At 40.0% G+C, this 45,439-nt stretch carries 41 protein-coding genes and 2 pseudogenes (1 of these 43 only partly in view); 42 read left to right on the top strand and 1 reads right to left on the bottom strand.

Features of this window, described 5'->3' with window-relative positions; translation table 11 throughout:
• The first annotated feature begins 567 nt into the window (after positions 1-567).
• From WMO43_RS04780 to WMO43_RS04755, 6 genes and pseudogenes are all read left to right on the top strand, one after another.
• Positions 568-1,344, top strand: coding sequence for a ZIP family metal transporter (locus WMO43_RS04780; protein ID WP_353530269.1), 777 nt, complete (start codon positions 568-570; stop codon positions 1,342-1,344).
• 400 nt (positions 1,345-1,744) lie between these two features.
• Positions 1,745-2,029, top strand: a pseudogene (locus WMO43_RS04775) (amino acid ABC transporter substrate-binding protein); the annotation flags it as partial.
• Between the two features lie 37 nt (positions 2,030-2,066).
• Positions 2,067-2,306 (top strand): ABC transporter permease subunit, encoded by a 240-nt coding sequence (locus tag WMO43_RS04770; RefSeq protein WP_353530268.1) that lies wholly within the window; start codon positions 2,067-2,069, stop codon positions 2,304-2,306.
• A gap of 180 nt (positions 2,307-2,486) precedes the next feature.
• Positions 2,487-2,639, top strand: a pseudogene (locus WMO43_RS04765) (amino acid ABC transporter ATP-binding protein); the annotation flags it as partial.
• A 73-nt stretch (positions 2,640-2,712) separates the two neighbouring features.
• Positions 2,713-3,366: a fructose-6-phosphate aldolase gene (gene fsa / locus WMO43_RS04760; protein ID WP_353530266.1), complete on the top strand. Its 654-nt coding sequence runs from the start codon at positions 2,713-2,715 to the stop codon at positions 3,364-3,366.
• A 286-nt stretch (positions 3,367-3,652) separates the two neighbouring features.
• Entirely contained in the window at positions 3,653-3,874 is a 222-nt protein-coding gene (locus WMO43_RS04755; protein ID WP_177962890.1) for a 2Fe-2S iron-sulfur cluster-binding protein, read from the top strand.
• Between the two features lie 256 nt (positions 3,875-4,130).
• Here the strand turns inward: WMO43_RS04755 and aroC are convergent, their stop codons facing one another.
• Positions 4,131-5,228 (bottom strand): chorismate synthase, encoded by a 1,098-nt coding sequence (gene aroC / locus WMO43_RS04750; protein WP_177962889.1) that lies wholly within the window; start codon positions 5,226-5,228, stop codon positions 4,131-4,133.
• Positions 5,229-5,358: 130 nt separating this feature from the next.
• Here aroC and tgt point away from each other — a divergent pair, with 130 nt between their 5' ends.
• The 36 genes from tgt to WMO43_RS04570 form a co-directional block, all read left to right on the top strand.
• Positions 5,359-6,513 (top strand): tRNA guanosine(34) transglycosylase Tgt, encoded by a 1,155-nt coding sequence (tgt, locus tag WMO43_RS04745; RefSeq protein ID WP_177962888.1) that lies wholly within the window; start codon positions 5,359-5,361, stop codon positions 6,511-6,513.
• Positions 6,514-6,604: 91 nt separating this feature from the next.
• Positions 6,605-6,922, top strand: a complete 318-nt coding sequence (yajC, locus tag WMO43_RS04740) for a preprotein translocase subunit YajC (RefSeq protein WP_353530263.1) — start codon at positions 6,605-6,607, stop codon at positions 6,920-6,922.
• A gap of 197 nt (positions 6,923-7,119) precedes the next feature.
• Positions 7,120-8,226, top strand: a complete 1,107-nt coding sequence (gene leuB / locus WMO43_RS04735; protein WP_177962886.1) for a 3-isopropylmalate dehydrogenase — start codon at positions 7,120-7,122, stop codon at positions 8,224-8,226.
• Positions 8,227-8,237: 11 nt separating this feature from the next.
• Complete coding sequence (ilvD, locus tag WMO43_RS04730) at positions 8,238-9,905, top strand: dihydroxy-acid dehydratase (RefSeq protein WP_177962885.1); 1,668 nt, start codon at positions 8,238-8,240, stop codon at positions 9,903-9,905.
• Between the two features lie 28 nt (positions 9,906-9,933).
• On the top strand, positions 9,934-11,619 hold the full coding sequence (gene ilvB / locus WMO43_RS04725; protein ID WP_353530261.1) for a biosynthetic-type acetolactate synthase large subunit: 1,686 nt from the start codon (positions 9,934-9,936) through the stop codon (positions 11,617-11,619).
• 75 nt (positions 11,620-11,694) lie between these two features.
• A complete protein-coding gene (serC, locus tag WMO43_RS04720) occupies positions 11,695-12,777 on the top strand; it encodes a 3-phosphoserine/phosphohydroxythreonine transaminase (protein ID WP_177962883.1) in 1,083 nt (360 codons plus the stop codon).
• Positions 12,777-13,940 (top strand): phosphoglycerate dehydrogenase, encoded by a 1,164-nt coding sequence (locus WMO43_RS04715; protein ID WP_353530260.1) that lies wholly within the window; start codon positions 12,777-12,779, stop codon positions 13,938-13,940. Before serC ends, WMO43_RS04715 begins: the two co-directional genes overlap by 1 nt.
• A gap of 24 nt (positions 13,941-13,964) precedes the next feature.
• Positions 13,965-15,221 carry a DUF1015 domain-containing protein gene (locus tag WMO43_RS04710; protein ID WP_353530258.1) on the top strand — a complete coding sequence of 419 codons (1,257 nt, stop codon included), beginning with the start codon at positions 13,965-13,967 and terminating at the stop codon, positions 15,219-15,221.
• 14 nt (positions 15,222-15,235) lie between these two features.
• Positions 15,236-16,078 carry a mechanosensitive ion channel family protein gene (locus WMO43_RS04705; RefSeq protein WP_177962880.1) on the top strand — a complete coding sequence of 281 codons (843 nt, stop codon included), beginning with the start codon at positions 15,236-15,238 and terminating at the stop codon, positions 16,076-16,078.
• Between the two features lie 167 nt (positions 16,079-16,245).
• Positions 16,246-16,845: a TetR/AcrR family transcriptional regulator gene (locus WMO43_RS04700; protein ID WP_353530257.1), complete on the top strand. Its 600-nt coding sequence runs from the start codon at positions 16,246-16,248 to the stop codon at positions 16,843-16,845.
• 32 nt (positions 16,846-16,877) lie between these two features.
• Positions 16,878-17,822: a ribosome small subunit-dependent GTPase A gene (rsgA, locus tag WMO43_RS04695; protein WP_353530255.1), complete on the top strand. Its 945-nt coding sequence runs from the start codon at positions 16,878-16,880 to the stop codon at positions 17,820-17,822.
• On the top strand, positions 17,798-18,088 hold the full coding sequence (locus WMO43_RS04690) for a hypothetical protein (protein ID WP_353530254.1): 291 nt from the start codon (positions 17,798-17,800) through the stop codon (positions 18,086-18,088). The genes rsgA and WMO43_RS04690 overlap by 25 nt, the downstream gene beginning before the upstream one ends.
• Positions 18,089-18,282: 194 nt before the next feature.
• Positions 18,283-18,417, top strand: a complete 135-nt coding sequence (locus WMO43_RS04685) for a hypothetical protein (RefSeq protein ID WP_353530252.1) — start codon at positions 18,283-18,285, stop codon at positions 18,415-18,417.
• A gap of 116 nt (positions 18,418-18,533) precedes the next feature.
• Positions 18,534-19,088, top strand: coding sequence for a hypothetical protein (locus WMO43_RS04680; RefSeq protein WP_177962875.1), 555 nt, complete (start codon positions 18,534-18,536; stop codon positions 19,086-19,088).
• A 54-nt stretch (positions 19,089-19,142) separates the two neighbouring features.
• Entirely contained in the window at positions 19,143-19,613 is a 471-nt protein-coding gene (locus WMO43_RS04675; RefSeq protein WP_177962874.1) for a flavodoxin, read from the top strand.
• A 196-nt stretch (positions 19,614-19,809) separates the two neighbouring features.
• The gene (locus WMO43_RS04670) at positions 19,810-19,998 is read left to right on the top strand and encodes a hypothetical protein (RefSeq protein WP_353530251.1); all 189 of its coding nucleotides are present in this window, start codon (positions 19,810-19,812) and stop codon (positions 19,996-19,998) included.
• A 219-nt stretch (positions 19,999-20,217) separates the two neighbouring features.
• Positions 20,218-20,955 carry a type II toxin-antitoxin system PemK/MazF family toxin gene (locus WMO43_RS14190; RefSeq protein WP_434784166.1) on the top strand — a complete coding sequence of 246 codons (738 nt, stop codon included), beginning with the start codon at positions 20,218-20,220 and terminating at the stop codon, positions 20,953-20,955.
• Positions 20,933-21,565, top strand: a complete 633-nt coding sequence (locus WMO43_RS04660; protein ID WP_353530250.1) for a helix-turn-helix domain-containing protein — start codon at positions 20,933-20,935, stop codon at positions 21,563-21,565. Before WMO43_RS14190 ends, WMO43_RS04660 begins: the two co-directional genes overlap by 23 nt.
• Before the next feature lie 87 nt (positions 21,566-21,652).
• Positions 21,653-22,312 carry a vWA domain-containing protein gene (locus WMO43_RS04655; protein ID WP_353530248.1) on the top strand — a complete coding sequence of 220 codons (660 nt, stop codon included), beginning with the start codon at positions 21,653-21,655 and terminating at the stop codon, positions 22,310-22,312.
• A gap of 9 nt (positions 22,313-22,321) precedes the next feature.
• A complete protein-coding gene (locus WMO43_RS04650; RefSeq protein ID WP_015521614.1) occupies positions 22,322-22,504 on the top strand; it encodes a type II toxin-antitoxin system HicA family toxin in 183 nt (60 codons plus the stop codon).
• A gap of 17 nt (positions 22,505-22,521) precedes the next feature.
• Entirely contained in the window at positions 22,522-23,343 is an 822-nt protein-coding gene (locus WMO43_RS04645) for a zinc-ribbon domain-containing protein (RefSeq protein ID WP_353530247.1), read from the top strand.
• Between the two features lie 276 nt (positions 23,344-23,619).
• On the top strand, positions 23,620-23,829 hold the full coding sequence (locus WMO43_RS04640) for a helix-turn-helix domain-containing protein (protein WP_022262498.1): 210 nt from the start codon (positions 23,620-23,622) through the stop codon (positions 23,827-23,829).
• A gap of 20 nt (positions 23,830-23,849) precedes the next feature.
• The gene (locus WMO43_RS04635; protein WP_353530245.1) at positions 23,850-24,449 is read left to right on the top strand and encodes a DUF1819 family protein; all 600 of its coding nucleotides are present in this window, start codon (positions 23,850-23,852) and stop codon (positions 24,447-24,449) included.
• 2 nt (positions 24,450-24,451) lie between these two features.
• On the top strand, positions 24,452-25,039 hold the full coding sequence (locus WMO43_RS04630; RefSeq protein ID WP_021960551.1) for a DUF1788 domain-containing protein: 588 nt from the start codon (positions 24,452-24,454) through the stop codon (positions 25,037-25,039).
• 13 nt (positions 25,040-25,052) lie between these two features.
• On the top strand, positions 25,053-28,664 hold the full coding sequence (brxC, locus tag WMO43_RS04625) for a BREX system P-loop protein BrxC (RefSeq protein WP_353530243.1): 3,612 nt from the start codon (positions 25,053-25,055) through the stop codon (positions 28,662-28,664).
• 25 nt (positions 28,665-28,689) lie between these two features.
• Positions 28,690-32,403 carry a BREX-1 system adenine-specific DNA-methyltransferase PglX gene (pglX, locus tag WMO43_RS04620; protein WP_353530242.1) on the top strand — a complete coding sequence of 1,238 codons (3,714 nt, stop codon included), beginning with the start codon at positions 28,690-28,692 and terminating at the stop codon, positions 32,401-32,403.
• Positions 32,404-32,448: 45 nt separating this feature from the next.
• A complete protein-coding gene (locus WMO43_RS04615) occupies positions 32,449-33,849 on the top strand; it encodes a DUF8370 family protein (RefSeq protein ID WP_353530241.1) in 1,401 nt (466 codons plus the stop codon).
• Between the two features lie 66 nt (positions 33,850-33,915).
• Entirely contained in the window at positions 33,916-35,394 is a 1,479-nt protein-coding gene (locus tag WMO43_RS04610) for a DUF8451 domain-containing protein (RefSeq protein ID WP_353530240.1), read from the top strand.
• A gap of 168 nt (positions 35,395-35,562) precedes the next feature.
• Entirely contained in the window at positions 35,563-38,109 is a 2,547-nt protein-coding gene (gene pglZ / locus WMO43_RS04605) for a BREX-1 system phosphatase PglZ type A (protein WP_353530239.1), read from the top strand.
• A gap of 17 nt (positions 38,110-38,126) precedes the next feature.
• A complete protein-coding gene (locus WMO43_RS04600) occupies positions 38,127-39,086 on the top strand; it encodes a DUF2971 domain-containing protein (protein ID WP_353530238.1) in 960 nt (319 codons plus the stop codon).
• Between the two features lie 74 nt (positions 39,087-39,160).
• Positions 39,161-41,242 (top strand): protease Lon-related BREX system protein BrxL, encoded by a 2,082-nt coding sequence (brxL, locus tag WMO43_RS04595; protein ID WP_353530237.1) that lies wholly within the window; start codon positions 39,161-39,163, stop codon positions 41,240-41,242.
• 39 nt (positions 41,243-41,281) lie between these two features.
• Complete coding sequence (locus WMO43_RS04590) at positions 41,282-42,349, top strand: leucine-rich repeat domain-containing protein (RefSeq protein WP_353530236.1); 1,068 nt, start codon at positions 41,282-41,284, stop codon at positions 42,347-42,349.
• 65 nt (positions 42,350-42,414) lie between these two features.
• Complete coding sequence (locus WMO43_RS04585; RefSeq protein ID WP_353530234.1) at positions 42,415-42,921, top strand: hypothetical protein; 507 nt, start codon at positions 42,415-42,417, stop codon at positions 42,919-42,921.
• On the top strand, positions 42,921-44,219 hold the full coding sequence (locus WMO43_RS04580; protein ID WP_353530232.1) for a protein kinase domain-containing protein: 1,299 nt from the start codon (positions 42,921-42,923) through the stop codon (positions 44,217-44,219). The genes WMO43_RS04585 and WMO43_RS04580 overlap by 1 nt, the downstream gene beginning before the upstream one ends.
• A 15-nt stretch (positions 44,220-44,234) precedes the next feature.
• On the top strand, positions 44,235-44,987 hold the full coding sequence (locus WMO43_RS04575; protein WP_353530229.1) for a vWA domain-containing protein: 753 nt from the start codon (positions 44,235-44,237) through the stop codon (positions 44,985-44,987).
• Between the two features lie 14 nt (positions 44,988-45,001).
• A protein-coding gene (locus WMO43_RS04570; RefSeq protein WP_353530226.1) for a PP2C family serine/threonine-protein phosphatase crosses the window boundary here: on the top strand, positions 45,002-45,439 show its 5' portion. 393 nt of this gene lie beyond the right edge of the window; 438 of the gene's 831 nt are visible here — the first part of the coding sequence; its start codon is at positions 45,002-45,004; its stop codon lies off the right edge, out of view.

Here is a 45,439-nt window from a genome sequence, read left to right as displayed (position 1 = left end):
TAAACCCAAACATCTTTATAGTGATAGAAAAAGGCTCCGAGAAACATGATTTCTCGGAGCGCTTTGTCTACAGTCTGTAGCCCCGGCATACGCCGGGGCTGTTCTATGATCCATTAACAACCGAGGTTAAAATATTTGCAGATTGCGTTAAATAACTCGGAACAGCTATTGAATTTTAAACACATAGTTTCGTCCTCCTTATTTGAAATGTATTTGTATCAGCTGACAAAAGAATTGTAACAATATCGTAATATTTATTCAATAGGAGGAGACTGGCAGGAAGGGAAAGATTTGGAACAGGCATTCGGAAAGCTGATAAGTGATCGTGAAAGAAAATAAAGGTTCGAGCAGTTGGATATAGAACTACCAGAGAATTTTTGCATATTATAGGAAGTAAATAAAGATCTGTGAGATGGCGCAGAAAGTAGTAGGGGATTTTAAAACAGAAACGGAAGCCAAAGCAGAAGGCATAAAACGAACCCGGGATTGTCCGGTGGACAAAGACAAGAAAATCTAGTATAATAAACAAAGGTTAGCTACAACTAACCGAAGAAAGGAGACAGAAGCATGAAAGTAATCATTGGAATACTGATACCGTTTTTTGGAACATCCTTAGGAGCTGCGTTTGTATTTTTTATGAGAAAATCATTGAGTGATATGTTACAAAGGGCATTGACCGGATTTGCGGCAGGAGTCATGGTGGCTGCATCCATCTGGAGCCTTTTAATTCCGGCGATTGATCAATCTTCAGAGATGGGGAAATGGTCATTTGTACCGGCGACTGTCGGATTTTGGGCAGGAATGATGTTTTTGCTGATGTTGGATACTGTGATCCCACATCTGCATCAGAAGAGTGAAAAGGCAGAAGGACCGAAGAGTCAGCTTAAGCGTACAACTATGATGATACTTGCCGTTACATTGCATAACATCCCGGAAGGAATGGCAGTAGGAGTTGTCTATGCCGGATATCTTTCCGGAAATGCAAAAATTACTGCGGCAGGAGCATTTGCACTAGCACTGGGAATTGCAATCCAGAATCTGCCGGAGGGAGCTATTATATCCATGCCACTTCGTGCAGAGGGCATGAAAAAGTCAAAAGCATTTTTAGGTGGCGTATTGTCCGGAATCGTAGAACCGATAGGGGCAGTGCTTACGATCCTTGCAGCAAGCCTGATCGTTCCGGCACTTCCGTATCTGTTGAGTTTTGCAGCAGGAGCGATGCTCTATGTGGTAGTAGAGGAATTGATCCCGGAGATGTCACAGGGGACACACTCGAATATAGGAACCGTGTGCTTTGCACTTGGGTTCAGTGTCATGATGGTTTTAGATGTTGCATTAGGATAAAGAAATAGGTAAAAAAATAAATCCCATAAAACCTATTGATATACTATGAAATAAATATTATAATCTGATTTATCAGTTAGGAAATGGAGGCGTACTACGATGAGAAAGTTCTATGTGGTTTCAATGGAATATGCGTGTTGTTGCTGTCGAATGCAATACTCCCGGGCAAGTAATATGGCAGGGTGCTTCGACATGTGTTGTGCTGTACCCGGATAGGACGGATTGTTGATAGAGATGCCATTTGCCCGGGAGTAAAGCCCGGGCATTTTTATGCAAAATAATTGCAGAGCAATTTATCTGTGCACAAAAATGTATGGAAAGCAGACACTATATACAGATATAAAACAGAATGATAAACAAGAATCAAAATGAAGAATTTAAAAGTAAAGAAAATTGTTGTAGCAGCGTTAGCACTTATCTGATCAAAAATTATCCGGATATCCCGCTTCAGAAATTTGACTCCTATGCAACAGCAAAAGAGGCATTTGAGAATGGAACCTCTGTTGCATGGGCAAATGACAATACAGAAGTAATTGCTTTTTCACTTCAGAACAAAGGCTATACGGTAGGAATCCCTTCTCTTGGAAGCAATGACAGTATTGCGCCTGCAGTCACCAAAGGAAAAGATACTTATGGCCCAGAATATGAAGACAGTCTTGTTGTAGAAGGCGGAGAGACCAAATAACAGGAGAATTTAGAAACAGGAAGAAGAGAGCAGTTACATGAATTGGGAATTTATCGTGGAATATCTGCCCTTGTATGAAAAAGCGACAGTTCTCACAGTCAGAATAGGACTGCTTGGAATTGCTTTCGCAATTCTTGTCGGATTTGCCTGTGCAATGGTGCAATACCACAGGATTCCGGTGGTAAGACAGATCGTAGCAGTATATATTGAACTCAGCAGAAATACCCCTCTGCTGGTTCAATTGTTTTTCATTTATTGCTGCCGGTATCTGTTTTAGGCAGCTTACTCGAAAGGAGGTTGCGTCGTGCCGGATTTGGGGATTGATGTTCTATTAAAAGGAAGCAATATGCTTCGGCTGTTACAGGGAGTGGGCGTTGCCGTACAGATCAGCCTGGTTTCGATTGCGATCAGTATGCCGTTGGGCATCGTGGTCGGTTCTCTGATGACCGTAAAAACTAAGCATGAAATGCAGTTTGCAAAAGCAGTAGCAGACCGTGTGATCTTTATGGATGGAGGACAGATCGTAGAGGAAAATGAACCGAAGGAATTCTTTGAACATCCGAAGACAGAAAGAGCAAAACAGTTTTTAAATGTGTTCTCCTTTGAATAATATGGTAAGAACGGTTGCATCTGTCGGCTAAGAGGGATATACTTTTAGAAAGAAAAGCACAGGAGGAGAACCGATGAAATTTTTCTTAGATACAGCAAAAGTAGAAGACATTAAAAAAGCAAACGATATGGGAGTCATCTGCGGTGTGACCACGAATCCGTCCCTGATCGCAAAAGAAGGAAGGGATTTTAACGAGGTGATCGCAGAAATCGCTTCTATCGTGGACGGACCGATCAGCGGTGAAGTCAAAGCAACGACACAGGATGCAGAGGGCATGATCGCAGAAGGACGCGAGATTGCAGCCATCCATCCGAATATGGTCGTGAAGATTCCAATGACCGTGGAAGGTTTAAAAGCAACAAAAGTATTATCCAGTGAAGGAATCAAAATCAATGTTACCCTGATCTTTACGGCAAATCAGGCATTGCTTGCAGCAAGAGCAGGTGCTGCTTATGTTTCCCCATTTTTGGGAAGACTCGATGATATTTCGGTTGCCGGTATCAATCTGGTAAAAGATATCGTGCAGATTTTTAAGGCAGGAGATATCCATACGGAGATCATTGCAGCAAGTATCCGCAATCCGATCCATGTAACAGATTGTGCAATGGCAGGAGCAGACATCGCAACCGTGCCATATTCCGTGTTAGAGGCAATGACCAAGCATCCGCTGACAGATGCCGGAATCGAAAAATTTGTGAAAGACTATCAGGCAGTATTTCACGACTAGATTTAGAGATATATATTAAAAATTACATAAGGAATGACAGAAATCAGGGAATCCAAACCGAGATCGAAAGGATTCCCTGATTTTTTTGTGCTATGGGATTAGGGTGTCAAAAGGTGGTTTCAAGTTTTTTGATTGCAAATTGCCCAAAGCCGGGTCTGTTTTGTTCCGTTGTACGAACATAAGAAAATCTAAGAAAAATTTGGTCTGACCAAGACCATAAATTATAAAGAGAGAATATTAGTGATTGTGTCAATTGTAAAGTGCTGTATTTCCTAATAAAATTTAATTGTTAAGAAGTTCACATAGTTATAAAAATGGAATCGCAGCACCGTCACACTGTCGAAGCGGAGAATGTGGCTGGTGTCATTCCCGACTGGTAGCAGGAGATGTCTATATGCCGACATCCGTAGACGGACGGCGTGAGGCGGATAAAAAATTCGGATATATCCATCCGTGTGTAACATTCCCGCTGTCTGATCTGACAATGGAAGTTCCCACCGTGCGATAGGACGCGTGTGAAATCATTGTAAGATCAAAGGATGTATAGAACAGAAGATAGATAGAGTAAGACGATTAGAAAAGGAAGCATTTAAAAAAGTGTTTCTTTTTTCAGTATAGCCCAAAAGGGTATTGCTATTACGCTTGGGAACGAAAGGAGTCCGAAACGATAAAGTCATCCTTGCGGATACGATTGCCAGTTTACGGCATCCGGCATTCGCTGTGCTGTAAAACCACAGTCGAATGGACAGATGCGTCAAAAAACTTCAGGAGTTATAAAATTCAATCATATGCTCTAGTCTGGAACTCATATTTTCCATCAGGGCATCGACAAGAACCAAAGCTGCCATAGATTCTACTACTACGACGGCTCTTGGTACAATGACAGGATCATGCCGGCCCTTGATCTCTAGAGTGATGTTTTCGCCGGAACGGTTTACCGTCTGCTGGGCTTTAAAGATCGAAGGAGTCGGCTTGACTGCCGCACGAAGCACGATCGGAGCACCATCGCTCATGCCGCCTAAGATACCGCCGGCATGATTCGTCTTTTTACATACATTTCCGTTTTCATCATAGAAAAAAGCATCATTGTTTTCACTTCCCTTTGCAAAAGAAGTTAAGAATCCATCCCCGATCTCAAAGCCTTTTACGGCACCGATAGAAAAAATGGCTTTTGCAAGATCTGCATCGAGTTTATCAAAAACAGGTTCCCCGATTCCGGCAGGCATACCATCAATAATACATTCGATCACACCGCCGGAAGAGTCATGCTCCTGCATACAGGTGTCTAAGTAAGCAGATGCTTTTGCGGCAGCGTCCGCATCCGGCATATAGAGTGCATTATTTGCAATTTCTGCTAAATCTAAAGTAGAAATGGAGATGTCGCCGATGGATTTGGTATAAGCGGTCAGGTTAATGCCGAGTTCTTTTAAGATCTTTGCGGCAACAGCACCGGCAGCAACCCTTCCGATCGTTTCACGTCCGGAGGAACGGCCACCTCCGCGGTAATCGCGGAAACCGTATTTTGCGTCAAAGGTATAGTCCGCATGTCCGGGACGGTAGCAGGCAGCAATTTCGCTGTAATCTTTGGATTTCTGGTTGCAGTTGTATACAACGAGAGAAATCGGAGTTCCGGTGGTTTTTCCTTCAAAGACACCAGAGAGGATCTCTACCGCATCATCTTCCTTCCTGGGGGTCGTAAACCGGGATTGTCCGGGTTTTCTTCTATTTAAATAAAGCTGGATATCCTCACTGCTCAAAGAAAGTCCTGCCGGACAGCCGTCGATGACAACACCGACACCGGCTCCGTGGGATTCTCCCCAGGTAGTGATCTTAAATTGCTTTCCAAATGTTGAACCTGCCATATATGTAAAGTCTCCTTTTTATAGTCTGGCTTTATTGTAGCAGAGAGAAAAAAAGTTTGCAATGCGTATCGGACTGTACATTTTTATTTCTAAAGGTTATAATAGAGCAACAGACAAGAGGAGAACAGATATGTATAAATTGATCAAAAAAGATGGAAATGCAAAGCGGGGAGAATTTCATACCGTGCATGGTGTCATCCAGACCCCGGTATTTATGAATGTTGGAACCGTGGCAGCCATTAAAGGGGCTGTTTCTACGGAAGATTTAGAACAGATAAAGACACAGGTAGAGTTGTCAAATACCTATCATCTGCATGTGCGTCCGGGAGATCAGCTGATCAAAGAATTAGGCGGACTGCATAAATTTATGGTATGGGACAAGCCAATCTTAACGGATTCCGGCGGATTTCAGGTGTTTTCTTTAGCAACCTTACGAAAGATTAAAGAAGAAGGCGTTTATTTCCATTCCCATGTGGACGGCAGAAAAATTTTTATGGGACCGGAGGAGAGTATGCAGATCCAGTCCAATCTCGCTTCCACGATCGCCATGGCATTTGATGAGTGCCCAAGTAGTGTGGCAGAACGCTCTTATGTGGAAAATTCCGTGGCACGGACAACCCGCTGGTTAGAACGCTGCAAAAAAGAAATGGCACGCTTAAATTCCTTAGAAGATACCATCAATAAAAACCAGATGCTTTTTGGGATTAATCAGGGAGCCATTTTTGAGGATATCCGTATTGACCATGCAAAGCGGATCGCAGAGATGGATTTAGACGGTTATGCGATCGGCGGACTTGCGGTTGGTGAGAGCCATGAAGAGATGTATCACATCATTGAAGCCGTTGTACCGCATCTTCCGGTAGAAAAACCGACTTATCTGATGGGCGTTGGAACACCGGCAAATATTTTAGAAGGGGTAGAAAGAGGCGTTGACTTCTTTGACTGTGTTTATCCGACCAGAAACGGACGGCACGGACACCTTTATACGAATCAGGGAAAGATCAATCTCTTTAATAAGAAGTATGAAAAAGATATGCGTCCGATCGAAGAGGGATGCCAGTGCCCAGCATGCAGACGATATTCAAGAGCATACATCCGTCATCTGTTAAAGGCAAAGGAGATGTTAGGAATGCGTCTTTGCGTTCTGCACAACCTTTATTTTTACAATACCATGATGGAAGAGATCCGGGATGCGATCGAAAAAGGGGCATATCAGTCGTACAAAGAAGAAAAATTATATGGTATGGGACAGCTTACGTCCGGCATCAGCAAGGGAGATCTGTAAAAAGTTTGAGAATAATGGGAAAAAGTATTGATGAAAAAGGATTTTTTAGGTACAATAGGGAAAGTGAGTTAGAGATTTAGGAGGAAAAAATATGTATATTTTAGCAATGAGTAAAGCAGGCGGCACAATCGGAATGCTTCTTTGGATTATTGTATTATTCGGATTCATGTATTTCTTCATGGCTCGTCCACAGAAACAGGAGCAGAAGAGAAAAGAAGCAATGCGTGCAGATTTAGCAATCGGAGATACTGTTCTTACTACCAGCGGATTCTACGGAACCGTTATTGACATCAATGATGACACAGTGATCATCGAGTTTGGTAACAATAAGAACTGCCGTATCCCTGCTCAGAAAGCAGCAATTTCAGCCGTAGAAAAACCGGACGATGCAGTAGAAGAGTCCAAATAAAGAGCGGACATGCTGACAGGATGTTAGACAATGGAAAGCAGACCAGTTTTCGTAGGAAGGCTGTTCTGCTTTTTACTTTCTATTCCATACAGTTATAGAATACATAAAAAAGAATAATAACAATTCATGTTGAAATCAAATCCTAAATATACTATGATATTATGAAGTATTAAAATAGCACAGGAGGTAGTACGGCAATGAAATTTCGAGTGGGAGTCATTTCCGGTGACGGGATCGGACCGGAAATCGTAAAAGAAGCAAAAAAAGTATTAGATAAAGTAGGAAGCGAATTCGGACATGAATTCGAGTATGAAGAAATTTTAATGGGCGGATGCTCCATAGATGCAACCGGAGTACCGTTGACAGATGAGGCGATCGAAGCAGCAAAAGCGTCAGATGCAGTATTGATGGGTTCCATCGGTGGCAATACCAGCACTTCACCATGGTACACGCTCCCGCCAAATTTAAGACCGGAGGCAGGCTTACTTAAATTGAGAAAAGCATTGAATCTTTTTGCAAATTTAAGACCTGCATACCTGTATGAAGAATTAAAAGAGGCATGCCCGTTGCGGGAGGACATTATCGGGGACGGCTTTGATATGATGATCATGAGGGAACTGACCGGAGGACTCTACTTTGGAGACCGTGTGACCGAAGAGCGTAACGGAGTCATGACAGCCGTAGATACCCTTACATATAATGAGAATGAGATTCGAAGAATTGCAGTCCGTGGTTTTGACATTGCAATGAAGCGTAGAAAAAAAGTAACCAGCGTGGACAAAGCAAATGTGTTAGATTCTTCGAGACTTTGGAGAAAAGTGGTAGAGGAAGTGGCAAAGGACTATCCGGAAGTGTCCTATGAGCATATGTTAGTGGATAACTGTGCGATGCAGCTTGTCAAAGACCCGGCACAGTTTGATGTGATCTTAACAGAGAATATGTTTGGAGATATTTTATCCGATGAAGCAAGCATGGTGACCGGTTCGATCGGAATGTTATCCTCTGCAAGTTTAAATGAGACAAAATTCGGACTTTATGAGCCAAGCGGCGGTTCAGCACCGGATATTGCAGGAAAAGGAATTGCAAATCCGATCGCAACGATCTTAAGTGCGGCTATGATGCTTCGTTATTCCTTTGATTTAGATGCAGAAGCAGATGCAGTGGAAAATGCTGTAAAACAGGTGTTAAAAGACAAATACCGCACGATCGACATTATGCCGCAGGAGGCAGAGCGCGCAGGAGAAGTGACACAGGTAGGTACCTCTAAAATGGGTGATCTGATCTGTGAGAGAATACAGAAATAAGGAGAATAGATATGAAAAGTGATAACGTAAAAAAAGGGATGCAGCAGGCACCACACCGTTCTTTATTTAATGCACTGGGATTTACAAAAGAAGAAATGGACAAACCGTTAGTAGGTATTGTCAGCTCCTATAATGAGATCGTTCCGGGACATATGAACCTGGATAAAATTGTAAATGCCGTAAAAATGGGTGTTGCAGAAGCAGGCGGAGTACCGGTTGTATTTCCTGCCATTGCAGTCTGTGACGGAATTGCCATGGGACATATCGGTATGAAATATTCCTTAGTCACAAGGGATCTGATCTGTGATTCTACCGAGTGTATGGCATTAGCACACCAGTTTGATGCACTGGTCATGGTGCCAAACTGTGATAAAAACGTACCGGGACTTTTGATGGCAGCAGCCAGAGTCAATGTACCGACCGTATTTGTGTCCGGTGGACCAATGTTAGCAGGTCATGTGAAAGGAAAAAAACGCAGCCTTTCTTCCATGTTTGAGGCAGTCGGCTCTTATGCAGCAGGAACCATGAGTGAAGAGGATGTATGCGAATATGAGGAAAAGGTATGTCCAACCTGTGGCTCCTGTTCCGGTATGTATACGGCAAACTCCATGAACTGCTTAACAGAAGCCCTTGGAATGGGCTTACAGGGCAACGGAACGATCCCTGCAGTATATTCCGAGAGAATCCGTCTTGCAAAACATGCAGGAATGGCAGTCATGGAAATGTATAAAAAAGATATCCGTCCAAGAGATATTATGACAAAAGACGCAATCTTAAATGCATTGACGGTAGATATGGCACTTGGATGTTCCACGAACAGTATGCTGCACCTTCCGGCGATTGCGCATGAGGTCGGCTTTGACTTTGATATATCTTTTGCAAATGAAATCAGTGAAAAGACTCCAAACCTCTGTCATCTTGCACCGGCAGGCCCGACATATATGGAGGATTTAAACGAAGCAGGTGGTGTCTATGCGGTGATGAATGAGTTGTCCGAATTAGGATTACTACATCTGGACTGCATGACAGTAACAGGAAAAACCGTAGGAGAAAACATTAAAGGTGTGGAGAATAAAGATACATCCGTTATCCGTCCGCTGGACAATCCATACAGTAAGACCGGTGGATTAGCAGTCTTAAAGGGAAATCTTGCACCGGACGGCGGTGTTGTAAAACGTTCTGCCGTAGCAGAAGAGATGATGGTACATGAAGGACCGGCAAGAGTCTTTGACTGTGAAGAGGATGCGATTGCCGCTATCAAGGGTGGAAAGATCGTAGCAGGCGATGTGGTAGTCATCCGTTATGAAGGACCAAAGGGCGGTCCTGGAATGAGAGAGATGTTAAATCCGACTTCCGCCATTGCAGGAATGGGACTTGGATCTTCCGTAGCACTGATCACAGACGGACGTTTTTCCGGTGCGAGCCGTGGAGCATCCATCGGACATGTTTCACCGGAGGCAGCAGTCGGTGGACCGATCGCATTGATCGAAGAGGGCGATATCATCGCAATTGATATTCCAAACATGAAGTTAGATGTTAAAGTATCAGAAGAAGAATTAGAAGCAAGAAGAACAAAATGGCAGCCAAGAGAGCCAAAAGTTACAAGCGGTTATCTTGCACGTTATGCATCCATGGTTACCTCAGGAAACCGTGGAGCAGTGTTAGAGATACCAAGATAGGGAAGCTGAAAGAGAGGGATTAGATAACATGCAGTTAACAGGAGCACAAATCGTCATAGAATGTCTGAAGGAACAGGGCGTAGATACGATATTTGGATATCCGGGCGGAGCAATTTTAAATGTGTATGATGAGCTGTATAAGCATAGAAATGAGATTCGTCATGTCTTAACTTCCCATGAGCAGGGAGCTTCCCATGCAGCAGACGGATATGCAAGAAGTACGGGAAAAGTGGGTGTCTGTTTTGCAACAAGCGGGCCGGGAGCGACGAACCTTGTCACGGGAATTGCAACCGCATATATGGATTCCGTACCGATGGTGGCGATCACCTGTAATGTAACGGTTCCACTGCTTGGAAAAGACAGTTTTCAGGAGATCGATATTGCAGGAATTACCACACCGATCACAAAGCACAATTTTATTGTGACAGATGTCAAAGAGTTAGCGGATGTGATACGAAGAGCATTCCGCATTGCACAGACCGGAAGACCGGGACCAGTGTTAGTAGATATTCCAAAGGATATCACGGCACAAAAGACCGAATATAAGGCAAAAGAAATACAGCCGGTGGAGCGTCTGACACAGAAGATGACAGAAGAAGACATCGAACAGGCAGTTTCGTACATAAGACATGCGAAAAAACCATACATATTTGTAGGTGGCGGAGCCGTGATCTCAGAAGCAAGCGAGGAATTAAAAGAGTTTGTGGAATTAGTAGATGCTCCGGTTACGGATACCCTGATGGGAAAAGGTGCCTATGACGGAACCGGTGAACGATACACGGGAATGCTTGGCATGCATGGAACGAAGACATCCAATCTCGGAGTCAGCGAGTGTGATCTGCTGATCGCGATCGGTGTACGTTTTTCAGACCGTGTCATCGGAAATGCCAAAAAATTTGCCCATCATGCAAAGATTTTGCAGTTTGACGTAGATCCGGCAGAGGTAAATAAAAACATTGTTGTGGATGCCTGCGTCATGGGCGATGTCCGTGAGATTTTAAAGAGAGTGAACGAAAGACTTGAGCCGATGGAGCATAAAGAGTGGATGGAACATATCTTAGAATATAAGAAACAGTATCCGCTTACCTATCATCCGCAGGGACTCAGCGGTCCATATATGATAGAAAAAATCTATGAACTGACCAACGGAGATGCGACCATTGTTACCGAAGTAGGCCAGCATCAGATGTGGTCAGCACAGTTTTATAAATATTCCAAGCCGAGAACCTTAATTACATCCGGTGGACTTGGAACCATGGGATACGGACTTGGAGCAGCGATCGGAGCACAGATCGGAAATCCGGAAAAAACAGTTATCAACATTGCGGGAGACGGATGTTTCCGCATGAATATGAATGAGATCGCAACAGCAGTCAGAGAGCAGTTACCGCTGATACAGGTAGTGGTCAATAACCATGTACTTGGAATGGTGCGTCAGTGGCAGGATCTGTTCTATGAACAGAGATATTCCGCAACCGTTTTAAATGACGCAGTGGATTTTGTAAAAATGGCGGAAGCAATGGGAGCAACCGGGATCCGTGCGACAAACCGCGAGGAATTTGATGCGGCAATGAAGCAGGCACTGACCATGAAAACACCGGTGGTCATTGATGCGATCATTGATTGTGATGATAAAGTATGGCCAATGGTTGCACCGGGAGCAGCGATTAGCGAAGTGTTTACAGAAGAAGACCTAGAAAAAAAGGAAAGATAAGACATTGATAAATTTTATCATGTGAGCTATAATTGTGAAAGAATTCACAAGACAAAGAGAGCAGGAGGAGCGAATATGAGCAGAGTGTATAACTTTTCAGCAGGTCCGGCAGTATTACCGGAAGAAGTATTGAAAGAAGCAGCAGACGAGATGTTAGATTACAGAGGAACCGGCATGTCCGTGATGGAGATGAGCCACCGTTCCAAAGCATTTGAGACGATCATCAAAGAGGCAGAGGCAGATTTAAGAGAACTGATGAACATTCCGGATAACTATAAGGTATTGTTCTTACAGGGCGGAGCATCCCAGCAGTTCGCAATGATCCCGATGAATCTGATGAAAAACAAAGTTGCAGACTACATCGTAACCGGTCAGTGGGCAAAGAAAGCATGGCAGGAGGCATCTAAGTACGGAAAAGCCAACAAGATCGCATCCTCAGAAGATGAGACATTTTCCTACATACCGGACTGTTCCGATCTTCCGATTTCCGAAGATGCAGATTATGTATACATTTGCGAGAACAACACCATTTACGGAACGAAGTTCAAAACACTTCCAAATACAAAGGGCAAGACTTTAGTAGCAGACGTATCCTCCTGTTTCCTTTCCGAGCCGGTAGACGTTAGCAAATACGGCATTATTTACGGCGGTGTTCAGAAGAATATCGGACCGGCAGGAGTTGTCATTGTAATCATTCGTGAGGATTTAATTACAGAGGATGTTCTTCCGGGAACACCAACCATGTTGACCTATAAGACACATGCAGATGCAGATTCACTCTATAACACCCCACCTGCATATGGTATTTATATCTGTGGAAAAGTATTCAAATGGCTCAAGAAGATGGGCGGACTTGAAGTTATGAAGCAGAGAAACGAAGAAAAAGCAAAGATTCTTTACGATTTCTTAGATGAGAGTAAATTATTCAAAGGAACTGTCAGAAAAGAAGACCGTTCTTTGATGAATGTACCATTTGTAACAGGTGACAAAGACTTAGATGCAAAATTTGTAGAAGAAGCAAAGAAAGCCGGATTTGAGAACTTAAAAGGACACAGAAGTGTAGGCGGTATGAGAGCTTCTATTTACAATGCAATGCCAAAAGAGGGCGTAGAAAAATTAGTAGAATTTATGAAAAAATTTGAAGAGGAGAATGCATAATGTATCAGTATCACTGCCTGAATCCAATCGCAGAAGTAGGTTTGGATCTATTTACAGAAGATTATCAGAAAACAGAGGAATTGAATGACGCACAGGCTGTTTTAGTAAGAAGTGCAGCGATGCATGACTTAGAGCTGCCGGAAGGCTTAGAAGCGATCGCAAGAGCCGGTGCCGGTGTAAACAATATTCCGTTAGAAAAATGTGCAGACAAAGGAATTGTTGTTTTTAATACACCGGGAGCCAATGCAAACGGCGTAAAAGAACTGGTATTTGCAGGAATGCTCTTAGCATCTCGTGATATTGTCGGAGGTATTGACTGGGTACTGGAAAATAAAGACAATGAGAATGTGAAAAAGGATGCAGAGAAGGCAAAGAAAGCCTTTGCAGGAAATGAGCTTGCAGGTAAAAAATTAGGTGTGATCGGCCTTGGTGCGATCGGTGTGCGTGTGGCAAATGCAGCAACACATCTTGGCATGGAAGTCTATGGATATGATCCGTTTATTTCCGTTAATGCAGCATGGAACCTGTCCCGGAATGTAAAACACATTAATTCCGTAGAAGAGATTTACAGTGCGTGTGATTTCATTACCATTCATGTTCCATTATTGGATGATACAAAGAAAATGTTAAATAAAGAAGCCTTTGCACAGATGAAAGATGGCGTTGTGGTTTTGAATTTTGCAAGAGATCTTTTAGTAGACGAGGAAGCAATCTTAACTGCCATTGAAGAGGGCAAGGTGAAAAAATATGTCACGGACTTCCCAAATACGATAACAGCAGGCAAAAAGGGTTGTATCGTAACACCACATCTTGGAGCATCCACACAGGAATCTGAGGATAACTGTGCTGTGATGGCAGTAAAGGAAATCAAAGATTATTTAGAGAATGGAAATATCCGCAATTCCGTAAACTTCCCGAATTGTAACATGGGAGCCTGTACACAGGCGGGCAGAATTGCAATTCTGCATAAGAATAAAAAGGGAATCATCGGTAAATTCTCAAATATTTTAGGCGATGGAGACATCAACATTACCGATATGACGAATAAGAGCCGCGGTGATTATGCATATTCACTGTTAGATTTAGAGTCTAATGTGACAGAAGAAATCGTAGGACAGTTAGCCGCTTTAGACGGTGTATTAAAAGTCAGAGTCATCAAATAACAATCAGAACAAACGGAGGAACCAATGGCAGTCATTCGACCATTCTTTTCGATTCGCCCAAGCGAAGAAAAAGCAGATAAAATTGCAGCCCTTCCTTATGATGTATACAATAGAGAAGAGGCAAAAGCAGCAGTAGCGAACCATCCGCTGAGTTTTTTAAATATCGACCGTGCAGAGACACAGTTTGACGATACCGTAGATACCTATGACGAGAGAGTCTATCAGAAAGCACATGATCTGCTCTGGGATATGGTAGAAAAAGGAGATTTTATCCGGGAGAAAAAACGATGCTACTATATCTATGAGCTGACCATGAATGGACGTACACAGACGGGGATTACCGCCTGTGCATCGATAGATGATTATGCAAACGGTGTGATCAAAAAGCACGAGAATACCAGAGCGGAAAAAGAAGCAGACAGGATTCATCATGTAGATACCTGTAATGCCCAGACCGGACCGATTTTTTTAGCGTACCGATCAAATAAGCGCATTAATGAAGTAGTTGACCGTGTAAAATCTTCAGACACACCGGTCTATGATTTTGTGGCAGATGATGGGATCCGCCATTGTGTCTGGGTTATAGACAAAGACGCGGATATTGCTGTGATAGAACAGGCATTTTCTTCTATTGGCGAAATCTACATTGCAGACGGACATCATCGTGCCGCTTCTGCCGTTAAAGTCGGTTTTATGCGAAGAGAAGCGAATCCTGACTATACCGGTGAGGAGGAATTTAATTATTTCTTATCGGTGTTGTTCCCGGATGACCGGTTGATGATCATGGACTACAACCGTGCGGTAAAGGATTTGAATGGTATGTCCAAAGAAGATTTCCTTGCAAAAGTATGTGAAATTTTTGACGTATCTGAGATTGAACATGCGTCAGACCAAAGCGAAGAGCAGTTACGTCCGAAACAAAAGGGCGAATATAGTATGTTCTTAGGAGAAAAATGGTATCTTTGCCGTTTGAAAGAGGCAGACAAGAATCCTGACCCGGTCAAAGGACTGGATGTATCCCTATTACAGGATCTGCTTTTAGACCCGGTACTTGGTATCAAGGACCCTAAGACGGATGACCGGATTGATTTTATCGGAGGAATCCGCGGACTGAAAGAGCTAGAGCGCAGAGTACATACGGACTGTGCGGTGGCGTTTGCCATGTATCCAACCTCTATTGGAGAACTGTTTGCGGTAGCAGATGCAGGATTGCTGATGCCGCCAAAATCTACCTGGTTTGAACCAAAGCTTAGAAGCGGACTGTTTATCCATGAGATTTAGGCAGGAGGATACCAATGACAGCAGCAGATAAACAAGAGATTGGCTTATTGAAGAACTATATAGCGTCGATTTTGCCGAATATGCTGGATTTCTGCTTTAATGTAGTGCTTGCAGTGATCGTCTATCTGATCGGCAGCAGGATCATCAAAGCAATCCTGAAGATGAACAAACGCTGGGCAGACCGTAAGGAAATTGATGAAGGCGTGAAGCAGTTTATCCATGCTTTTATCAAAGGTGCACTCTATGTTCTTTTGATCTTCATCATACTGACACTTTTTGGAGTGACGACAGCATCGGTCGTAGCCGTGTTAGGTTCCGCAGGACTGACACTTGGTCTGGCATTGCAGGGCAGCCTTTCGAACTTTGCCGGTGGTGTGATGATCCTTTTGATGAAACCCTTTAAAGTGGGTGATTATGTCATTGAGGATACGAATAAAAATGAGGGAACTGTTGAAGAGATTTCCCTTTTTTATACCAGACTGAAAACGATTGACAATAAAAGTATCGTCATCCCAAACGGAACACTGGCAAATAACAGTATGACAAACGTAACAGCCGCAGAGAAACGCAGGCTGGATCTGACTGTCGGCATTTCCTATCAGGCAGATATCAGACAGGCAAAAGAAGTCCTAAATCAAGTGATCTTAAATGAACCGGCATGTCTGTTAGAAGAAGAGACAAAGGTGTTTGTTTCGGAGCTTGCAGACAGTTGTGTGATCATGGGCATCCGTATCTGGGTCAAGACCGAGGATTACTGGGATGCGAAATGGCGTATGAACGAAAACATCAAATACGCATTGGATGAAAATGAAATAGAGATTCCATATCCACAGATGGATGTGACAATCCGTAGTTAGCGTGGATCATCGTTAGAATGGGATTATAGAAAAAGAAAGACAGTTAACATTATTCTTGTTAGGGAAGATGTTAGCTGTTTTTTGTATGGAAAAAAATCTTTGATAAGTGAACGGACGTTTACTAGAATAGAGAGGTAAACAATCGTTTACAAGAAAGGAGTGATTTTATGGGTGATACGAAAGAAGCAATTTTGACCACTGCCTTACAGTTATTTGCAGGCAATGGTTATGAGGCTGTTTCCGTCAGTGAGATCGCAGGAGCGCTTGGAATGACGAAAGGCGCATTATATAAACACTATAAGAACAAACGGGATATTTTTGACCATATTTTAATACGGATGGAACAAAGAGATGCAGAGCAGGCAGGAAACTGTGAGATGCCAGAGGGAACTTTAGAAGAAATGGAAGAGCAGTATCAGGACATTTCCATGGAACAGTTTTTTACATATTGTAAGGAGCAGTTTACCTATTGGACGGAGGATACGTTTGCTGCGTCATTTCGCAGAATGTTGACCTTAGAGCAGTTTCGTTCCGAGGAAATGCAAAAACTGTATCAGCAGTATTTAGTAGCAGGACCAATGGAGTATGTGGCAGATCTGTTTACATCATCAGGAGTCAGGAATGCAAGGGCTCAGGCGGTTCGTCTGTATGCAACAATGTTCTTTTTTTACAGTGTTTATGACGGAGCAGAGGATAAGGAAAGTGCAAAGAAGCAATTCCAAGAGGCGCTGAAAGAATTAGAGAAAAGCATTTGTAAAGAATGGTAAAAAATTGTAAGAAAAGAGGACAAAGAAGCATTATGAAAAAAACAGAACCGGCTCTTTTGGGAGCTGATCGAAAAGTGTGCAATGATGCAGCACATTCTTCTGATTTTCCGGCAGTCGGAGATTTTGTGATGGCGGGGAAAACCGGGGAAGGAACCCAGGCAGTGATCCATCAGGTACTTCCAAGAAAAAGCGTGTTCATGCGAAAAGCGGCAGGCAGCGACCGAAAGGAACAGTTAGTTGCCACGAACATTGATATTGTATTCCTATGCATGGCATTGAATCAGGATTTTAACGTGCGGCGATTAGAACGTTATCTGTCTATCGCATGGGACAGCGGTGCAAAACCGGTGGTGGTGCTGACAAAGTCAGATATCTGCAAGGACATAGAAGAAAAACTGCTCGCGGTGCAGGAGGCAGCACCCGGTGTCAGGATCATAAAAACAACGGCATTAGAGACCGCTGGAATAGAAGAAATCCTGCCCTATCTTTCAGCGGGAACAACCGCAGCGTTGTTAGGTTCTTCCGGTGTGGGAAAATCCACGCTGGTCAACCGACTGCTTAGAGAAGAACGTCTTGCAACGGGTGGCATCAGAAATGATGATAAAGGGCGGCATACAACGACACATCGGGAACTGCTGTTTTTACCAGATGGCGGGATGGTCATTGATACACCGGGAATGCGTGAACTTGGCATGTGGGATGCGAAAAGCGGTATCAACCGTACTTTTTCGGACATTGAAGAACTGGCACTGCAATGCCGTTTTCGCGATTGTACGCATACGGTAGAACCGGGATGTGCGGTGCAAAAGGCATTGAAAAACGGAACACTTTCTAAAGAGAGAATGCAGTCCTATCAGAAACTGAAAACAGAAAATGATTACATGGAACATGCCAAAAGTTATTTAGAAGTAGCAGTAAAAAATATGAAACAAAGGAATGGATGTCAAAGATCATGGGTCCAAATCCCATCAAACTAGAAGAGGAGCTGCTCTTATCGTGGACACCGGAACAGTTAGATTATATGCATGATGTTCCTTACTGGAGGGACATGGTACAGAGATGTAAGGGGGCAACCGTGCTTGAAGTGCGTGAGATGGAATCCAATGAAGAAGTCTGGGAGGACTGGCTGAAACAGGAAAATGAATATGCCGTTGGAGACCGAAAAGCCATGGAAGCAGGCGGTGGAAAATACCTGAATTTTATTCAGATCGTTCTGCAAAAGAATAATCTTACAAAAATGTAAGGATCAGAAAGGAAATGTAAGCTAAGAAAAGGGCAACGCATTTCCTTTTCTGCTATGATCAATATAAATTAGGGTGTCAAAAGGCGGTTTCAAGTTGCCAGCCACTAAGTTGTGAGGCACCTTTTGCCACCTAATCTATATATCAAAGAAAGCGAGGGCGAAAAGAATGAAAACAGATCGGTCAGCCGATGTACATGGGGTCACTCGGAGAGGGATATGCATTCTATATGCGACTGTATCCGTCCAGCTACCGGAAATACCGGACACCGGAAAAAACATATGATGGAATGATCTTTGTGCCGGAGGCAACGCCGATCGAGATCCGGTAAATTATAACGTTTTACTACAGAAAACAGTCATTTCGCTACATGATACTTTAGCAGAGCGATACTTTTTCCGATAATTATATTAGAAAAAACAGGATGATCGGGAAAGGAGACAGGCGATGCAGATAAAATATACCAACGGGATCGGCTGGGGTTCTAATATGCTAAAGAGCTCACAGGAGAAGTTACAGCGTCAGGCTGAAAGAGACAGTAAGGTGGCATTTTTTGAAGCACAAAAGGAAAATCTGAAAAACAGGGAGTCTTTGGATTTAGACGATATCGCAAAGAAATTAGAACTGTTACATTCCTATGATGACCAGATCGCGGCAGCAAAACAGGAATATAACAGCTCACAGATGTTCCATGTGATGGATGAAGCAATAGAACGCGGCGAACAGATGGCAAAAGAAGCGAAGAAAAATGAGCCGAAGACAGAAGAAGAGAGAAGAGAAGAAGCAATCAAGGAAGCAAACGGAACAGAAGATAGCGAAGGAATGCTTTCTGAAATTTTAGATGAGCAGTTAGATACGATAAGTGATGACAATGGAACGGACACACTGGTAATTTCCGGTAAGGGAATGGAGTATTGTAAGCAGTTATATGCTGCGGAATCTGAAAACCAGACAGAAGAAGCGGATGCAGAAAATTTAAGGTTGAAATCTATGCAGAAATAGGATATCGTAATTTTGTGAAATCATTCATAAAATTGAAATGGAGGTATCAGGATCATGGGAAAAAGATTAGTTGCATATTTTTCAGCAAGTGGAGTTACAAAGGGACTGGCAGAAAAATTAGCGGAGGCGATAGAAGCTGATATTTTTGAAATAGCACCGGTGGAACCGTATACAGAGGCAGACCTCAAGTGGACGAATCCACTGGCACGATGCAATAGAGAAAAAGCCGGCAAAAAAGATGTGGCAATAAAAGAAACGGTACAGGATATGGACAGTTACGAGACTTTGTATATCGGTTTTCCAATCTGGTACTGGGCTGCACCAAATATCATCAATACGTTTGTAAAGCAGTATGACCTTTCCGGAAAGAAAATTGTACTTTTTGCAACCTCCGGTGGCAGCAATATCGGAAAGACAGCCGAGAAGTTAAAACCATATCTGAGCGCAGGAGCCGAGATCGCAGGCGCAGAAGTTTTGAACCAGAACCCGAGTCTGGAAGAATTGAAGCAGTGGGCAGTGTGGTAAAAGAAACATAATAAGAACAAAAGTTCGAGTTGCAAGAGATGTTTATGGGACACTTTATTTTCTATAATAGGAATCAGATAAGAAATCATTCTTTCTGATTCTTATTTTTATTTTATAAGAAGTTATAAAATAAAAATAAGAAATGAAGTATTATAAAAATTTGTTGTAAACAAATGTATGGAAGGAGTAAAACAATATGAGGAAAGGAGGATACAGCAGACTGGGGGTATTTGGAACTATGAACCATTATGATAATAGCGGATATAAAATAGGCGAGAGTAGACCGGGACTTTTTGGGAGTGTAAATACTTATGATTCTAGTGGGGATAGAATAAGCCGTAGTGATAAAAGTTTATTTGGTGGATTTAATCATTATGGTGATTGATGGATAAAGAAGATACTCTGGTTAATAAATTGCCCTGCGGTGTTAAAGAAGTGTCGCCTGACATGCGACCAGCATTGGTTGCTTTTAGATATAATGTAATTAAAAGTAGTAGGAAGTAATTAGCTGGCTATGGAACGAGGACAACTTTATAGAATTAAAAAATATTTCTAAAAAGTATCTTTGTGTGAAAGGAATGGTATAAGTGCGATGAGGACAAAAATGGATGAAGTGATTATAGAAAAACAGGAATATTTACTTTTTGATAAATATAAGCTGAATACGAATAGGAATATAACGCGATATGAATATATTTCAAATGTTCCGTTAAAGGTTAGTAAAAGGGAACCTGATATGAGAGTTTGTAAATGTGGTGCGCATTTAATTACATTAGCATACATTTTTGATAATAATATCTTTCGAAGTAGAACTTTACTGGGGAGAAAATGTCCCTGTTGTGGACATAACTATTTTACATTAAAAACGATTGCTCTTTGCGAAGAAGCGTTTACAATTGTAGAATATACAGATTTGGAGGAGAATATTGGAAAAGAAGTACAGGTAGATATGTATGAAGTTAAAAGAGGAGATATTTATTTTGCGGATTTAACTGGTATAGAACATCATTGCGGTTCAGAGCAAACCGGCTGGAGACCTGTTATGATAGTACAGAATGATGTGGGAAATTATTATTCTACAACAACGATTATTGCAACGATTACATCCAAAATCAAAGGTAGTCAGCCAACACATGTATATTTAGAAAGTGGTATATTGGACAAAGACAGTATAGTATGTTTAGAGCAATTGAAAACTATCGATAAACAAAGATTAGGACGATTTATTTGTAATGTTGGGGATTCTATAATGGAGAGGGTGAATGGTGCAATACAGATTAGCCTGGGAATAAATAATAACATAGATAAAGGAGTCGGAAATGAGAGACCAAAAATTATATGAATCAGTCGGAAAATACATAGATAAATATTACATAGACAAGCCGGATGATATTAAACTAGATAAAGAAATGAAGTCTATATTTGATAGAATCTCGGAATTTAGAAAGAAAAAGGCAACAAAAAAATGTAATGCCGAAGAAGATACAGATATTGAGATAGATGAAAGTGCCGTAGAATCGTTTGATGTTGAAAGTATGCAGAAAATGAAAGCAACTGACGCTATGTCTTCGACATTGGCAACAAACCGTAATATAGAAAGTCTTATGGGACAGATGGATGAGACATTTTCACAGCGATTGTTGCGTCTTATTGATGAGAGAGGTATGACGGATTCAGAAGCATATAATAAAGCTTATGTGGATCGGAGACATTTCTCAAAAATCAGAAAAGATGTGAATTATACGCCAAATAAGAAGACTGTGCTTGCGTTTGCAATAGCATTAGAACTATCTATTGATGAAGCGAAGGATCTTCTAAATTCAGCAGGCTTTGCGTTTTCAAGAAGTTCAAAGACGGATATTATCGTAGCTTATTTCTTACAGAATAAGATATACGATATGTTTGAAATTAATGAGATATTAGATGCTTATGGACAGCCAATTTTTGAGTAGGTGATGAAATTGTCGCCTATCATGCGACCAGCTCTGTTAGTTTCGTAGATATAATGTGATTACAATAAACCGAAGGGGGTAAATCACATGAATGCGGAATTAACAGAGCTGGTTTTTATTTTGGACAGAAGTGGTTCAATGGGTGGACTGGAGAGCGACACAATCGGTGGATTTAACGGGATGATAGAGAGGCAGAAAAAAGAAGGAGAAAAAGTTAATGTGACTACAATCCTCTTTGATGATGAAGTGGAAATCATTCATGATCGTTTCACGATTGATGCAGTTCAGCCGTTGACGGATAAAGAATATTATGTCCGGGGATGTACGGCATTGCTTGATGCGGTAGGACATGCAATTAACAAAATTGACAATGTGCAGAAACATTTGCCGGAGGAACATCGTGCCGGAAAAGTATTGTTTGTAATCACTACAGATGGATTAGAAAATTCCAGTACAGACTTTAATTACAATGACATTAAGCGAATGATTGAAGCAAAGAAAGAATGTGGCTGGGAGTTCTTATTCCTTGGAGCAAATATTGATGCAGGCAAAGAAGCTGAAAAAATTGGTATTGAAAGAAACAGGTCAGTAACATATGAGAATGATCATGATGGAGTAGCACTCAATTACGAGGCTGTTGGCAGAGCAGTGAGAGGCGTTACAAAAAGCAGAATCTGCAGTATAGAACTTGATGATGCCTGGGCAGATGATATCGCAGAATATCATGATAAGGCAGGAAAAAGGTAGGTGATATTTATGGTAGATGCAAGAGAAATGAAAAAGATACTTCGTAATAACGGATATGAATATCAAAGATGCAAAGGCTCACATTTTATGTATTCAAACGGTATTTATACGGTTGCGGTTAATAAGGATCTAAATGCAATGGTGGCAAAAAGAATTATTAAGCAGTACCACCTGCAGGTAGCAGGTGTGTAAGAAGGGAGAACAATTTTATGGCAATGATTGTATGTCCACATTGTGGAGAACAGGTATCAGAAAAAGCAAAGAAGTGTGTGCATTGCGGTGAAATATTGATACTGGAAGAGAAGAAGCATTGCACAGAATGCGGTGTTGAACTTGAAGAGGGGATGACAGAGTGTCCGAATTGTGGCTGTCCGGTTGATGATACAATAGGGCAGGAGACAGATGAAAAGCCGCAAAAGGTAGAGGTAACAGGGGTAAAGGTGACTAAGAAGATAAAGGTTATTATTGGAATTGTGATTGCATTATTGGTGGTCGGAGGAGCAACAGTATTTGGAGTGACACAATATCAGAAGAAAAAGGCAGCAGAGGAATATGCACAACGGGTGGAAGAGTATTCTGATAATCTGAATTTAGCCACAGTTACAATGCTGACAGGTGCGAGCGATGCTGAGTCAAGTGCAAATCTGATTAAGCAGGTATGGTATAATGCCATCTACGAAAAAAGAGATGATGAAACAGATAAGTATACTCGTCCCAAAGGATATTTTGTATCTGATTTTAACGATGCGTTAGGTAATCTGTATGCAGATTCGAGCTTCAGCAGTAAGGTAAGCAGTATTGAAGATAACCAGGATACAGTCAATGCATTGATGAAAAAATTGAAGAATCCACCAGATGAATACAAGGATGCATACGATGCAGTATCAGATTTGTATGATGCGTATATATCGTTTACCAACTGTGCAACAGATCCGTCAGGCAGTTTGCAGACATATTCAAGTACTGTCAATGATGCTGATACAAATACGTTAAATGCATATAAGGCGTTGGAACTGTATCTGGACGATTAAATAAGGGGCAGAGCGCAGGATTGCACTCTGCCTTTTGGCTATAAGTTTTGGTATTATGTAATGCCTAAAATATTAACAAATATACTCAAAAGCAAAGTTATGAATATCTTTCTCACAAAAACTAATGACTTTTAAATGAAAATAATTAAAGCTCGCAAGAAAATGCGATTATTTTGATTGCAAGAATGGGCGTTTTGTACTATAATTTAAAAAGCGAGTTTTTACTCAATTGTGACAAATATAACATGTCTATAGAAAAAGCCACGAGGTGTTAGAATGAGAGTAAGTTACAATAAATTATGGAAGTTATTAGTAGACAAAAAGATGAGTAAAGCCGATTTAAGAAAGGCTGTAGATATTGCTCCGAATACTCTTACAAAGATGCGTAAGGATGGAGAAGTGTCTATGAGTGTATTACTCAAGATTGCTACATATCTGGATTGCGATATTAGCGATATCTGTGAGTTTGTGAAAGATGAAGAATAAACCTTGTTGGAGAGTGACAAATGGCAGAGTTAGTATATAGTGCAGGACTTACATCAAAATTATTTTGGCTACAGGAGTCTAGAAAGACCGCAGGATATATCCTGGATGGATATAGCAAGGCGGATATCCGCAAGATAGCCTGGGAAGAGAATATCTATCAAGTAAAAGCAGAATATCGTGCATATGAGGTATTGAATGGTACTTATCGTAGAGTATCTGCATTGCCGGAAGCTGTGCTTCAGGCTTTTACCACTTGTGATGTGGAGACAGCAAAGATTTTAAACTTAATTGCAATTCTTATGGATAGCCGACTATTTTTTGAATTTCTTCATGAAGTGTATGATGAAAAGCTCAGACTTGGAGAAAAGGAAATCAAAGACAGGGATTTGAATGTATTCTTTTCGGATAAAGCGTTGCAGAGTGATGTGGTGGCTGGATGGACGGATACAGCAGTACGGAAACTGAAACAGTGCTTTACTAGAATGATGTTTGAGGCGGGATTACTTGAAAGTAGTGCAAAACCAAGAACAATCAAGCCAATTCACATTGACTATCGTACAGAGGAATTGCTGACTGCAAATGGACTGGGAGAATACTTGAAAGCTGTGAAAGGAGTCTGAGCATGGCAAAGTTAAGTTTGGATGATAGACTGAATCAGATAGAAGACAAAATATCAGATAAGTCGTTTAGAGAGAATAAAGGACTTGGAAATGAAGTCGGATATTATATATTCGATTATGATCCAAGAGAAGAGCTGTATGTGAGAAATCATATAGCATACCTCAAGGATAGAATAAACAACGGAAATAAAGATTTCAGAATAGTTGAGTTTGACCTGTTTCATCTTATGATTGAGATATTGCAGGAGGAAGGGTATCTGGAAGCATTCTTTGATTTGGAAAAAGAGAATGGATTTTTTGAAATGGCAGACAGCCTTGTAGAGACTTTGGGACTGGATGAGACAAATGAGCTGAATCTAATCATATCAAGAATATTGCAGGAAGATTTGACAGACAGTGTGGTATTTCTTACCGGAGTAGGCAAGTGCCATCCGATAATAGCAAGCCACAACATCTTAAATAACCTGCATCAGGTACTTGACAGTGTGCCGGTAGTGCTTTTCTATCCGGGAGAGTATAGCGGACAGGATTTGAAATTATTTGGAACGATGGATTCACACAACTATTACAGGGCATTCCGTCTGGTGTAGAGGAGGAAATACAATGCAGATTAAAAATATGTTTGAAAAGCAGATTGACCGTGACATCAAGGGCGTTATTAAAGTAGGTCAGTCGGATGAAGAAAATGTATATCAGGAATTAGATGAATATGTAGTGACCAAGGAACTTCTGAAGCATTTCAGGGATTTCTTCAACAATTATGAAAAAGGTGTAGACGGATATACAGATAAGATGGGTGTCTGGATTTCCGGATTCTTTGGAAGTGGTAAATCTCACTTCTTAAAAATACTGTCTTATTTATTAAAAAACAGCACAGTAGAAGGTAAAAGAGCCATTGAGTATTTTACAGGACGGCAGTCTGATGCAAGCATCAGACCGAAAATAGAAGATCCGATGCTTATTGCAGAGATGACAAAGGCTGGAACTATTGAGTCGGATGTCATGCTTTTCAATATTGATTCAAAGGGTTCTGCAAAGGTAGGCTCCGGCAAGGAGGCTATTGTTGAAGTGTTTATGAAGGTGTTCAATGAGATGCAGGGATATTGTGGTTCAATACCTTATCTTGCAGAATTTGAACGTCAGTTGGATAACGAGGGCAGATTTGAAGAGTTCAAAGAGAGGTTCGAGGCGAATGCAGGAGCACCTTGGGATAAAAAGAGACAGGCATTTGCAGTTATTCAGGATAAAGTAGTAAAGACATTAGTCGAGATGGATTTCATGAGTGAGGAAGCAGCCCGCAACTGGTGCAAGAATGCAAAGGGTAACTATGACCTCAGTATCGAGAAGTTCGTATCACTTGTGCAGGAATACTGTGCGAAGAAAGGACCGAATCATCATGTTGTCTTCTTAGTTGATGAAATCGGTCAGTATATTGCAGATGATACACAGCTTATGCTTAATCTCCAGACAATTGTGGAAGACCTTGGAACAGCCTGCAAAGGTAAGGCATGGGTTATCGTAACGAGCCAGGAGGATATTGATTCTATTACAAAGACAAAGGGAAATGACTTTTCTAAGATTCAGGGACGTTTTGATACGAGACTTTCTCTTTCGGCATCCAATGTTGATGAAGTAATTCGTAAGCGTGTGCTTGCAAAGAATGAGACAGCAACACAGACGCTTAGACTTCTCTATGAGCAGAAAGAATCAATTATCAAGAACCTTATTACATTTACAGCGGATACAGCGGACAAGAAGTTGTATGCAGATAAGGCGGATTTCGCAGACTGCTATCCGTTCATACCATATCAGTTCAATCTTTTAGGACAGGTACTTACTGCGGTCAGAACACATGGCGCAAGTGGAAAGCATCTGTCTGATCAGTCACGTTCTATGCTTGCACTGTTTCAGGAGTCGGCAATCAGAGTAATGGATAAAGAGGATGGAGTATTGGTTCCGTTTAGCTTCTTCTATGATCCATTACATAAGTTTATTGACCACCAGCACAGTCAGGTGATCTCAGATGCAGAAAATAACAGTAAGCTGGATGAGTTCGATGTAGAGCTTTTGAAGGTTCTCTTTATGATTAAATATGTCAAGGAAATCAAGGCAAACGTAGATAATCTTACTACACTTATGATTTCCAATATTGATGACGACAGGATTGAAGTCCGTTCTAAGATTGAAGAATCATTAAAGAAGCTGATTAAAGAGACACTTGTACAGAAGAATGGTGAAATATACATCTTCCTGACAAATGAGGAGCAGGAAATCAATAATGCCATCAACAATGAGTCAGTAGAGATGGGAGAAATCATCGGAGAAGCGTCTACAGTTATCTTTGAGGAAATCTATACAGAGAAGAAATACCGTTACAGCAGCCGTTACTTATTCCCATTCAACCAGAAGGTGGATGACCGATTCTTCAAGGGCAATCAGTCTAACGATATCGGAGTGACAGTTATTACACCTTATGGCGGAGATTATGCAGACTCTGCACTTCGTCTGCTCTCAGCACAGGAAAGCAGTGTGATTGTGAAGCTGCCAAATGACAGCACATTCCTTGATGAGATTACAGAATCCATCAAGATATATAAATTCCTTAATAAAAATGCGTCCGGAGCCAGAGGCAGCTTTGACAGCATCCGCAGGGCAAAAGAGGATGAGCGTATTGAGAAGAAGGATAGAATCAGAATCTTTATTGAGGATGCATTAAAAAATGCTGATATCTATGTAAATGGCGATAAGGCAACTATTTCGGCTAAGGAGCCGGCAGCAAGAATTAATGAAGCCCTCGGTAAGCTTGTAGCCATGAAATACAATAAGCTCACCTACATGGAGACAGCACCGGAGATTTCAGATATCAGCGCAATTTTCAAACACAATGATGGTCAGATGAGCTTCCTGGGCACAAGTGATACCACACCGAATAAGCTCGCATTGGAGGAAGCGGTACAGGTAATCGGATTAAATAATGCCAGACATATGAAGACATCCCTTAAGTCATTACAGGATAAGTTTGGTGCAGCACCGTATGGATTTGATCCAAAGGATGTGCAGTGGCTTGTTGCAATGTTGTTCAAGCTGGGAAGAGTGTCGCTTACTCTTAACAGTCAGAGTCTGTCATTGCTTTCAACGAATCAGGATGAACTGGTTAGATATATTACAAAGCGTGAATATGTAGAGAAACTCCTGATAGATATCAGAGAAAGAGCAACGGACGGACAGATTCGTTCTGCAAAAGAAGTTATGAAGGATTACTTCGGATTTACTGTATCCAGTGATGATGATGACAAAATCATGAGTAGCTTCAAGAACAGAGCGAAGGATAAAGTTGAAGTATACGATGACATCCTTGTAGAGTACAGAATCAATCCGAAATATCCTTGTAAGCGACTGATGGAAGAGGCAAGAAAGAGACTTGCAGAAATCCTTGATATCAATGAGCCTACAGAGTTCTTCAAGACAGTAGATAAGAAGAGAGATGACCTGCTTGATGATGCAGAAGATACTGCACCTGTATTTGATTTCTTTAAGGGAGACCAGAGAAAGATTTTTGAAGAGGCAGTGAAGAACCTTGCATATTTTGGAAACAGCAAGACTTATGTAAGTGACCAGGAGCTGTTAAAGGTAGTCGAAGAGATAGAGACTATCGTAAAGGACAGCAAGCCTTTCGGTAAGATTCAGAGATTACCGGAATTAAATAAGAGATTTGAAGAGCTTCATATGGGATTGCTTGAAAAGGAAGCAGCTATCATGGATCCATTAGTACATGACGACTTCCTTAAAGTGAAAGAAGTATTGGATACTAAGCCATTTGCGGAAGTGCTCCGTCCTCGTATCAATCAGAGATTTGATGAGATCTGGGAGAAACTCAGAACATCCAGTGATATTGCTGCAATTAAGAATATCAAGCTGGAAAGTGACACTTTAAAAATCAAGTGTCTGGATGAGATAGATGAATATGAGAGGGCACATCAGCCTGCACCGGAACCACCTGTCGCACCGGTAGTACCAGGTAAAGAGCCGATTGAACCTATTCCAGCACCGACTAAAGTAAAGACAAAGAGACGTAAGAATGTTTCCATCAGCAATGTGGCAGGGGCTAGAACATATTCGATAGAGACAGAGCAGGATATTGATAAGTTTCTTGCTGAGATGAAGCAGAAACTGATGAATGAACTGGAAGAAGACACAATAATTACATTGAGCTGATAAGCTTGATTGGAGGATATAGCACATGAACAAAAATGCAATTAAAAAATTTGCAATAGATGCAAGAAATAAGCTGATAGCATCCGTTACCGATAAAGCGGGTATGCTTGGGATCACACCGGATAATTGCAGTGAAGCAATCACAAAAGGTGCAGATTTTGAGGTATATAGGACAGCAGCAGGAACAGAGGTAACACTTAACAAAAAACAGTGTGAGCAGAGAAGAAAACTGGTAGACCAGATTCATGCAAGAGGCTTTGAAGCGGTAGTGGAAGAAGTGGCATATACATGGTTTAACAGAATTTGTGCTATCCGTTTTATGGAAGTGAACGACTATATGTATCCTGTAAGAGTTCGTGTGCTTTCTTCCGAAAAAGAAGGAAAAAATGAGCCTGATGTGGTAACTATGGCTCCAGATATTGACTGGAATTTCACTGATAAAGAGAGAGAAGAAATCATTGATGCCAAGATGAACAACAGGCTTGATGATTTATTCAGAATGCTCTTTATCAAGCAGTGTAATCTGCTTCATGAAGTGTTACCGGGACTTTTTGAAGAGACAGAAGACTATACAGAAATGCTTCTGAACATCTCATTTACGAATGAAGATGATGTAATTCGTATGCTTGTAGATGGTATCGATGAAAAAGATTTTAACATCACAACTGTTGATGAGGATGGTAAGGCAGCAGGACAGGTAGAAATCATAGGCTGGTTATATCAGTATTACAATACAGAGCCTAAAAATAAAGCATTTGCCAAGAAAACCAAAATCACAAAAGAAGAAGTACCGGCAGTTACCCAGCTTTTTACTCCGGACTGGATTGTACGATATATGGTCGAAAACAGCCTTGGCAGAATGTGGGTAGAAGGACATCCGGATGATGAACTAAAAAGCAAATGGAAATACTATCTGGATGAGGCTAAGCAGGAAGAGTCTGTGCAGCAGGAACTTGATAAGATAAAGGCAGAGTATGCAACATTAAAGCCGGAAGATATAAAGCTTATTGATCCTTGTATGGGATCCGGTCATATTCTGGTGTATGCGTTTGATGTATTTATGCAGATATATGAAAATGCAGGATGGTCACAGAGAGATGCTGCACAGAGCATTATACAAAATAATATATACGGACTTGATATAGATGACAGAGCTGCACAGTTGAGCTATTTTGCAGTGCTGATGAAAGCAAGACAGTATGATAGAAGAATCTTGACCAGAAGTATAGAACCGAATGTATATGCTGTGCAGGAGAGTAATGGTATTAATCGTGGTCAGCTTAAATACTTTGGCGCTGGATTGACAGATGTAGAGAAGAATGCAGCAGTATCGCAGATGGAAGGACTTCTTAACACATTAAATGATGCAAAGGAATATGGTTCTTTGCTTAATGTGGAAAGCTATGATTGGGAGCTGTTAGAGAAATTTGTAGAGAATACAGATACAGAAAGCCAGATTTCTTTTGATACATATGGATTGGATGAGACTGCAGAGCAGTTGAAACAATTGATTAAAATTGGCAAAGTTATGGCACAGAAGTATGAGGTTGTTGCAACTAATCCACCATATGCTGGAACAAGTAATCTTAGTGCAAAGGTAAACAATTTTGTAAAGGAGAATTATCCTGATAGTAAGGCTGATTTGTTTGCTGTGTTTATTGAACGTTGTGGGGAGATGCTTAAGAAAAATGGTTATCAAGCTATGATTACGATGCATTCATGGATGTTTTTGTCGTCCTTTGAGAAGTTGCGAGAAAACGTAGTTCAATTTAGTATTGAAAATATGGCACATCTTGGAGCAAGAGCATTTGAAGAAATAGGTGGAGAAGTAGTGCAGACCACGACTTTTGTAATCAAAAAAACTCATATTCAGAATTTTAAGGGAATATATATAAGACTTGTTGAACCAAATACACAAAAAAGCAAAGAGAAAATGTTCCTTTTAAAGAATAATAGGTATATTACTAACCAGGCAGTTTTTGGGCAAATATCAGGTCAGCCTATTGCTTATTGGGTTAGTGATAATTTATTAAATGCATTTAAAAATTCTACACTTGATAAAACTGCAAATTGTTGCACTGGAATGCAAACAGGAAATAATAGCAAATATATAAGATTGTGGTATGAGGTTAATTATACTAAAACCGCAATGTTTAACGAAAACGAAATATATAAAAGATATAATTGTGGTGGCGAATTTCGAAAATGGTATGGAAATCATAATAATGTTGTTATGTGGAAAGATAATGGAAAAAGCATTCGAAACGAAAAAAGTTCAGTTATAAGAAATGAGAAGTTCTTTTTTAAAGAGGGATTGTCATGGAAAAGAATTGGGAGTTCTGGAATTGGACTACGTTTTTTACCGAAAGGATTTATTTTTGACCAAGCAGGGGATTCGATGTTTATCAAGGATGCAAGTAAAATATATTATACACTTGCTTTTTTGAATTCTAAAGCAGCAGAGTCATGTTTCTCTTTTATTGCGCCAACAATGAATCTTACTGCTGGTAACATGAATAGACTACCATTTATTTATGATGTTAGAAGAAAGAGTAATATAGATGAAGTTGTAAAATATAACATTGAAATTAGTAAATGTGATTGGGACAATTATGAAACTTCGTGGAATTTTAAACGTCATCCGTTAATATCTGTTATTTCGCGGAATAGAGCATTATTTGATGATACAGCAGATATTAATTTAGCAGAATGTTACACTTGCTGGGAGAATGAATGCAATGAACGCTTTAATCAGCTCAAAGCAAATGAGGAAGAATTGAATCGTATTTTTATTGATATTTATGGCTTGCAGGATGAATTGACACCAGAGGTAGAAGATAAAGATGTCACAGTTCGTAAAGCAGATTTACAGCGTGATATTAAGAGCTTGGTTTCTTATGCTGTTGGATGTATGTTTGGACGATATTCATTGGATGAGGAAGGTCTTGTTTTGGTAGGACAGCCTTTTGAAGCACATTTCTTTGAAGCATCAGCACCAGTTTGTGGAACTGGATTTGCCGGAGCACCGGGGGCATCCGTTCCAATAGGTGAATTTTATTATAAGACAGATGAAGGTGTGAAAAAATGCACTTATAATCCTGACAAAGATAATATCATTCCTATTTGTGATGAAGAATATTTCTCGGATGATATTGTTTCAAGATTCTGTGAATTGGTGAAGATTGTATATGGTGAGAAGTCATTGGAAACAAACCTTGATTTTATTGCAAAAGCACTTGGCAACAAAGGAAACACAAGCAGAGAAGTAATCAGAAATTATTTCTTAAATGATTTCTTCAAGGATCATTGCAATACTTATTCTGTTACAGGATCTGGTAAGCGTCCTATTTACTGGCTATTTGACAGTGGCAAGCAGAATGGTTTCAAGGCACTTATTTATATGCACCGATATGATGCTGATACAGTTGGCAGAGTAAGAACAGATTATCTTCATAAAGCGCAGAAATATGTGGAGACTGCTATGCAGAGTGCTCAGTATACGATTGACAATGCAACATCAGCATCAGAGAAATCAAAGGCTACAAAGGCAGTAACAAAGTACACAAAGCAGCTAGCAGAGATGAAAATATATGATGAAGCCATTGCCCATGTTGCTAATCAGAGAATCGAGATTGACTTGGATGATGGTGTAAAGGTAAATTATGCAAAATTCCAAGGAGTGGAAGTAGCACAGGAAGGTAAAAAAGCATTGAAAGTGGACTTGCTGGCAAAGATATAGTGTATAGTTGAAATCAAGCAAAATTATATTTGGAAAGGATTATATATGGAAGATATTTTTATTACAGAGTTTTTGAACTTGGATAACGAATTTAAAGAACTTGGTGTATTTGATTCTATAATTAATAGAGATAGTCCATTTTTTATTAATTTACTTAGACTTAAAGTAAATAAAACGCCAGAGTTTCAAGGTTCTTATGAAAGAATTAATAGTTTCTATCGAAAAATAATGATTTTGCTTGATTCTTCAAAAAGTAAGGAAGATAAGTTATACAGGGCTGCACTGAAACTTTTTCATTTTCCAGGAGTAAGTGGAATTAATCTTGGCGTTTCAGAAACTGGAATTGATGCAGGATTCGGATCGGTTTTGTCGAAACAAGTAATAAATGATGCTTTTGATATAGTTAAATCAGGTTCAGAACAGCCGGAAATATTCCAGCTTGTAGGACTTTTTGAAAAGAATGTTTCAGCAGATCGCTTGAGTGACATGATAGCAACTATTATATTGCCAGATATAAGAAACTATACGATAGGGATAAATAGAAAGTTGAACATAAATACGGATAAATATCCTGATATTGAATTTCAAGGGGAAATTGCAATTAATCCATATAAAAAATGTGAACTTCTTTATTTACCAGAAGAGGTTTTGCATGAGATTCCAATAGCGGAATCTTGGAGTGATATTGATAGAGTGATTCAAGAGAATCAAGCAATCCGTGACGAGGTAAATGAAGCAGTTGGAAAAGAATGGAGAAAAATGTGTTCGGCAGATAAGAAAGAATATTTGAAAGAACATATTTTCAAAAATTCTGAGCGATGTGGCAGAATGATAGAAAACTATCGTACACAGACAATAGCACCATATGAAATTGAAAGTAATGCTGAATATTTGGTAGCAAGCACATTTAAGCAGATTAAAAGAGAGGGAATATTTGATGTGCTTTCACATTCTGCAAAGAGAGAACTAAGTAGTTTGGAAGCAACCATAGAAGTCCTTTCAATATTTAGAGATTGGATAGAAAACAATCGAGGTTGGGACGAAATATTGTCAGCATCAACAAGCAAAAGAGAAAAATCATTACAAAGACTTTTGCATCTTTCGGGAAAGTATTATTGCACACAAAATAATATAGATATGGCATTTGAAGCAAATGAAGGTCCTGGACCAGTAGATTTAAAAATGAGCAGAGGAAATGATAAGACTGTTGTTGAGATAAAGCTTTCATCAAATGCTGATTATATTCATGGATACGAAGAACAAATTGAAGAGTATGCAAAAGCTGAGGGTACTACACAGAGAGTATTTGTATATGTTAAAGTTGGAAATCCTGTACGGGATGATAAGATTGAGAGTCTTCATAAGTTTAGGCTGGAAAATGGGGAGAATCCACCTAAATTATTTATCATAGATTCTCAAAAACAAACATCAGCAAGCAAAAGGTAAAAATTGGTAGTTTTTGCAAGGACAAAAGTTGTGAATAAATCTTAAGCAGGAGGTTTTTTATTATAGATGAAGCATGAAATATTGAATGAATTGAACCTTGTCGAAGATCATGAGCGAGAATGCAAGCTGGCAACAGGTGGACTTCCTGAGAGCATATGGGAGACTTATTCTTCTTTTGCAAATACCAATGGTGGCACGATTCTGCTTGGAATTAGGGAACACAGAGATTCTTTTACTGTTGAAGGACTGACAGATAAGCAGATTGTAAAATATCAGAAAGACTTTTGGAGTACATTGAATGACAGGAATAAGGTGTCAAAGAACATCTTACTGAATCATCATGTCAGACCTGTGACTGTCGGAGAAAAGAAAATATTAAGAATTGATGTTCCTGCGGCAGACAGGCACGATAAGCCGGTATACATTGGGACAGATCCAATGAAAGGTACTTATAAAAGAGATTATGAAGGTGACTTCCTTTGTACGGAAGAGGCAGTCCGTGCGATGTTTGCTGACCAGAGAGATGTATCTGGTGATGTGGAAGTGCTGGAAGAGTTCGGATTAGATGTGCTGAATAAGGATACGATAAAAGGCTATAGAATTATTTTTGAACAGCTTCACAGTGGACATCCTTGGAATGCCCTTGAAAATGATGAGTTCCTTATGAAACTAAGGGCAGCAGCAAAGAATAAGAATGGTACATTATCTCCAACGATAGCAGGACTTTTATTCTTTGGAGAGGCTTATCACATTACAGAAGTTTTTCCTAATTATTTTCTGGATTATCGTGAGGAATGCGATGATAAAGCGGTACGTTGGTTATTCCGGACACATTCTAACGAAGGTGATTGGAGCGGTAATATATATGACTTCTTCTGCAAGGTGCGCACTAGAATGGACGATGATGTAGCAGTTCCGTTTGCAAATAGACGAGATGGATATCGTGTAGACAGAGTGGATGTGCATGATGCATTGGAAGAAGCATTGGCAAATGCACTGGCGCATGCAAATTATTATGGCAGACGAGGAATCCTTGTGGTTAAAAAGGGTAAGGAACTTAGTATTTCCAATCCCGGTACTATCAGAGTAACAAAAGAAGAATTTTATGCAGGTGGCAATAGTGATCCACGAAATCCGAATATCTTAAAGATGTTTGGCTTTGTAAATGTCGGTGAGCGTGCCGGAAGTGGTGTCGATAAGATTATGACAGCATGGGCAGAACAAAATTGGAAGAAACCAGAATTTGATTTCTCAGAGCGCAGTGACAGGGTAACATTAAAGCTCGAAGTTGGACAAGTGGTATATATTCCTGGTGCTGCTGATATCAGAAATGAAAATACAAATCAAACAGAAGCAATTGCTTTGTCAAAAGAAGATAAAATACTTGAGTATATCAGGCAGAATGGAAGTATTTCTTCTCAAAAAGCCGCTGATATAGGTGGTTATAAGTCAAAGACAGGAGCTAGAAAATTGCTTGATAAGATGATAGAAAAAGGATTGATTACGAAGATTGGAAATGGGCCGGCAACTAAATATGTGATTTAGTGGTCACATTGCTACTTATCGAACACTTTATTGAACACTATCGGACACTTTTGCGGACTATCGGATACAAAGTGTTCGATAAGTGAACATTTATCGGACACTAATTAGCATAGGCTGAATATAAATATTTGTGCAGACTATCTGCACAAATGGATTAGAAGGTGAAATATGGATTTACAGAACATACAGGATCAATTAAATACAGAATTTGCCAAATCAGAGACAAGAATCATATTCTGGTTTGATGATAAAGGTGAATACGAGGATGAGGTATCGGAACTGCAGCTTGGTGATGTAAAGCTGCACATTCTTGATGGTACAAACTGGCTCTATTCAAAGTATCTATTAAACGAAGAGGATAGAGAGAGTAAATATCTTGTCTATGCAGCCTTTGCAAAGCCAAGTGATGCAGAGAATCCTCTCGCAGATATGTATTATTACTCAACACCTTATTATACTGACAGAGTATCACAGATGTCACAGGAGATTGGCATTGATAATCGCTTTAAGGAGCATTTATCACAGTATGCTAATTTCTGGAAGAATAAGCATCGTATTGAAAAGTTCAAGGAGCTTGGAATTGACCATTACAATGCACAGACAATTGATATTGGTTTGATTGCTGTACTCACGGATGTAAAGACTCCAAATTTTGAGGAAGTAGTTAAGCAGATGATGCTCGGTGACAATGAGAAGTATTTTAAGGCATTGGATGATAATGGATTGACCGATAAGTTCTGGGAACTTTGCGAAAAATTCTTTGGATATAAATCTGAAAAGCCGAATATAGATGATTTGTCTGCTTGTATGATATTAACATATGCATCATCTACATTAAAAGCTACTGTACCGGAAGCAATGAGGTCCTATATTCTTAAGAAACGCAATGATGTTGTAGTCTTTATCCGTAATATCATGGACAATGTAAATTATCAGGATGCCTATGACAAGCTGGTAGAAAGAATAGATAAGTCCCTGCGTTTTGTGACAAGAATACAGGATGGATTAAAGAAAGATGTGGAGAAGAAAAAAGATAGTTCTCTCCAGTTGGCGGACGTTTTCGCTTGTGATGCTTTTGCCGGGTTAGATGACATTATTATTGATTGGGCATTGGAACAGTTAAATGATGAGATTTTAGATGCACAGATTGATGGACTTAATATTGCTCAGGTAGCTGATCAGAGAATGTCTAAGGCATATCATTATAGCGAAAGATACAAGAATGAATATACGACTATCAAGTATGCATATTTGATGATGAAGTCTGTATCACTTATGGAATTTTCAAGTGATATTAAGACATTGGTTACAAATTATCAGAAAGAGTCTTATTTGATAGATTCATATTATAGATGGTTTTATTATGCATATGACCAGATTGAAGATAACAACAAATTCTCTGATGTAAGACAGAGAGTAGAGAATATTTATGCGAATACATATTTGCAGAAGATAACACCGAAGTGGAATGAGAATTTCACAAATGATGTAATGAATGCTACAGACCTGCCTAAACAGGAAAACTTCTATAAGCATTATCTTAGAGGCTACGATGGAAAACAGAGAGTCATTGTGATTATTTCTGATGCTTTTCGGTATGAGTGTGCAAGGGAACTTTTTGGCAAATTGGAATTAGATGAGAAGTGTACACCAAAGATGGAGTGTATGCTTAGCTGTCTGCCTTCTGTTACATCAGTTGGAATGGCGAGTCTGCTTCCACATAAAGAGATGCAGGTGGATGGAAGCTTGAATGTGACTGTTGATGGACAGGCATGTGCAAGTATGGAGCAAAAGGATAAGATTCTGAAATCTTATAATGAAAATAATGTGGCATTATCATTTGATGAAGTAGCAAATGCAAATCAGGCACGAATCAGGGAGTTGATTCAGGGCAAGAATATCGTGTACATCTATCACAATCAGGTGGATGCAAGAGGGGACAAGCCAGCAAGTGAGAATGAGGTATTCAATGCTTGTGCAGAGGCGATAGAAGAGATACATAAGTTGGTTAAGAAACTGACTGGTTATGTATCGGCACCAAAGTTTTTCATAACCTCAGATCATGGCTTCTTATATAAGAGAGACAGATTACAGGAGTTTGACAAGGTATCATATCCAAAGGATAAATGCCTTTATACAAACAAGAGATTCCTTATTACAGAAGATGCAGTAAATGAGCAGGGAATCATGGCAAGAACAATGGCGTACCTTAATAAACTTTATGTAGATACACCGGTTGGAGCAGATATTTTCAAGGTTGCCGGAGGTGGACAGAATTATGTGCATGGCGGTACGTCCTTGCAGGAGATGATAGTACCGGTCATTGAACTTACCACAAATACCAGAGGTGTGGCATACGATTATGTGGATGTTGTTCTGACATCTGTTACTCGTAAGGTGACAAATCTTATCACATACTTTGATTTCATTCAGACAGAGAAAGTCACAGACACTATGAAAGCACGAAGTATTGTTGCGTACTTTACTATGGAAGATGGAGAAAAAATTTCATTTGATGTGCCTATGATTGCTAATAGCAGGGAAGATGCACCGGAGAAGAGAACCTTCCATGAGAAGTTTATATTGAAGTCAAGAGAATATAAGTATGGAGATAAGTATTATCTTGTGTTGGCGGATGCAAATGATGAGAAGAATATCTTGCAGCAGTATGAGTTTATGATTGATATTGCGTTTGTGGATGATTTTGGATTTTGATATTAGGAGAAATTGTCATGGAAAATAATATTGTATATCATTATTGCACAGTAGAAACATTTTTAAATATTATAAAAAATCATACTTTACGCTTATCAGATCTATGTAGTTCAAATGATAAAGCAGAGATGAAGATTTTGTTTAGCAACTTGAAAAATGAAATATTAAATCAGTATAGGAAACGGGAAGATTTTTTTGAAACGATAATATATGGTATGGATGTAGATGAGTCTTTTGATTTTATACTTAAAAGAATGATTTATAAAATGAACAATGATATAAATCAAATGTTATTCGGAACATGTTTTTCAGAGAAGGGAGATTTATTAGGGCAGTGGAGGGAATATGCTGATAAAGGAACAGGAATTGCAATAGGATTTAATATAGAATGGCTTCAAAAGTTAGGTAATAAAAATCCTTTTAAATTTTCAAAAGTTAATTATGGCTATTCAAAAGATAATATATTAATAGAAGAGTATGCGGCTCGAATTTATAATGGAATGATTCAAACAATGGAAAATGGAGAGATAAAAAAACTTATTGATGATTCTAGCAGCTTGCCATATATGATTTATTTGCAGAAAGAATGCTTGCTTTTTGAATCAGTTTTTCAAAAAGGTAAAGAATACAAAAGTGAAGAAGAATGGCGCTTAATATTAGACGATGAAGAGACACGAAAAAATTATCCGGAATGGGATATATATTATAATTGGAAAAATAAGAATTTGAGATTTGGTGAAAAAGAAATTTATAGCTTGATACCAAATGGAATGGAATTTATGGTGAAAAGTGGAAGAATTATTCCATATTTGGATTTGAAATTTGATGTTGACAAAAATAATCTTCCTATCGAAGAAGTGATTACTGGACCAAATTGTAAAGTTAATATTTTAGATATATATCATTTGTTACAATTTTATGGATTTGATGGGGATAAAATAGAAATTAAAAAATCACAATCATCATATCGTATATGAAATTCTTGTAGATAGTTTGCATATTTTCAAATGTGTATTTAAATCAATTTTGAAGTAAGTTAGGAGTGTAAATTATGGATGAAATAAATGATTACAACAATATATCAGAAACCGATGACAGACGAGAAATTATAAAGCAGAAACTCCGCCAATACTATGACGGACGTATTGTTCGCAAGGACTTAACAAAGTCAATCCGCGAAGGAGCCAATGTACCTGTTTATGTATTGGAATATCTTCTTGGTCAGTACTGTAATTCAGACGACCAGGAGATTATTGATGAGGGCGTAGACAATGTGAAGCGTATTCTGCGTGATAACTATGTTCGCCCGGATGAAGCACAGAAGATATTGTCCCTCCTTCGAGAGAGAGGAAGTTATACAGTTATTGACAGGATTACAGTAGTCCTCAATACCAAGGAAGACAGATATGAGGCAACATTCTCTAATCTTGGAATTAAGAATATTCCTATCAGTGCTGACTATGTGAAGGATTATGACCGCCTGCTCTGTGGTGGTATTTGGTGTATTCTCCAGCTTGACTATGAGTTTATCGAGGAAGACAAGAAGAATACACAGCCTATCCGTATCAGAAAGCTGACACCGATTCAGATGCCACATGTGGATATGGATGAGGTAAAGAATGGTCGTAAGGCATTTACAAAGGAAGAGTGGATGGATATTCTGCTTCGTTCTACTGGTATGGAGCCGGACAAGCTTTCTGACAGAGCTAAATGGTTATTGATTGCCCGTATGATTCCGCTTGTTGAGAACAACTTTAATATGTGTGAATTAGGACCTCGTTCTACAGGTAAATCATACATATATGAGCAGATTTCTCCAAACAGTATCCTTGTTGCCGGAGGACAGACTACAGTTGCCAATCTGTTTTATAACATGTCTAACAATACAGTAGGTCTTGTCGGAATGTGGGATGTTGTAGCATTTGACGAGGTTGCCGGTATCAAGTTTAAGGATAAAGATGGTATCCAGATTATGAAGGGATACATGGCATCAGGTGCATTTTCCCGTGGCAAGGCTGAGATACAGGCAAAGGCATCTATGGTCTTTGTAGGTAATATCAATCAGAGTGTTGAGACTTTGCAGAAGACATCAAGCCTGTTTGACCCATTTCCGCCTGAAATGGGTACGGATACTGCTTTCCTTGACCGTTTCCATGCATATATACCGGGCTGGGAGATTCCTAAGTACAGACCGGATTCATTTACAAATGATTATGGATTTATCACAGATTATCTATCAGAGTTTATGCGTGAGCTTCGTAAGGATAATTACAGCAATATAGCAGAGAAGTATTTCAAATTGGGAAATAATTTAAATCAGAGAGATGCAATTGCTGTTCGTAAACTGATTTCCGGATTTATCAAATTGATTTATCCGGATGGAGAAGTCAGCAAGGAAGAAGTTGCAGAGATTATGGATATTTCACTTGAACTTCGTAGACGAGTAAAAGAGCAGCTTAAGAAGATTGGTGGAATGGAGTTCTATGATGTGAACTTCTCATACATAGACAATGACAGTTTTGATGAGCATTTTGTATCCGTACCGGAGCAGGGCGGTGGCAAGATGATTCCTGAAGGTATGGGCAAGCCGGGATGCTTATATACAGTATCAAAGTCAAAGACTGGAATGATAGGCTGCTATCGTCTGGAAACACAGATGATGCCGGGAAATGGAAAATTGACTTGCACAGGTATTGGTTCAGGAAAAGAGCCAAAGGAAGCTACCAATACAGCATTTAATTATCTGAAGGCTAATGGTAATGCAATATCTGGAAATATCAGTACAACAACTAAGGATTACATCATCAATTATCAGGATATGCAGGGACTTGGTATGACGGGAAATCTTGCACTTCCTACACTGATTGCTATTTCATCGGCAGCACTTAGTAAGCCTCCAATCAGCAGTCTTGCAGTACTTGGTGAGATTAGTATCGGTGGAACACTTATTAAAGTAGAAGATTTGGCAAGTACATTGCAGGTGTGCCTTGATAGTGGAGCTAAGAAAGTACTTCTTCCAATTACATCGGCAGCAGATCTTGGAACTGTACCTTCTGATTTAGTTGGAGCATTTAGTCTGATATTCTATTCTTCTCCGGAAGAAGCAGTTTATAAAGCCTTGGGCGTAGAGTAAAGAAGGTGATTAGGTATTTTTGAGCAGGATTTTGAAGCAATGCTTCGACAGTATGAAAATTCAATAGATGATAAGCGACAGTTTACTGCATTGGTAAAAGATATATTTCCGGAAGAGGCAAAGAATATCAATCTGATTCTTATGGCATACAACATGGGAATTGCACAGGATATTCAGAAGGCGAATCTGCTCAATAATACATTTGCTTTCCGGTATGTGAAGCAGTTGATGGATGACTATGGCATCAGCAGAGTGAATGCAGATTGGATCGTGTCAGTATGGTGTTCTTGTTATGGTAATAAAGTGCTTGGAAAAGCCTGTGACATATCAGTGCAGAAGCAGGGTGGTGGTCCGGCGATAAAAGATAATAAGTCATCTTCGGGAAAATCATATGGAGAATTATTTGTCTATGAGAAAAGTCGCAGAGGCAACGGACTGGCTGTAATCGGATTCCGTGGAGATAAGAATCAGACGATTATATTTCAAAATAGGTCTGGCAATGAAAATGTTATAGAGATTGCGGATAACAGTTTTAGCAAATCTTCTATAGAAGAGGCAATTCTGACGGAAGGCTTTAAATATATAGGTTTAAATGCATTTGCTGACTGTGAGAAACTACATCAGGTGGTATTGCCAGTCAGCGTAGAAGAGATTGAAAACTCAGCATTTGAAAATTGCGAAAGTTTAAAATCAATCTCATTGCCGATACTGCTTAAGACAATCGGAGATGCAGCCTTTAAAGGAACCGGATTACGGACACTTGATATTCCAAAGAGTGTATTTTGGATAGGTGATGAGTTATTGGCGGGATGCAAATCGCTTGAGCATATTAAGATACCGGATAATATTGCAAGGATAACTGATCGGATGTTTATGAATTGTAGTGGATTGAAGAAGGTGGAGCTGCATGAAAGTCTAAATGCGATTGGTGAACGAGCATTTTTCGGATGCTCCAATCTGGATTTTATTATAATTCCGGACAGTGTACAGCAGATCGGACAGGATGCTTTTACGGGAACGGATGATATGTTTATTGTGCAATGCTCCTTTGGTTCTTTTGCTGAGCAGTATTGCAGAAAGAATAAGATTAAGTATCAGCTGGTATAATGTCGCTAGCGATGCGACACATACAGAACGAAATTACGATAGAATACAGGAAAGAGGTGATATGTATGGGCTTATTGGATGCAATATTTGGCAATAATCAGCCACCTAAGATAAATTCCATACTTCCTACAGCGGCTAAGAATGAGATCCGTGCAGGAAGATTACCGATATTGAATACAGACAGCTTATTTCTCAAGCGTGGTGAGAAGATCCATTATATTGATAAAGCAATCAACCTTGAAATCAAGGTAGTAAAGCAATACCGGCATGTGGGACACAGTACACCGGGATTGTTAAAAGGCAATCGTTGGAATGTGGGTGTGGCGAAGCCTATTGAGCATGGTGAGCTTGTACAGCATCGGGGAATCCTGTATGTGACTAATCAGAGAATTGTATTTCAAGCTTCTGAAAAGGGGTTTGATAAAACATATAGATATTTAACAGCGGTAACTCCGTATGTAGATGCCTGTGAACTGCAGTTTGGCAGTAAAACATACAATATGTATGTTGATGATGGAAATTTATTATATGAAGTATTACAGCTTGTGCAGCAAAGGAGGCAGATTCCATAATGGAGGGACAGTTAAAAAACGGAACAATACTTACTTCGGAAAGTGGAAATAAGTATACGGTAGTGAATCTTCTGGGTGCCGGTGGACAAGGTGAAGTCTATGATGTGGAATGTGATGGAAAGCATTATGCGTTGAAATGGTATTTCAAGGGAAGTGCTACAGCACGACAAAAGAAATTATTGGAAGAGATTATTGCAAAGGGAGCACCGGATAGTTCGTTTCTCTGGCCGATGGAACTGATTGTTCCGTCGCAGGGAAACTTGTTTGGATATATCATGCCGCTTCGTCCAAAGAATTATAAGAGCATAGTGGACTTGATGAAGAATCGTGTAAATCCTTCATTTTATGTCATATGCAGGACGGCATTTAATCTTACAAAAGGCTATCGAAATTTACATATTGCCGGGGCAAAGTATCAGGATATTTCATTTGGAAATCTTTTCTTTAATCCGGATAACGGAGATGTCTTAATTTGCGACAATGATAATGTATCATATGGCAACAGCAAGCCGGGAGGAGTTCTTGGTACACCGGGATTTATGGCACCTGAGATTGTAAGAGGTGAAGCGAGACCATCAAGGGATACGGACAGATATTCATTAGCAGTATTGTTGTTTTACCTTTTTATGGTAAATCATCCATTAGAGGGTAAGCAGGAAGCCAGCATTAAGTGTATGGATATGGCAGCCAGAGTAAAGCTCTATGGAACGGATCCTATTTTTATATTTGATCCGGATAATAAGACAAACAGACCGGTGCCGGGAATCCATGATAACGCCAATATTTATTGGCCGTTATATCCGGAACAGCTGCGCCAACTGTTTATCAAATCTTTTACAGTCGGACTTAATAATCCAAGCAAGCGTGTAACGGAGCCTGAATGGATGAACCTGTTTGCAAATATGATGAGTGGTTTGATGAAATGCACCTGTGGTGCAAGTGTTTTCTATGATGAAAGTCTGGAAGCAAATGGTGTGGCACATACATGTTGGAATTGTCAGCAGACAGTGAAAGTACCAACAAGGATTGTGATTGGAAAGAATACTGTGGTACTGAATCAGAACAGTAAGCTGTTACATCATCACATTTATAGTGATTTTGATATGGAAACAGTAGTTGGAGAAGTAGTTCAGAATCCAAAGAACCTTGCATTATGGGGAATCCGCAATGAAGATAAATTAAACTGGACTTATGAAAAAGCGGATGGAACACAGATTCCCGTTGAAGTAGGAAAGACAGCAGGTATTGCAGCAGGCGTGAAAATACATTTCTCCGAGTCAGTCGGAGAGTTCAAGTAAAAGGAGGAAATTGTTATGGCAGATTTACAAAGACCAGGTGGAGAACTGGCAAGCAGACCGATTCATTTCTTTTGGGTAGTGGATTGTTCAGGTTCAATGTCTTATGACGGAAAGATGGAAGTGGTGAATACAGCTATTGAGGAGTGTATTCCGGAGATGGCATCAGCTGCGGATAATAACCCGAATGCACAGCTGCTTATCAGGGCACTTCAGTTTTCATCCGGGGCAAGCTGGCTTACTGCAAAGCCTGTACCGGTTGAGGATTATTCATGGAATCATTTGGAAGCAAATGGTGTAACAGAGATGGGAAAAGCATTTGAATTACTGGCAGCACAGCTTTCTATTCCGCCAATGCCAACACGAGCATTACCACCGGTAATTGTTTTATTGTCTGATGGACAGCCAACAGATTCTTACAAGGATGGACTGAATAAGTTAAAAGCACTTCCTTGGTTCAAGAAAGCAGTTAAGATTGCGATTTCTATCGGTTCCGATGCAGATGATGATGTGCTTGAAGACTTCACAGGTAACAAAGAACTGATATTACAGGCAAATAATGCAGCTGCACTTGCAAAGATGATTAAATGGGCGTCTACAACTGCATCTATGGTATCCGCTCCAGCAAGCAAACCTATGAATGCTGACGCAGTATCTACACCTGCAGGCAGTGGAGATCCTTTTGCACCTGCAAATGGAGGAGCACCACTTGTTATAGATATGAGTAATATTCCTAGTCCAGATGACTTTGACGATGGAGCAGTTTGGTAAAAAGGAGGGATTTCATGAAGCGTTATGTATTTGGTAAAAGTGTAAAAGGCGCTACTCACGAAAAGAATGGATTACCTCTTCAGGATAACTGCAAGATAGAAGAAATTTCAGATAAGATCACGATTATAGCTGTAGCAGATGGACATGGCAGCTCAAAGTGCCCCAGAAGCGACAGAGGTTCTTTAATTGCGGTAAATACTTTCTGCACAGTAATGAAAAACTATCTGCTCAATTATGGAAAGGAAAAGGATGGTCTTACGAATCTGGTAACATTTCTGAACAGAGAAGGCGATATGCGTTTCGCACAGGATATATGTGAGGAATGGCAGGCAAGAGTAAAACAATCATTTTATAAGAACAAAGATGGCAGCGTATTAGACAAAGAAGGTAATACCGACTGGAAAAAGGTTTACTCTCTGTATGGAACTACACTTCTGGGTATGCTGATTACA

The organism is Maccoyibacter intestinihominis (genome assembly GCF_040096355.1).
GTDB lineage: Bacteria > Bacillota > Clostridia > Lachnospirales > Lachnospiraceae > Maccoyibacter > Maccoyibacter intestinihominis.
Note: the sequence above shows the minus strand (reverse complement) of the source record. Positions and strands in the feature narration are given on the sequence as shown.

Excerpts from the sequence above, each read along its gene's own strand:
- WMO43_RS04780 (WP_353530269.1), top strand. The coding sequence starts at position 568 with ATGAAAGTAATCATTGGAATACTGATACCGTTTTTTGGAACATCCTTA.
- WMO43_RS04770 (WP_353530268.1), top strand. The coding sequence starts at position 2,067 with ATGAATTGGGAATTTATCGTGGAATATCTGCCCTTGTATGAAAAAGCG.
- fsa (WP_353530266.1), top strand. The coding sequence starts at position 2,713 with ATGAAATTTTTCTTAGATACAGCAAAAGTAGAAGACATTAAAAAAGCA.
- aroC (WP_177962889.1), bottom strand. The coding sequence starts at position 5,228 with ATGGCAGGTTCAACATTTGGAAAGCAATTTAAGATCACTACCTGGGGA.
- tgt (WP_177962888.1), top strand. The coding sequence starts at position 5,359 with ATGTATAAATTGATCAAAAAAGATGGAAATGCAAAGCGGGGAGAATTT.
- yajC (WP_353530263.1), top strand. The coding sequence starts at position 6,605 with ATGTATATTTTAGCAATGAGTAAAGCAGGCGGCACAATCGGAATGCTT.
- leuB (WP_177962886.1), top strand. The coding sequence starts at position 7,120 with ATGAAATTTCGAGTGGGAGTCATTTCCGGTGACGGGATCGGACCGGAA.
- ilvD (WP_177962885.1), top strand. The coding sequence starts at position 8,238 with ATGAAAAGTGATAACGTAAAAAAAGGGATGCAGCAGGCACCACACCGT.
- ilvB (WP_353530261.1), top strand. The coding sequence starts at position 9,934 with ATGCAGTTAACAGGAGCACAAATCGTCATAGAATGTCTGAAGGAACAG.
- serC (WP_177962883.1), top strand. The coding sequence starts at position 11,695 with ATGAGCAGAGTGTATAACTTTTCAGCAGGTCCGGCAGTATTACCGGAA.
- WMO43_RS04715 (WP_353530260.1), top strand. The coding sequence starts at position 12,777 with ATGTATCAGTATCACTGCCTGAATCCAATCGCAGAAGTAGGTTTGGAT.
- WMO43_RS04710 (WP_353530258.1), top strand. The coding sequence starts at position 13,965 with ATGGCAGTCATTCGACCATTCTTTTCGATTCGCCCAAGCGAAGAAAAA.
- WMO43_RS04705 (WP_177962880.1), top strand. The coding sequence starts at position 15,236 with ATGACAGCAGCAGATAAACAAGAGATTGGCTTATTGAAGAACTATATA.
- WMO43_RS04700 (WP_353530257.1), top strand. The coding sequence starts at position 16,246 with ATGGGTGATACGAAAGAAGCAATTTTGACCACTGCCTTACAGTTATTT.
- rsgA (WP_353530255.1), top strand. The coding sequence starts at position 16,878 with ATGAAAAAAACAGAACCGGCTCTTTTGGGAGCTGATCGAAAAGTGTGC.
- WMO43_RS04690 (WP_353530254.1), top strand. The coding sequence starts at position 17,798 with ATGGGTCCAAATCCCATCAAACTAGAAGAGGAGCTGCTCTTATCGTGG.
- WMO43_RS04685 (WP_353530252.1), top strand. The coding sequence starts at position 18,283 with ATGGGGTCACTCGGAGAGGGATATGCATTCTATATGCGACTGTATCCG.
- WMO43_RS04680 (WP_177962875.1), top strand. The coding sequence starts at position 18,534 with ATGCAGATAAAATATACCAACGGGATCGGCTGGGGTTCTAATATGCTA.
- WMO43_RS04675 (WP_177962874.1), top strand. The coding sequence starts at position 19,143 with ATGGGAAAAAGATTAGTTGCATATTTTTCAGCAAGTGGAGTTACAAAG.
- WMO43_RS04670 (WP_353530251.1), top strand. The coding sequence starts at position 19,810 with ATGAGGAAAGGAGGATACAGCAGACTGGGGGTATTTGGAACTATGAAC.
- WMO43_RS14190 (WP_434784166.1), top strand. The coding sequence starts at position 20,218 with ATGGATGAAGTGATTATAGAAAAACAGGAATATTTACTTTTTGATAAA.
- WMO43_RS04660 (WP_353530250.1), top strand. The coding sequence starts at position 20,933 with ATGAGAGACCAAAAATTATATGAATCAGTCGGAAAATACATAGATAAA.
- WMO43_RS04655 (WP_353530248.1), top strand. The coding sequence starts at position 21,653 with ATGAATGCGGAATTAACAGAGCTGGTTTTTATTTTGGACAGAAGTGGT.
- WMO43_RS04650 (WP_015521614.1), top strand. The coding sequence starts at position 22,322 with ATGGTAGATGCAAGAGAAATGAAAAAGATACTTCGTAATAACGGATAT.
- WMO43_RS04645 (WP_353530247.1), top strand. The coding sequence starts at position 22,522 with ATGGCAATGATTGTATGTCCACATTGTGGAGAACAGGTATCAGAAAAA.
- WMO43_RS04640 (WP_022262498.1), top strand. The coding sequence starts at position 23,620 with ATGAGAGTAAGTTACAATAAATTATGGAAGTTATTAGTAGACAAAAAG.
- WMO43_RS04635 (WP_353530245.1), top strand. The coding sequence starts at position 23,850 with ATGGCAGAGTTAGTATATAGTGCAGGACTTACATCAAAATTATTTTGG.
- WMO43_RS04630 (WP_021960551.1), top strand. The coding sequence starts at position 24,452 with ATGGCAAAGTTAAGTTTGGATGATAGACTGAATCAGATAGAAGACAAA.
- brxC (WP_353530243.1), top strand. The coding sequence starts at position 25,053 with ATGCAGATTAAAAATATGTTTGAAAAGCAGATTGACCGTGACATCAAG.
- pglX (WP_353530242.1), top strand. The coding sequence starts at position 28,690 with ATGAACAAAAATGCAATTAAAAAATTTGCAATAGATGCAAGAAATAAG.
- WMO43_RS04615 (WP_353530241.1), top strand. The coding sequence starts at position 32,449 with ATGGAAGATATTTTTATTACAGAGTTTTTGAACTTGGATAACGAATTT.
- WMO43_RS04610 (WP_353530240.1), top strand. The coding sequence starts at position 33,916 with ATGAAGCATGAAATATTGAATGAATTGAACCTTGTCGAAGATCATGAG.
- pglZ (WP_353530239.1), top strand. The coding sequence starts at position 35,563 with ATGGATTTACAGAACATACAGGATCAATTAAATACAGAATTTGCCAAA.
- WMO43_RS04600 (WP_353530238.1), top strand. The coding sequence starts at position 38,127 with ATGGAAAATAATATTGTATATCATTATTGCACAGTAGAAACATTTTTA.
- brxL (WP_353530237.1), top strand. The coding sequence starts at position 39,161 with ATGGATGAAATAAATGATTACAACAATATATCAGAAACCGATGACAGA.
- WMO43_RS04590 (WP_353530236.1), top strand. The coding sequence starts at position 41,282 with ATGCTTCGACAGTATGAAAATTCAATAGATGATAAGCGACAGTTTACT.
- WMO43_RS04585 (WP_353530234.1), top strand. The coding sequence starts at position 42,415 with ATGGGCTTATTGGATGCAATATTTGGCAATAATCAGCCACCTAAGATA.
- WMO43_RS04580 (WP_353530232.1), top strand. The coding sequence starts at position 42,921 with ATGGAGGGACAGTTAAAAAACGGAACAATACTTACTTCGGAAAGTGGA.
- WMO43_RS04575 (WP_353530229.1), top strand. The coding sequence starts at position 44,235 with ATGGCAGATTTACAAAGACCAGGTGGAGAACTGGCAAGCAGACCGATT.